This is a genomic window from Corynebacterium cystitidis (assembly GCF_900187295.1).
Classification (GTDB): Bacteria; Actinomycetota; Actinomycetes; order Mycobacteriales; family Mycobacteriaceae; genus Corynebacterium; species Corynebacterium cystitidis.
This window is the reverse complement of record NZ_LT906473.1, coordinates 1,957,731-2,014,036: the sequence shown is the minus strand read 5'-3', so window position 1 is coordinate 2,014,036 and position 56,306 is coordinate 1,957,731. Positions and strand designations below refer to the sequence as shown.

The 56,306-nt window shown below is 57.9% G+C and carries 59 protein-coding genes (2 of these 59 cut by a window edge); 35 read left to right on the top strand and 24 right to left on the bottom strand.

Translation table 11 applies throughout. The annotated features are described in order from the left end of the window. The 3 genes from tsaD to groL all read left to right on the top strand — a co-directional run. On the top strand, positions 1–618 hold the 3' portion of the coding sequence (tsaD, locus tag CKV99_RS09470; protein WP_092256240.1) for a tRNA (adenosine(37)-N6)-threonylcarbamoyltransferase complex transferase subunit TsaD. 438 nt of this gene lie to the left of the window's left edge; only the last 618 of its 1,056 coding nucleotides appear in the window; the start codon falls outside the window, past its left edge; its stop codon occupies positions 616–618. A gap of 247 nt (positions 619–865) precedes the next feature. Next, entirely contained in the window at positions 866–1,165 is a 300-nt protein-coding gene (gene groES / locus CKV99_RS09465; protein WP_092256237.1) for a co-chaperone GroES, read from the top strand. A 13-nt stretch (positions 1,166–1,178) separates the two neighbouring features. Continuing rightward, a complete protein-coding gene (groL, locus tag CKV99_RS09460) occupies positions 1,179–2,798 on the top strand; it encodes a chaperonin GroEL (protein ID WP_092256234.1) in 1,620 nt (539 codons plus the stop codon). Positions 2,799–2,877: 79 nt separating this feature from the next. On the opposite strand, the gene CKV99_RS09455 is transcribed toward groL, so the two are convergent. After that, on the bottom strand, positions 2,878–3,207 hold the full coding sequence (locus CKV99_RS09455; protein WP_092256232.1) for a WhiB family transcriptional regulator: 330 nt from the start codon (positions 3,205–3,207) through the stop codon (positions 2,878–2,880). 341 nt (positions 3,208–3,548) lie between these two features. Here CKV99_RS09455 and CKV99_RS09450 point away from each other — a divergent pair, with 341 nt between their 5' ends. Beyond that, positions 3,549–4,121, top strand: coding sequence for a sigma-70 family RNA polymerase sigma factor (locus tag CKV99_RS09450; protein ID WP_092256229.1), 573 nt, complete (start codon positions 3,549–3,551; stop codon positions 4,119–4,121). A 3-nt stretch (positions 4,122–4,124) separates the two neighbouring features. After that, the gene (locus CKV99_RS09445; RefSeq protein ID WP_177178086.1) at positions 4,125–5,027 is read left to right on the top strand and encodes a hypothetical protein; all 903 of its coding nucleotides are present in this window, start codon (positions 4,125–4,127) and stop codon (positions 5,025–5,027) included. Positions 5,028–5,076: 49 nt separating this feature from the next. On the opposite strand, the gene CKV99_RS09440 is transcribed toward CKV99_RS09445, so the two are convergent. After that, complete coding sequence (locus tag CKV99_RS09440) at positions 5,077–5,445, bottom strand: DUF5319 domain-containing protein (RefSeq protein WP_092256226.1); 369 nt, start codon at positions 5,443–5,445, stop codon at positions 5,077–5,079. Positions 5,446–5,604: 159 nt separating this feature from the next. On the opposite strand from CKV99_RS09440, the gene guaB reads away from it, so the two are divergent. From guaB to guaA, 3 genes are all read left to right on the top strand, one after another. After that, positions 5,605–7,128 carry an IMP dehydrogenase gene (gene guaB / locus CKV99_RS09435; protein ID WP_092256223.1) on the top strand — a complete coding sequence of 508 codons (1,524 nt, stop codon included), beginning with the start codon at positions 5,605–5,607 and terminating at the stop codon, positions 7,126–7,128. 66 nt (positions 7,129–7,194) lie between these two features. After that, on the top strand, positions 7,195–8,340 hold the full coding sequence (locus CKV99_RS09430; RefSeq protein WP_092256220.1) for a GuaB3 family IMP dehydrogenase-related protein: 1,146 nt from the start codon (positions 7,195–7,197) through the stop codon (positions 8,338–8,340). A 53-nt stretch (positions 8,341–8,393) separates the two neighbouring features. Then, positions 8,394–9,950, top strand: a complete 1,557-nt coding sequence (gene guaA / locus CKV99_RS09425; RefSeq protein ID WP_177178085.1) for a glutamine-hydrolyzing GMP synthase — start codon at positions 8,394–8,396, stop codon at positions 9,948–9,950. Here guaA and CKV99_RS09420 read toward each other — a convergent pair. Beyond that, on the bottom strand, positions 9,906–11,093 hold the full coding sequence (locus tag CKV99_RS09420) for a PspC domain-containing protein (protein WP_092256217.1): 1,188 nt from the start codon (positions 11,091–11,093) through the stop codon (positions 9,906–9,908). The two genes, guaA and CKV99_RS09420, sit on opposite strands and share 45 nt — an antisense overlap. 111 nt (positions 11,094–11,204) lie before the next feature. Between CKV99_RS09420 and CKV99_RS09415 the strand changes: the two genes are divergently transcribed. Both CKV99_RS09415 and CKV99_RS09410 read left to right on the top strand, forming a co-directional pair. Then, positions 11,205–12,380 carry an ATP-binding protein gene (locus tag CKV99_RS09415; RefSeq protein ID WP_169872630.1) on the top strand — a complete coding sequence of 392 codons (1,176 nt, stop codon included), beginning with the start codon at positions 11,205–11,207 and terminating at the stop codon, positions 12,378–12,380. Between the two features lie 2 nt (positions 12,381–12,382). Continuing rightward, complete coding sequence (locus CKV99_RS09410; protein ID WP_092256780.1) at positions 12,383–13,033, top strand: LuxR C-terminal-related transcriptional regulator; 651 nt, start codon at positions 12,383–12,385, stop codon at positions 13,031–13,033. A gap of 9 nt (positions 13,034–13,042) precedes the next feature. Here the strand turns inward: CKV99_RS09410 and CKV99_RS09405 are convergent, their stop codons facing one another. Further along, positions 13,043–13,528 (bottom strand): hypothetical protein, encoded by a 486-nt coding sequence (locus tag CKV99_RS09405; protein WP_231910005.1) that lies wholly within the window; start codon positions 13,526–13,528, stop codon positions 13,043–13,045. 116 nt (positions 13,529–13,644) lie between these two features. Between CKV99_RS09405 and CKV99_RS09400 the strand changes: the two genes are divergently transcribed. Both CKV99_RS09400 and CKV99_RS09395 read left to right on the top strand, forming a co-directional pair. Then, positions 13,645–14,340 (top strand): hypothetical protein, encoded by a 696-nt coding sequence (locus tag CKV99_RS09400; RefSeq protein ID WP_231910004.1) that lies wholly within the window; start codon positions 13,645–13,647, stop codon positions 14,338–14,340. Next, a complete protein-coding gene (locus CKV99_RS09395) occupies positions 14,341–15,903 on the top strand; it encodes a Y-family DNA polymerase (RefSeq protein ID WP_092256209.1) in 1,563 nt (520 codons plus the stop codon). A 26-nt stretch (positions 15,904–15,929) separates the two neighbouring features. On the opposite strand, the gene CKV99_RS09390 is transcribed toward CKV99_RS09395, so the two are convergent. Beyond that, on the bottom strand, positions 15,930–16,481 hold the full coding sequence (locus tag CKV99_RS09390) for an AMIN-like domain-containing (lipo)protein (protein ID WP_092256205.1): 552 nt from the start codon (positions 16,479–16,481) through the stop codon (positions 15,930–15,932). A 162-nt stretch (positions 16,482–16,643) separates the two neighbouring features. On the opposite strand from CKV99_RS09390, the gene CKV99_RS09385 reads away from it, so the two are divergent. The 4 genes from CKV99_RS09385 to CKV99_RS09370 are packed head-to-tail and all read left to right on the top strand — an operon-like array spanning position 16,644 to position 20,763. Continuing rightward, positions 16,644–17,585 carry a sucrase ferredoxin gene (locus tag CKV99_RS09385; RefSeq protein WP_092256202.1) on the top strand — a complete coding sequence of 314 codons (942 nt, stop codon included), beginning with the start codon at positions 16,644–16,646 and terminating at the stop codon, positions 17,583–17,585. 33 nt (positions 17,586–17,618) lie between these two features. Further along, positions 17,619–18,743 (top strand): GT4 family glycosyltransferase PelF, encoded by a 1,125-nt coding sequence (gene pelF / locus CKV99_RS09380; RefSeq protein WP_092256200.1) that lies wholly within the window; start codon positions 17,619–17,621, stop codon positions 18,741–18,743. After that, entirely contained in the window at positions 18,656–19,246 is a 591-nt protein-coding gene (locus tag CKV99_RS09375; protein ID WP_157728423.1) for a glycosyltransferase, read from the top strand. Before pelF ends, CKV99_RS09375 begins: the two co-directional genes overlap by 88 nt. 38 nt (positions 19,247–19,284) lie before the next feature. Then, positions 19,285–20,763, top strand: coding sequence for a SulP family inorganic anion transporter (locus tag CKV99_RS09370; protein WP_092256193.1), 1,479 nt, complete (start codon positions 19,285–19,287; stop codon positions 20,761–20,763). 8 nt (positions 20,764–20,771) lie between these two features. Here the strand turns inward: CKV99_RS09370 and CKV99_RS09365 are convergent, their stop codons facing one another. From CKV99_RS09365 to CKV99_RS09355, 3 genes are all read right to left on the bottom strand, one after another. Continuing rightward, positions 20,772–21,452, bottom strand: a complete 681-nt coding sequence (locus tag CKV99_RS09365) for a methionine ABC transporter permease (protein WP_092256189.1) — start codon at positions 21,450–21,452, stop codon at positions 20,772–20,774. Further along, complete coding sequence (locus CKV99_RS09360) at positions 21,449–22,486, bottom strand: methionine ABC transporter ATP-binding protein (RefSeq protein ID WP_092256186.1); 1,038 nt, start codon at positions 22,484–22,486, stop codon at positions 21,449–21,451. Before CKV99_RS09360 ends, CKV99_RS09365 begins: the two co-directional genes overlap by 4 nt. A 106-nt stretch (positions 22,487–22,592) precedes the next feature. Further along, positions 22,593–23,471, bottom strand: coding sequence for a MetQ/NlpA family ABC transporter substrate-binding protein (locus CKV99_RS09355; protein WP_092256183.1), 879 nt, complete (start codon positions 23,469–23,471; stop codon positions 22,593–22,595). 142 nt (positions 23,472–23,613) lie between these two features. On the opposite strand from CKV99_RS09355, the gene CKV99_RS09350 reads away from it, so the two are divergent. Next, positions 23,614–26,709 (top strand): error-prone DNA polymerase, encoded by a 3,096-nt coding sequence (locus tag CKV99_RS09350; protein ID WP_092256180.1) that lies wholly within the window; start codon positions 23,614–23,616, stop codon positions 26,707–26,709. Here the strand turns inward: CKV99_RS09350 and CKV99_RS09345 are convergent. The 4 genes from CKV99_RS09345 to CKV99_RS09330 are packed head-to-tail and all read right to left on the bottom strand — an operon-like array spanning position 26,621 to position 30,040. Next, entirely contained in the window at positions 26,621–27,523 is a 903-nt protein-coding gene (locus CKV99_RS09345; protein ID WP_092256177.1) for a metal ABC transporter permease, read from the bottom strand. The two genes, CKV99_RS09350 and CKV99_RS09345, sit on opposite strands and share 89 nt — an antisense overlap. Next, a complete protein-coding gene (locus CKV99_RS09340; protein ID WP_177178084.1) occupies positions 27,520–28,383 on the bottom strand; it encodes a metal ABC transporter permease in 864 nt (287 codons plus the stop codon). Before CKV99_RS09340 ends, CKV99_RS09345 begins: the two co-directional genes overlap by 4 nt. After that, positions 28,380–29,111 (bottom strand): metal ABC transporter ATP-binding protein, encoded by a 732-nt coding sequence (locus CKV99_RS09335; protein ID WP_092256174.1) that lies wholly within the window; start codon positions 29,109–29,111, stop codon positions 28,380–28,382. The genes CKV99_RS09340 and CKV99_RS09335 overlap by 4 nt, the downstream gene beginning before the upstream one ends. After that, on the bottom strand, positions 29,108–30,040 hold the full coding sequence (locus CKV99_RS09330) for a metal ABC transporter substrate-binding protein (RefSeq protein ID WP_177178083.1): 933 nt from the start codon (positions 30,038–30,040) through the stop codon (positions 29,108–29,110). The genes CKV99_RS09335 and CKV99_RS09330 overlap by 4 nt, the downstream gene beginning before the upstream one ends. A gap of 103 nt (positions 30,041–30,143) precedes the next feature. On the opposite strand from CKV99_RS09330, the gene CKV99_RS09325 reads away from it, so the two are divergent. Genes CKV99_RS09325 through CKV99_RS09315 form a run of 3 tightly spaced genes read left to right on the top strand, consistent with a single transcriptional unit; the run spans position 30,144 to position 32,616 of the window. Then, positions 30,144–30,806 carry a metal-dependent transcriptional regulator gene (locus CKV99_RS09325; RefSeq protein WP_092256172.1) on the top strand — a complete coding sequence of 221 codons (663 nt, stop codon included), beginning with the start codon at positions 30,144–30,146 and terminating at the stop codon, positions 30,804–30,806. A 14-nt stretch (positions 30,807–30,820) separates the two neighbouring features. After that, complete coding sequence (locus tag CKV99_RS09320) at positions 30,821–31,270, top strand: PH domain-containing protein (RefSeq protein ID WP_092256770.1); 450 nt, start codon at positions 30,821–30,823, stop codon at positions 31,268–31,270. Next, on the top strand, positions 31,267–32,616 hold the full coding sequence (locus CKV99_RS09315) for a PH domain-containing protein (RefSeq protein ID WP_092256170.1): 1,350 nt from the start codon (positions 31,267–31,269) through the stop codon (positions 32,614–32,616). The genes CKV99_RS09320 and CKV99_RS09315 overlap by 4 nt, the downstream gene beginning before the upstream one ends. Positions 32,617–32,631: 15 nt before the next feature. On the opposite strand, the gene CKV99_RS09310 is transcribed toward CKV99_RS09315, so the two are convergent. Beyond that, positions 32,632–33,870 (bottom strand): HNH endonuclease signature motif containing protein, encoded by a 1,239-nt coding sequence (locus CKV99_RS09310; RefSeq protein WP_143063396.1) that lies wholly within the window; start codon positions 33,868–33,870, stop codon positions 32,632–32,634. 256 nt (positions 33,871–34,126) lie between these two features. Then, entirely contained in the window at positions 34,127–34,597 is a 471-nt protein-coding gene (locus CKV99_RS09305) for a tRNA (cytidine(34)-2'-O)-methyltransferase (RefSeq protein WP_092256166.1), read from the bottom strand. 23 nt (positions 34,598–34,620) lie between these two features. Here CKV99_RS09305 and CKV99_RS09300 point away from each other — a divergent pair, with 23 nt between their 5' ends. Together CKV99_RS09300 and CKV99_RS09295 are read left to right on the top strand one after the other, a co-directional pair. Continuing rightward, a complete protein-coding gene (locus CKV99_RS09300) occupies positions 34,621–35,478 on the top strand; it encodes a bifunctional methylenetetrahydrofolate dehydrogenase/methenyltetrahydrofolate cyclohydrolase (RefSeq protein WP_092256164.1) in 858 nt (285 codons plus the stop codon). Then, a complete protein-coding gene (locus CKV99_RS09295) occupies positions 35,462–35,779 on the top strand; it encodes a DUF3017 domain-containing protein (protein WP_092256161.1) in 318 nt (105 codons plus the stop codon). Before CKV99_RS09300 ends, CKV99_RS09295 begins: the two co-directional genes overlap by 17 nt. Positions 35,780–35,804: 25 nt before the next feature. Here CKV99_RS09295 and metX read toward each other — a convergent pair whose 3' ends face one another. Together metX and CKV99_RS09285 are read right to left on the bottom strand one after the other, a co-directional pair. Next, complete coding sequence (gene metX / locus CKV99_RS09290) at positions 35,805–36,947, bottom strand: homoserine O-acetyltransferase MetX (RefSeq protein WP_092256159.1); 1,143 nt, start codon at positions 36,945–36,947, stop codon at positions 35,805–35,807. Positions 36,948–36,971: 24 nt separating this feature from the next. Continuing rightward, positions 36,972–38,294, bottom strand: a complete 1,323-nt coding sequence (locus tag CKV99_RS09285; protein WP_092256156.1) for an O-acetylhomoserine/O-acetylserine sulfhydrylase — start codon at positions 38,292–38,294, stop codon at positions 36,972–36,974. Between the two features lie 172 nt (positions 38,295–38,466). Between CKV99_RS09285 and CKV99_RS09280 the strand changes: the two genes are divergently transcribed. After that, the gene (locus CKV99_RS09280) at positions 38,467–39,723 is read left to right on the top strand and encodes a hypothetical protein (protein ID WP_157728421.1); all 1,257 of its coding nucleotides are present in this window, start codon (positions 38,467–38,469) and stop codon (positions 39,721–39,723) included. Here CKV99_RS09280 and CKV99_RS09275 read toward each other — a convergent pair. Both CKV99_RS09275 and CKV99_RS09270 read right to left on the bottom strand, forming a co-directional pair. Further along, positions 39,694–40,014 (bottom strand): hypothetical protein, encoded by a 321-nt coding sequence (locus CKV99_RS09275; protein WP_231910003.1) that lies wholly within the window; start codon positions 40,012–40,014, stop codon positions 39,694–39,696. The two genes, CKV99_RS09280 and CKV99_RS09275, sit on opposite strands and share 30 nt — an antisense overlap. Before the next feature lie 115 nt (positions 40,015–40,129). Continuing rightward, complete coding sequence (locus CKV99_RS09270) at positions 40,130–40,318, bottom strand: hypothetical protein (RefSeq protein WP_092261184.1); 189 nt, start codon at positions 40,316–40,318, stop codon at positions 40,130–40,132. A gap of 123 nt (positions 40,319–40,441) precedes the next feature. On the opposite strand from CKV99_RS09270, the gene CKV99_RS09265 reads away from it, so the two are divergent. From CKV99_RS09265 to CKV99_RS09255, 3 genes are all read left to right on the top strand, one after another. Beyond that, complete coding sequence (locus tag CKV99_RS09265; RefSeq protein ID WP_092261185.1) at positions 40,442–41,419, top strand: esterase/lipase family protein; 978 nt, start codon at positions 40,442–40,444, stop codon at positions 41,417–41,419. Positions 41,420–41,551: 132 nt separating this feature from the next. After that, positions 41,552–41,827 carry a hypothetical protein gene (locus CKV99_RS09260; RefSeq protein WP_092261187.1) on the top strand — a complete coding sequence of 92 codons (276 nt, stop codon included), beginning with the start codon at positions 41,552–41,554 and terminating at the stop codon, positions 41,825–41,827. Positions 41,828–41,856: 29 nt separating this feature from the next. Beyond that, entirely contained in the window at positions 41,857–42,222 is a 366-nt protein-coding gene (locus CKV99_RS09255; RefSeq protein WP_157728419.1) for a hypothetical protein, read from the top strand. Here the strand turns inward: CKV99_RS09255 and CKV99_RS09250 are convergent. Together CKV99_RS09250 and CKV99_RS09245 are read right to left on the bottom strand one after the other, a co-directional pair. Then, the gene (locus tag CKV99_RS09250) at positions 42,193–42,789 is read right to left on the bottom strand and encodes an MBL fold metallo-hydrolase (protein ID WP_092256150.1); all 597 of its coding nucleotides are present in this window, start codon (positions 42,787–42,789) and stop codon (positions 42,193–42,195) included. The two genes, CKV99_RS09255 and CKV99_RS09250, sit on opposite strands and share 30 nt — an antisense overlap. A gap of 53 nt (positions 42,790–42,842) precedes the next feature. Then, positions 42,843–45,017, bottom strand: coding sequence for an NADP-dependent isocitrate dehydrogenase (locus CKV99_RS09245; RefSeq protein ID WP_092256767.1), 2,175 nt, complete (start codon positions 45,015–45,017; stop codon positions 42,843–42,845). Between the two features lie 224 nt (positions 45,018–45,241). On the opposite strand from CKV99_RS09245, the gene CKV99_RS09240 reads away from it, so the two are divergent. The 3 genes from CKV99_RS09240 to trpS all read left to right on the top strand — a co-directional run bounded on the left by CKV99_RS09240 (position 45,242) and on the right by trpS (position 48,024). Beyond that, positions 45,242–46,138 (top strand): exodeoxyribonuclease III, encoded by an 897-nt coding sequence (locus CKV99_RS09240; protein WP_092256147.1) that lies wholly within the window; start codon positions 45,242–45,244, stop codon positions 46,136–46,138. A gap of 66 nt (positions 46,139–46,204) precedes the next feature. Next, positions 46,205–47,002 (top strand): trimeric intracellular cation channel family protein, encoded by a 798-nt coding sequence (locus CKV99_RS09235; RefSeq protein WP_092256144.1) that lies wholly within the window; start codon positions 46,205–46,207, stop codon positions 47,000–47,002. A gap of 11 nt (positions 47,003–47,013) precedes the next feature. Further along, positions 47,014–48,024: a tryptophan--tRNA ligase gene (gene trpS / locus CKV99_RS09230; RefSeq protein WP_092256139.1), complete on the top strand. Its 1,011-nt coding sequence runs from the start codon at positions 47,014–47,016 to the stop codon at positions 48,022–48,024. Positions 48,025–48,063: 39 nt separating this feature from the next. Here trpS and CKV99_RS09225 read toward each other — a convergent pair whose 3' ends face one another. Further along, positions 48,064–48,267: a hypothetical protein gene (locus CKV99_RS09225; RefSeq protein ID WP_092256136.1), complete on the bottom strand. Its 204-nt coding sequence runs from the start codon at positions 48,265–48,267 to the stop codon at positions 48,064–48,066. A 164-nt stretch (positions 48,268–48,431) separates the two neighbouring features. Here CKV99_RS09225 and CKV99_RS09220 point away from each other — a divergent pair, with 164 nt between their 5' ends. Then, positions 48,432–49,529, top strand: coding sequence for a YhjD/YihY/BrkB family envelope integrity protein (locus CKV99_RS09220; RefSeq protein WP_092256133.1), 1,098 nt, complete (start codon positions 48,432–48,434; stop codon positions 49,527–49,529). A gap of 249 nt (positions 49,530–49,778) precedes the next feature. Beyond that, positions 49,779–50,489 (top strand): VIT1/CCC1 transporter family protein, encoded by a 711-nt coding sequence (locus CKV99_RS09215; RefSeq protein WP_169872629.1) that lies wholly within the window; start codon positions 49,779–49,781, stop codon positions 50,487–50,489. 9 nt (positions 50,490–50,498) lie between these two features. Here the strand turns inward: CKV99_RS09215 and CKV99_RS09210 are convergent, their stop codons facing one another. The 3 genes from CKV99_RS09210 to CKV99_RS09200 are packed head-to-tail and all read right to left on the bottom strand — an operon-like array spanning position 50,499 to position 52,936. Then, positions 50,499–51,737 (bottom strand): hypothetical protein, encoded by a 1,239-nt coding sequence (locus CKV99_RS09210; protein ID WP_092256130.1) that lies wholly within the window; start codon positions 51,735–51,737, stop codon positions 50,499–50,501. A gap of 21 nt (positions 51,738–51,758) precedes the next feature. Continuing rightward, entirely contained in the window at positions 51,759–52,652 is an 894-nt protein-coding gene (locus CKV99_RS09205; protein ID WP_177178082.1) for a C40 family peptidase, read from the bottom strand. Further along, a complete protein-coding gene (locus tag CKV99_RS09200) occupies positions 52,649–52,936 on the bottom strand; it encodes a hypothetical protein (protein WP_092256127.1) in 288 nt (95 codons plus the stop codon). Before CKV99_RS09200 ends, CKV99_RS09205 begins: the two co-directional genes overlap by 4 nt. A 67-nt stretch (positions 52,937–53,003) precedes the next feature. On the opposite strand from CKV99_RS09200, the gene upp reads away from it, so the two are divergent. The 4 genes from upp to CKV99_RS09180 all read left to right on the top strand — a co-directional run. Beyond that, a complete protein-coding gene (upp, locus tag CKV99_RS09195; RefSeq protein WP_092256124.1) occupies positions 53,004–53,639 on the top strand; it encodes a uracil phosphoribosyltransferase in 636 nt (211 codons plus the stop codon). Positions 53,640–53,748: 109 nt separating this feature from the next. Continuing rightward, the gene (locus tag CKV99_RS09190; RefSeq protein ID WP_092256121.1) at positions 53,749–54,081 is read left to right on the top strand and encodes a helix-turn-helix domain-containing protein; all 333 of its coding nucleotides are present in this window, start codon (positions 53,749–53,751) and stop codon (positions 54,079–54,081) included. A 115-nt stretch (positions 54,082–54,196) separates the two neighbouring features. Continuing rightward, positions 54,197–55,381, top strand: a complete 1,185-nt coding sequence (locus CKV99_RS09185; protein ID WP_092256759.1) for a M20 family metallopeptidase — start codon at positions 54,197–54,199, stop codon at positions 55,379–55,381. 58 nt (positions 55,382–55,439) lie between these two features. Beyond that, positions 55,440–56,306 carry the 5' portion of an NAD(P)H-quinone dehydrogenase gene (locus CKV99_RS09180; RefSeq protein ID WP_092256117.1) on the top strand. Its footprint extends 549 nt past the window's final position, so the window shows 867 of its 1,416 coding nt (coding positions 1–867); it begins with the start codon at positions 55,440–55,442; the stop codon falls past the right edge of the window.

Genomic DNA, 56,306 nt, shown 5'->3' with positions numbered 1-56,306 from the left:
GTGGAGGCGGTGGGAAAGCCAATGAAGGAGCTGGGCTCTACGCTTGACGACGCAGCCGGTGAAGCCTATGACAAGGTGTCCCGTTTGCTCGGGTTGGGGTATCCGGGTGGGCCTGTTATAGATAAGGTCGCGCAGCGAGGGAACCCGAAGGCGATCAATTTCCCTCGCGGATTGTCGCGTCCGCAGGATTTACGCGGGCCGCATCGACATGACTTTTCGTTCTCAGGGTTGAAAACATCGGTGGCGCGTTATGTGGAACGTGCAGAGCGTGACGGGGACGTCATCTCCGTCGAGGATGTCTGCGCCTCTTTCCAGGAAGCTGTGGCTGATGTGCTCACGGCGAAGGCCCTGCGGGCGTGTGAAGACACCGGTGTGACGACCCTGCTGCTGGGCGGGGGAGTAGTGGCGAACTCACGGCTGCGTGAGTTGGCGCAGGAACGTTGCCACACCCACGGCATTGAACTGCGCGTGCCACGTTTGGCGTTGTGTACTGATAATGGCGTGATGATTGCGGCGCTTGCAGCGCAGCTGATTCACGAAGGTGCCCCGGAATCTGGCTTTGAGGTGGGAACGGATCCTTCGCTGGAGGTTGAAGTTCCGCTGGTTGTGGGTGGTTAGTACGCGCCCCAAGCGAAAGAGAACCGAGCGGTGCGGAACTACCGTGAAGATAATGAGGAATGGGTACTATCCAGGAGTAGGGTCGGGCTGTTTTGGGTTAAAGGTCCCCCCTCATGTTGAGACTTAGCACTCGCGTGGGTAGAGTGCTAATCAGGTTGTTTGGAACACAGTTGTTCACCCGCGACGACGGCTGTGCCGGTCACAACCAACCAGCACAAGAACAATTTTTGAATTGGAAGGTTTCAACATGGCAAACGTCAACATTAAGCCACTCGAGGATAAGGTCCTGGTTCAGATCGTCGAAGCTGAGACCACGACGGCGTCCGGTCTGGTCATCCCTGATTCTGCTCAGGAGAAGCCACAGGAAGCAACTGTGATCGCTGTCGGCCCAGGCCGTACCGACGACAAGGGCAACAAGACTCCTGTCGACGTCAAGGAGGGCGACACCGTCATCTTCTCCAAGTACGGTGGCACCGAGCTGAAGTACAACGGTGAAGAGTACCTCCTGCTTTCGGCTCGCGACCTGCTCGCGATCGTCGAAAAGTAAGAGGTAAAACCACATGGCAAAACTTTTAGCATTCGACCAAGAAGCCCGTGAGGGCATTCAGCGAGGTGTGGACCAGCTCGCTGATACTGTGAAGGTCACCCTTGGCCCCAAGGGCCGCAATGTGGTTCTGTCCAAGGCTTTTGGTGGCCCCACCGTCACCAACGATGGTGTGACCATCGCACGTGACATCGATGTGGAAGACCCATTCGAGAACCTCGGCGCCCAGCTTGTGAAGTCTGTTGCAGTCAAGACTAATGACACTGCAGGCGACGGCACCACCACCGCAACGCTGCTGGCTCAAGCACTCATCGCTGAAGGCCTGCGCAACGTGGCGGCCGGCTCGAACCCAGTGGAACTGAACAAGGGTATCCTGGCAGCCACTGAGAAGGCTGTTGAAGAGCTCAAGGCTCGTGCAACTGCTGTCTCTTCCAAGGAGGAGATTGCCAATGTTGCTACCGTGTCGTCCCGTGATAACGTTGTCGGAGAGATGGTGTCCGGCGCAATGGATAAGGTGGGCAAAGACGGTGTTCTTACCGTTGAGGAATCCCAGTCTATCGACTCTTACGTGGATGTCACCGAGGGTATTTCCTTCGAGAAGGGCTACCTGTCTCCGTACTTCATGACGGATGCCGAATCTGGCCAGGCTGTCCTGGATGATCCAGCAATCCTCTTGGTGCGCAACAAGATCTCCTCGCTGCCTGATTTCCTCCCACTGCTGGAGAAAATCGTCGCTGACAATAAACCACTGCTGATCATCGCCGAGGATGTCGAGGGTGAACCGCTGCAGACACTCGTGGTCAACTCGATCCGCAAGGCGCTGAAGGTTGTTGCGGTGAAGGCGCCATACTTCGGTGAGCGTCGCAAGGCGTTCATGGATGACTTGGCAGTGGTGACCTCCGCGACGGTTGTTGACCCAGAGGTGGGCATCAACTTGAAGGATGCAGGACTCGACGTGCTGGGCTCCGCCCGCCGCGTCACCGTCACCAAGGATGACACAGTCATCGTTGACGGCGCTGGCTCTGCCGACGACGTGGAAGCACGCCGCGAACAGATCCGCCGCGAAATTGAAACCACTGACTCCACCTGGGATAAGGAAAAGGCTGAGGAGCGCTTGGCCAAGTTGTCCGGCGGTGTCGCTGTGATCCGCGTGGGTGCCGCTACCGAAACCGAGGTAAACGAACGCAAGCTGCGCGTCGAGGACGCTATCAACGCTGCTCGTGCTGCCGTCCAGGAAGGCATCATCGCCGGTGGCGGTTCCACGCTGGTGCAGATCTCCACGACTTTGCGAGACTACGCTGAAGAGTTCGACGCAGAACAGAAGGTTGGTGTGCTAGCAGTGGCCAAGGCCCTGACCAAGCCAGCATTCTGGATCGCTGAAAACGCAGGCCTGGATGGCGCAGTTGTGGTGTCCAAGACCGCGAAACTGCCCAATGGGGAAGGCTTCAACGCCGCCACCATGGAGTATGGCAACCTGATCGAACAGGGCATCATTGACCCTGTCAAGGTAACCCACTCCGCAGTGGTCAACGCGTCATCAGTGGCCCGCATGGTACTGACCACTGAGGCTTCCGTAGTGGAAAAGCCAGCTGACCCGGAGGCTCCAGCCGCCGGTGCACACGGCCACCACCACTAGCAACCCCTAAGCCACACAGAAATCTCCCGGGTTCCAGTTCCGTTGGAACCCGGGAGTTTTTCGTCGTCAAGCGTGTTTTTTACTTCACACTAGCAGGGGCCACCACGGTCTTCTTTACCCGCTGTTTGCGTGGGCGACGGGTGCGCAGCAGATTTTGGCGCTCAGACTCGCTCATCCCACCCCAAATGCCGTATGGCTCAGCGACGTGGAGAGCGTGCTCGCGGCACTGCTTCAAAACCGGGCACGTGTAGCAGATGGCTTTCGCGCGATTCTCGCGCTGGGCGCGAGCTCGACCCCGCTCGCCGTCTGGGTGGTAGAACACCTCGGACGCCTCTCCACGGCAGGCGCCATGCAACTGCCAATCCCAGAAGTCTGCATTAGGTCCTGGGAGCTGCTGTGGCTGAGACATTTGTGAAACTCCTTAAAAGTGCCAAGTATGTACCAAGTATTCAGATAGGGAGTGTACAGCCAGCTGTGTGCACGCTGTCACCCTGCGGTACATGAAGAAGTGTGGTACCCCATGGTTAACAGATGGTTGACGGCAGGTGACTTCTTGCTAGACCATATCATCTTAGGTCCTAAAAATAGGGTCAGGAGCTGCGATGATCACCAAGGTTAAAGCTAGGTGAATTCTTTTCTGCCTGTAAGAAATGTGTTATTTGATACGGATGTGCCAATTCGACTCGGTCCGGGGCCGTCGATTGGGTACACTCATTACCCAGTTAAAGGAATCTAACTTTAAGGAATGCTGTGGCTGAGAACGACACTGATGCGCAGTTAGCGGAGCTGGTACCGCTCGCTGCTGCTGGTGATCGGCGCGCACTGCAAGATGTCATTCGCATCGTCTACCCCATGGTGCTGCGTTACTGTCGCGCCCGCATCGGCGGTGGGCGAACCCCGACCGCGGAGGACACGGCGCAGGAGGTATGTCTGGCGGTTTCGCAATCCATCGACCGATATGTTGACCGCGGTAAACCGTTCATGGCCTTCGTCTACGGAATCGCCTTTAACAAAGTGGCAGATGCCCATCGCTTGATGGCTCGAGACAAGACCAACCCCACCGAAGATGTCCCTGACAGCACTCATGATGGCGAGACTCCCGAAGAGTATGCGCTGGTCAGCGATGGAAGTAACAGAGTGCGCTCTTTACTCGATTCATTAAGTGATAAGGCTCGCGACATTGTGATTTTACGGGTGTTCGTTGGGTTATCCGCAGAGGAGACGGCTGAGGTCGTGGGAAGTACGGCCGGAGCGGTGCGCGTCGCGCAGCACAGGGCCCTTGCCACTCTGCGCAAACAGTTGGAGCAAGGAGAAGAGGCGTAGATTATGGCACGTCATAAGGGAGACAAGCAGCCGGTGGACATCACCGCCAAGCTGCAGCCGCTTGTCGACGATGATGCATTCCTCACGTCTCTGTCGGAGGGGGTTGACCCATCTGATGGAACTGATGATCTTGCAGCCTTACTTTTGGAACTGCGCGAGGATGTAGAACGGCAGATGCCACCGGCGCCCGTTGTCGAAGGCGCAGATGAAGAATCGGCAGTTATTTCCTTGGGTAAGCGACGTAGCCGGCGGTCTGCCAACCAGTGGATCGCAGGTTTAGTGGGCGCAGCAGCAGCAACTGTTGTTGTGGCAGGTTCTGGCGCAGCGTTGTACAACGCCACCCCAGGATCGCCCCTGTGGAATGTGTCCACTGCTGTCTTTGGTGACCGTACCGCCGTTGTAGAGCTCGCCAGCACTTTGGAAGACATGCAGGTTGCAGCTGACAACGGTGATATCGAAAGTACCCGCGAGCTGTTAGGGCAGGCGCGTTTGATTGTCAGCGGGATTAAAGATCCTGCAGATACGAAGCCGTCGGATACCAGCCCGTCGCCTCGCCCTACCGTGACTGTCACCCAGACGGAAACTGTGGAGGTGCCAGCAGATGAACCGGAAGTGCCAGCTGCGGAACCAGTAGCTACTGCAACGGTCACTTCTGTCGCACCGGAAACCGCAGATGGTGACACAGCGAACTCGGCACCCAACACTGTCACTGAGACCCGGGTTGCCACCGTGACGGTAACGGCGCCTGCACGGCAGAACCCGCTGCCGGCTGAACAAGGACAAGGACAAGGACAAGGCCAAGGCACTGGTACCGCGCCAGCAGAACCTGAGGTGCCAGCACCTGCTCCAGGGGTTAGCGTCGCGCATGAAGGCACTGCGAATTTGCAGGGCCCGCAGGGCTACTAACGTAAACCGGGCTACTAACGCGAACCAGGTAGGTACTGCGGGCGCAAGCCTAGCGGGCATCCAACCCGTCTAAGAACCCCAGTGCGTAATCCCAGGGAACGTACGCGTTGGGGTCTGGGTCCATAATCGGCTCATGTACTGGGGGAACCTCTCCGGCTAGGGAGGCTACCATGTTGGTTTCCATAATGTCCCAGTCGTAGAAGTGGAGGATTTCGCAGTCTTCGCACAAGAAGTAGATGCCCACAATTCCGCGTGGACGGAGCACGCGCTTGCATTCGCGCACATGGCCTAAGTCTTGGAGGAGTGCGACGCGTTCTTCGTCGGAAAGCGGTTCTATGTGCTCCTCCTCCAAAAACGATGCGGGATCGTTGGGGTCGTCGGCGAATGGGTCGCGGGGCATCATCGAGTCGAAATTCACACTGGTCACCCTATTGTTTGATGTGGGCTGGAGCAATTTTTGGCTACTGTTCCTACTCTACGTCACGTCCTACGTGTTCCGGCTAGGAATGTTGTTGAGATAGGCACTATGATGTGTAGAAATTCAATTGTAGGTGTGCGCGAAGGAGTTCTACACGTCATGTCCGATGAACACGTATTTACTGGCGGAGACGATCCCAGCAAGATTGCTCTTCGGGGCCTGACTTTCGACGATGTGCTCCTGTTGCCTGCAGAGTCTCACATCGTTCCCGGCGAAGTGGACACCTCGTCGCAGCTGACGCGTGAGCTGCGTTTGGGACTGCCGATCGCGTCCGCTGCGATGGACACTGTCACAGAGGCCCGGATGGCGATTGCCATGGCGCGCCAGGGTGGTATTGGCGTGTTGCACCGCAACTTGTCCTCGGAGGAGCAGGCCGAGCAGGTAGATATCGTGAAGCGTTCCGAGTCCGGCATGGTCACTGATCCTGTTACCGCGCGCCCAGACATGACCTTGAATGAGGTTGATGAGCTGTGCGCGCGTTTCCGTATTTCGGGACTGCCTGTGATCGAAAAAGACGGCGAGCTGGTGGGCATCATCACTAACCGCGATATGCGCTTTGAGCGTGACTTTGACCGGAAGGTCTCCGAGGTTATGACCAAGATGCCGTTGGTGGTGGCGCAGGATGGTGTGTCTAAAAGCCAGGCGTTGGAGCTGCTCAGCGCCAACAAGGTGGAGAAGCTTCCCATTGTGGATGAGGCAGGTAAGTTGACTGGTCTGATCACGGTGAAGGACTTTGTGAAGACCGAGCAGTTCCCTAATGCGTCTAAGGATGGCAGTGGTCGCCTGCTGGTTGCTGCGGGCATCGGCACTGGCGAGGATTCTTATAACCGCGCGGGTTTGCTTGTCGACGCTGGCGTGGACGCCTTGGTGGTTGATTCCGCTCACGCCCACAACAACCGCGTGCTGGAGATGGTGGAGCGCGTGAAGAAGGACTTTGGCTCTCAGGCTCAGATCATCGGTGGCAATCTTGCTACTCGTGAGGCCGCCCAGGCCATGGTCGATGCTGGTGCAGACGCGATCAAGGTGGGTATCGGCCCAGGTTCTATCTGCACTACCCGTGTGGTGGCAGGTGTGGGTGCGCCGCAGATCACCTCGATCTTGGAGGCGTCAGTGCCTGCGCATAAGGCGGGCGTGCCGATCATCGCTGATGGTGGCATGCAGCACTCTGGCGATGTGGCGAAGGCGATTGCCGCTGGCGCGTCGACCGTGATGCTGGGGTCCATGTTGGCAGGTACTGCTGAGGCTCCCGGTGATATCGTTGTGGTGGGCGGCAAGCAGTACAAGCGCTACCGTGGTATGGGTTCCATGGGTGCGATGCAGGGCCGTGGACTGTCGGGTGAGAAGCGGTCTTATTCTAAGGACCGTTATTTCCAGGCCGATGTGACTAGCGAGGAGAAGCTGGTGCCAGAGGGTATTGAGGGCCGGGTGCCGTATCGTGGCGAGCTCGACAAGATCACCCACCAGATCATTGGTGGTTTGCGCGCGGCCATGGGCTATACCGGTTCTTCCACTATTGAGGAGTTGCAGACGAAGAAGTTCGTCCAGATCACCGCGGCTGGTCTGCGTGAGTCGCACCCGCATGATATTCAGCAGACGGTGGAGGCACCGAACTACCGCGGTTAGTTTTCGCTTTTCGACGATCACCCCTGCCGGTCTCAACGGTGGGGGTGCTGTCGTAGAATCAGGCGTATGCGTGAGTACGTTGAAATCGGAATTGGGCGCGAGGCCCGCAAAACTTATCATCTGGGACAAGTAGCGTTGGTGCCGTCGCGGCGAACCCGTTCGTCGAAGGACGTGGACACCACCTGGAATATTGATGCGTATTCCTTCAACCTGCCGTTTGTGGCGCACCCAACTGATGCGGTGGTGAGCCCTGAGTTTGCCATCGAGATGGATAAGCAGGGTGGCCTGGCGGTGTTGAACGCGGAGGGCCTGTTTGGCCGCCACGCCGATGTTGAGGCTGCTTTGGGTAAGGTTATTTCCGCTGCGGGCGGGGTTGATGATGTTTTTCTCGGTGGGGATTCCTACCAGGCTGCAACGCGCGCATTACAGGAGCTGCACTCCGCACCGGTGGATCAGGATCTGTTGGCGGAGCGTATCGCGCAGATTCGTGATTCTGGTGCCACTGTGGCTGTGCGGGTGAGTCCCCAGAATGCTCGCGTGCTTGCTCCTGTGGTGGCGAAGGCTGGTGCGGAGATCATCTTTATCCAGGGTACGTTGATTTCGGCGGAGCATGTCACTGAAGGTGGGGAGCCGTTGAACTTGAAAGAGTTCATCGGTTCGCTTGAGGTGCCGATTATTGCTGGTGGTGTGACTAACTATTCCACTGCGTTGCACTTGATGCGTTCGGGTGCTGCTGGTGTGATCGTCGGTTCGGGTGAGACCACTTCTGATAATGCTTTGGGTATTTCTACCCCGATGGCTACTGCGATCGCTGATGCGGCGGCTGCGCGTCGTGAGTACTTGGATGAGACTGGTGGCCGCTATGTGCACATCATTGCCGATGGGGAGATTAATCTGTCTGGCGATATTGCCCGAGCAATCGCCTGTGGCGCCGATGCCGTGATGCTTGGCTCTGCGCTGTCGTATGCTGCTGAAGCTGCTGGCCAGGGTGTGTACTGGCAGTCGTCAGCAGGCCACCCCCGTTTCCCGCGTGGGTTGGTTACACGCGCGGCCGAAGAGGAAGAGCGCGAATCGCTTGAGGTGGTGCTCCATGGCCCGTCCGCTGACGCTTTTGGTTTGAAGAATTTGGTTGGTGGTCTGAAACGCGCAATGGCGAAGTGCGGGTATATCGATGTTAAGAGCTTCCAGAAGGTGGAGCTTGCGCTGCGGTAAATTCGCTTCGCTCATTTAACGGCGGTGTGGTGTGTGCACTAGACTCTGTTAGCGTGAATACACCTAATCCTCGTCCGGTACTTGTCGTTGATTTCGGCGCTCAGTACTCTCAACTTATCGCCCGCCGTGTGCGCGAGGCCCGTATTTATTCCGAGGTCATCCCGCACACAGCTTCTGTTGCGGAGGTCAGGGAGAAGAATCCTGTCGCCCTTGTGCTTTCTGGTGGCCCGGCCTCCGTGCACGAAGATGGTGCCCCGCAGCTTGACCCGGAGATCCTGGAGCTTGGCGTGCCCGTGTTTGGCATCTGTTATGGCTTCCAGGCCATGACTCGCGCGCTTGGCGGCACGGTGGAGCACACGGGCCAGCGTGAGTATGGCCGCACGAGCTTAACGACGACTGGGGGCGTGCTTCATGCGGGGTTGGATCAGCAGCACCCGGTGTGGATGAGCCACGGGGACTGTGTCACTCAGGCCCCCGAGGGTTTCGAGGTGACTGCTTCGACTCTGGGTGCGCCTGTGGCCGCGTTTGAAAACGTGGAGCAGAAGATGGCTGGTGTGCAGTACCACCCGGAGGTGATGCACTCGCCGCACGGCCAGCTGGTGCTTACCCGCTTCCTCACTGAAATTGCGGGTTTAAAGCAGGACTGGACCGCAGCTAATATTGCTGAGCAGCTCATTGCGCAGGTGCGTGAGCAGATCGGGCCCGAGGGCAAGGCGATTTGTGGCCTCTCTGGTGGCGTGGATTCTGCTGTGGCTGCGGCGATTGTGCAGCGCGCCATCGGTGACCGCTTGACCTGTGTTTTTGTCGATCACGGCTTGCTGCGCCAGGGTGAGCGTGAGCAGGTAGAAAACGACTATGTGAAAGCCACCGATGTCCGTTTGGTCACCATGGATGAGCGCAAGGCTTTTCTGGACAAGTTGGCCGGGGTGACCGAGCCGGAGGCGAAGCGCAAGGCGATTGGTGCAGAGTTTATCCGTGCGTTCGAACGCGCTGTTGCTGGTGTGCTGGAAGGCGAGCAGGTGGACTTTCTGGTGCAGGGCACCCTGTATCCGGATGTGGTGGAGTCTGGTGGTGGCACCGGTACTGCAAATATTAAGAGCCACCACAATGTTGGCGGTTTGCCGGACGATGTGGAGTTTGATCTGGTTGAGCCCTTGCGCCTGTTGTTTAAAGACGAGGTGCGTGCGGTGGGCCGTGAACTCGGTTTGCCTGAGGTGATTGTGAACCGTCAGCCGTTTCCAGGCCCAGGCTTGGGGATCCGCATCATCGGTGAGGTCACCGAGGATCGCCTGGACACACTGCGCAAGGCTGACGCGATTGCTCGCGAGGAGCTGACCCGCGCAGGCCTGGATGGCACGATTTGGCAGTGCCCGGTGGTACTGCTTGCCGATGTCCGCTCTGTTGGTGTGCAAGGCGATGGCCGTACCTATGGTCACCCGATTGTGCTGCGCCCAGTCTCTTCGGAAGATGCGATGACTGCGGACTGGGTGCGTGTGCCTTATGAGACTCTTGAGGTGATCTCTACCCGGATTACCAATGAGGTGGATGAGGTGAACCGAGTGGTCCTAGACATCACTTCTAAGCCCCCCGGAACCATCGAGTGGGAGTAGGTTCGTCGTATCGACGGTGACATTGCCGATGCCATGGTGGACCGTCAACGTGAGCTTTGCGCCTGTGGCCTCAGGGTTGTAGATGCCCTTGGATGGGTTCGTGGGGCCATCTGTCACCGGTTCTGCGCTACATTCGGTGGTGCCCAGCCGTGTGTAGCAGGTGATGTCCATGCGGGCTGCGCGTGGCGGGATCACATGTACTTCACCGATGCGGCTGTTCACGGTCACCTCGTGGTCGTCGTTAAGCGCAGGTAGCGCGGACAGGTCGAGGGTGATGATCCCCACTGTGTTGTTGATGTCGAGGGTGTCTAGCTGGTCTTCGGAGGTGACCTTGATGTTGGCGTCGCCGAAGTGGGCACCGAAGTTGATGCTGTTACTACTGACAGATCCTGTTGCGGAGAAAATTACTACCACAGCCAGCAAGCCGAGGCCCCAGGCCCAGCGGTGGTTTTTCTTTGTTTGCGGTGCTGGTTGTGGCGTTTCTGGTGGGCGGTAATCAGGAATGTCCCACAGCTGTGGGGCGGTACCTAGGGGGTCCCATTCGGGTGGGGTGGTGCGTCTTGTGTCGGGGTGGGGGTAGCCTTCTACTGGGCTTAACGACGAGAAGTCGGCCTGCGTTGAGGTGGTTGTCGCATCTGGGGTGGTTGTGGGTTCCATATGGGGCTTTGGTCGTGCAAGGAGGCCTTCAGGTGGCTGTGGTGTGCGCATGTGGAGGAAGTAAATCGCAGCACCGATCACCACGAGGGTAAGAATTCCGGTGGCGGAGCTTCTTACGGCTCCTACACCCCCGATGAGGCCGACGCTCAAGACGATGATGAAGGTCAGCAGCACGTATCCGGTGTTGCGGTCGTTTTTCTCGGGTTTGGTCAGGGTTGCCTTGTTGGCGATGACACATTCCCATGGGGATTTAGTCATGCCGAACCGGGGCATGGTCAGCAGGAGGATAAGGTAGGCCAGCAGTGAACCTCCCCAGGCAAAGTGCGTGACGGCGAAGAAGATGCGCAGCAAGGTGGGGTCAATGCGGTAGCGTGCGCCAAGTCCTTCGCAGACACCGCCGAAGTAGGCGTTGCCGCCTTGGGATTTGGGGATTCGTGGGGCGCGTGTGCCCCAGATGGTGGCGAGGGTGTCGTTGAAAGTGCTCATGTTTTCAGTGTGGCTGGCCAGGTGGCGTTTTTGAATCGGGATCTGCCCTGAATTTGTGGGTCAGGGTTTACCCCGATTTAATTTGTGCGCGCTCGTGGAACAATCGGGTTTATGAGTAATCGAACCCCGTATGTGGCGATTGAACCTATTATGGTGTATCCGCGTTACTCGCGGCCGAAGAATGGCCGGGTGGTGGCTGGCGTGGCGGCGGGTCTTGCCCAGCACTTGGGGGTGGACGTGAGTTGGGTGCGTGTTGGTTTCGCGGTCGCCGCTTTTGCTTCGGGTATGGGGGCGTGGGCGTATGCCCTGGTATGGATGTTCTCGAAGCAGAATGAGCGTAACGACGACATCCCCGGTAATGGGCGGCGGCCGAGTACCACCAACTGGGTGTTGGTAGCACTCGGTGTGTTTGGCGCGTTTATCACCCCGAGCTTGTTGAACGGGGTGAGCGGTGTGGTGCTGGTCGCCCTAGGCATTGTGGCTGTGGGCGCGGTATTGGCGTGGCAGTCATTTGATAGCGGGCATCGCTCGATCGGAAATATGATCGCCTTGATCGCGGGTGTGGTGCTGGTGTTCTTGGGGGTCCTGGCAATGGCGTTGCTTTGGGAGGACGGCGGTTTTGTTGGTGCTGTTGCCTCGGTGTCGATCACGCTGCTTGGAGTGGGCATATTGGTGGTTCCGTTAGTGATGCGCCTGACTAACTCCTTGGTGGAGGCCCGTGAGCAGGAGGCGGTGGCGAACCAGCGCACGGAGATTGCTTCGCGTTTGCATGATTCTGTGTTGCAGACCTTGGCCTTGATTCAGAAGCAGGCCGATAATCCTGACGAGGTTGCACGTCTTGCCCGTGGCCAGGAGCGTGAGTTGCGCGCCTGGCTGTTTGACGCTGAAGAGAAGCAGGCATCCACGGTGTTTGCTGCGCTGAATAAGGCGGCCGGTGAGGTGGAGGATCTCGTCGGCATGCGGATAGGTGTGGTTACCGTGGGCGAAGATGTGGATTTTACTACTGCTACGGAACCACTTGTGTTGGCTGCGCGTGAGGCGATGGTTAATGCGGGCAAGCATGCAGGTGTCGACGAGTTGAACGTGTATGCCGAAAATCTCGCCGGCGAGTTGAGTGTGTTTGTGCGCGACCGCGGGCCCGGTTTTGATCCCGATGAGATCCCTGCGGACCGCCACGGGGTGCGTGATTCGATCATCGGCAGGATGGAGCGTGCCGGTGGGCGATCGTCGATACGCTCGAGTGAGACCGGAACCGAAATTATGGTCAGCCTCCCGGTAATGTCATGATCATGGTGAAGGTGTTCTTGGTTGATGACCATTCTGTATTTCGTGCGGGCGTGCGTGCGGAACTTACGGGCAAGGTAGACATTGTTGGTGATGCCGGCACAGTCGCTGATGCAGTGCGCGGGATCGAGGAAACCAGCCCTGACGTTGTGCTTCTCGACGTTCACATGCCTGATGGCGGTGGGCGTGCCGTGATTAAGAACGCGCAGACCGACGCCAAGTTTTTAGCGCTGTCTGTTTCGGACGCGGCTGAGGATGTGATTGCCCTGATCCGCGCTGGTGCACGCGGGTATGTGACCAAAAATATTGATGGCGCAGAGCTTGCAGAAGCGGTTGCACGTGTGCATGGTGGTGATGCCTACTTTTCGCCGCGCCTGGCCGGGTTTGTGCTGGACGCTTTTGCCTCAGCGGGCACCGTTGAGGACCCGGAGGGTGAGCCGGAGAAGATTGAGGACCCGGTTGTTGATGCGTTGACGCGCCGAGAGTTGGAGGTGCTGCGCCTGCTTGCGCGTGGCTATACCTACAAAGAGATCGGAGAAGAGCTGTTCATCTCCATTAAGACGGTGGAAACTCACGCCTCGAATATTTTGCGCAAGACACAAATGTCCAACCGCCATCAGCTCACGCGCTGGGCGGCGGACAGAGATCTTGATTAAGTACCTGCGCTAAGCAAACGCTAGCTTGCGGGTGCCATCCACATGCGGAAATAATATCCACGCCAGGCCTGCGCTCACGATACCGGTGATCACCACAGCGAACGCGGGCCACGGTGCGACAACGGGTGCGAGCATGAGTATTAGCCACCACAGCATTAGTGGCACGATTTGGCCGACCGTTGGGAAAGTATCGGCCTTCTTGTCGCGGGCATAAGCGCGCATCTCACCACGATACGGATGGGCAAAGGCCAGCACTACCGTGACGAGCACGCATGTGGCGGCAATCCCTACTTTCGTGGCGATTCCAACCCCACTGAGCATCACCGCCACCGACACGCCCACCAGGAGTGAGCCCACCGCGCGGACCACAAAGGGGGTGGGGATCGGTGTGACATGTGCTCGCATATCGCCGTAGGCCGTCATGGTGACCAACGCTACCAGCCGGTTCGTGGACTGATGAAGTGGACTGATGAAGTGGACTGATGAAAGGGCCATGAACACCCCGGAACCGCACTGGGGCAGGTTCGTGCCGAAAAGCGTCCACGGAAAAATAGAAAGTACGTTCGAAAAAATAGTTGCGCCCGTCGCCCTTGGAGGCCATACTATTACTCGTGAAGGGAACAAGTGTTCGGAAGCTAGAGGGGTTGGATCGCCATGAGACGATCGCCGCTTTGCGCTTACGCATGGCCGATATCGGTGGCGACGTTCCCGCACACGTTGTTGATGATAGCGATGTGGTGCCCGTCGGGGAGAATCTGCAGGCACTGTTGCCGCACGGGGGCCTGCCGCGCCGGGCTGTAACCCACTGCAGTGATACCGCCTCGCTGGTGGTGGAGCTGGTGGAGCAGGCCACCAGCCAGGGCCAGCACGTCGGCGTGGTGGGGTGGCCGGACCTTTCCTATGCCGGGGTGGCGCGGTGTGATCGTGTGATTGCTGTTCCGGATCCGGGTACAGATCCGCTCCACATTGCTTCCGTTTTGGTGGAGGGTCTGGATGTGGTGGTATACCGCACTGGTGTGGAGCTAAACCTGTCGCCGGTCCGTGCCCGGCCATTGTTGGGCAAGTTGCGCGCTGGGCAGGCAGCACTGGTGATGGTGGGGGCGAAAGTCCCCTCCCCGGCCCTGAGTATCTCCGCCGAGGTGACACAGTTTCGTGGGATTGGCAAGGGCAGTGGCCGGATTACCGGGTGGGATATGCGTGTGCGTACGGAGGCGAAGGGGTACCGTCCGGTCTCGGGCGTGGTCACGGTGGGAGCGCAGTCACGTCCGGGCGAGCACACACAACCGAGTTTGCGGGTGGTGAAGTAAGTGCGTGTAGCAGCACTGTGGTTTCCTGATTGGCCAGTACACGCCGCGCGCCTTGCCGGTGATGTTGATGGTGAACAGCTCTCCGAGCCGATCGCGATCGCAGCACGCCACCGCGTGGTGGTGTGCTCGGCCCAGGCCAGACACGGTGGGGTGCGCCGTGGCATGAAGGTGCGCGCTGCCCAGGCGGTCTGCCCGCAGTTGACGGTGTGCGAGGCGGACCCGGACAGGGATGGGCGGATGTTTTCCTCGCTGGCTGCAGGTTTTGATGATGTGGCCGCCTCGGTGGAGGTGCTGCGTCCCGGGTTGGTACTGGTGGATCTGGCGTCGGCAGCCAAGTTTCACGGCAGTGAGGATACAGTGTTGGAGATGCTCATCGACACTGCTGCGCGTAAGGGGATCGATGCACAGGCGGGTGCAGCCGATGAGATTGCCACCGCCGTGCTTGCTGCGCGCAGTGGGGTGATCGTCGATAAGTCCAGCGATTTTTTGGCTACTCAGCCTATCGGCGTGCTGGTGGCGGAGATTAGTTTTGGTATTGATTCGGATGTTGTGCGCTCCTTGTCGCAGCTGGGTGTGCAGACACTCGGTGATTTGGCGGCGCTGCCGTCTACGGCAGTGTCCACCAGGTTTGGGCAAGCAGGGGTTGTGTGTCACCGCATTGCACGTGGTGCTCCCGATCGTCGTGTTGCCCCCGAGTTGCCCACTACCGACTGGGCCGTGGGGATCACCCCCGAGGAGCCTATTGAGCGTGTCGACGCCGCTGCGTTCGCTGCCCGCCAGTTGGCCGCGGCACTGCATGAGAAACTGAAGAAGATGGGGCAGACATGCGTTCGCCTTAAGGTGGTCGCCGAGCTTGACGACGAGACCCGGCTTGAGCGGGTGTGGCGCACGAGGGAGGCGTTGACGGAATCTGCCACGGCAGACCGGGTGCGTTGGCAGCTTGACGGCTGGCTAACGGGTGGGGGTGCTGGTGCGATTGTGTCGCTGGTGTTGGAGCCGTTAGAACTTGCCGCCCCGGAGGCGGTGGGGCAGTTGTGGCGTGATGGTAGCTCGTCGGATGGTGTCCGGCGTGTGGCGGAGCGGGTGCAGTCCACCTTAGGGATTGAGGCGGTGCTTCAACCTGCCCTGGTGGGTGGCCGGGGTGTGGACGAGCGTGTGGCACTCGTGCCGTTTGGAGACCACGCCCCTGAGGTGATTGATGCTCCCTGGCCCGGTGCGATTCCGAAACCCCTGCCGGCCAGGCTAGGAGGTGGTGTAGCGCACCCTGCGTCGCGCATCGTGATGGTGGACGAGACGGGCCAGCGCATCCAGGTCACGGCAGAAGCTGTACTCAGTAGTCGCCCTTTCGCCCTGAAATGGGGTGATTCCTACTACGCGGTGACTGGGTGGGCAGGGCCGTGGCCTGTGGATGCGGGGTGGTGGGGGCCCTCCCCACAGCGGGTGGCTCGTCTGCAGGTCGTCGCCACGCGCGGAGGGAATCGGCACGACAGGAAGAATCGGCAGTACGCGTGGCTGCTGCAGTGGACCAATCAGCAGTGGCGTATCGAGGCGCTGTATAGCTAGGTATAGCTAGGTGTAGCTAGGTATAGCTAGGCCCGGATATCCACCACGAGGCGCATGGGGTCGGAGAGTACTTCCACCGAGAAGGGGGCTTGCTCGCGCAGCCCGATGACGAAATGGTGGCGGCTGCCGGTGATGCCAGCATCGTAAATTTCGGGGATGTTCGCGTCATCGTCGGACATGCTCAGTCCCGGGGCGCGCTCGCCTGGCTTCACCCCATCGATGTTGACCACGAGATAAGCTTGGCCCTTCACACTGAGTGGCTCACCACTGACGGGGTGTACTGCGTGGTCTGTGTAGTCGATAAACCAGCCGGGCTTGCCTGTGCCTTCGAAATCAAACACGACGCGCTCAAAGCTGTCGTGATGGCCGACGCGGATATCGGTTACCGTCAGTTCATTGGGGGCTTCGGGGCGTTGTGTCTTCGGGGCGCTATCAGCTGCGCCGAGCGGTGCAACCCCGCCCAATGGTGCGGTCGCGTCGGCAGATTTGGTGGTTGAACCCGGCTCTCCTGCACACGCGGTCAACAAAAGCGCGGTGGTTAGAACACCGCACAGGGCAAGAGTAGAGGGATAACGCATCACTACCACCGTATTACTCCGCGCGGGCGTTGTGAAATTAATCCGCCACATATGAAAAAAGGTAACCAAAACGTTGTAAACATAACGCCATGATTGGCAGTGCTTGAGTATCCGCCCTGTTCTTGGGTGAGGTTCATGGTGAGGTTCTTGTAGGGTGGGGCTATGACCCAGGCAACAACTATTCGATGTTCAGATGTCGCTGCTGAACCTCTGCCGGGCTCTGCAAAGCAGGCCACTATCTACGTCATCTTCGAATGGACACGAGCGTGGAGCCGAGACGTGCTCGACGGCGATACCTTTGGGCAAGAACTTACTGCCAAGCTTAAAGCCCACCTCGATGAGGCTGGCGCCACACTGCAGTTGATTCGGCAGCCCACGCGCGAAGGCCGCAACATTGATAACCACCACCTCTATGTTGTCTTCGCTGAACATGGGACTATTGAGGTGCTGCACGTCGATGGGCCTGAGGCCATTTTGGACTTGGATCTTAGCGCGCCTTTGCGCTGTGGGGGTGTGGAACGCACCCGCCCGTTGCTTCTGGTGTGCACTCACGCGAAGCGGGATGCGTGCTGTGCGATTAAGGGGCGCCCCCTAGTGACCGAGTTGGAGCAGCGTTTTCCTAGTGCGGACAATGGTGATGTCATTTGGGAGACGTCCCACACTAAGGGGCACCGGTTTGCTCCCTCGACGCTGCTGATGCCGTGGGGCTACAGTTTTGGGCGGATGAACGTCGAGGCTACAACTGCCATGGTGGAAGCGGCACGCAATGGTGAATACTTCATTCCGGGAAATCGTGGGCGGGGAACTCTTACTTCTACGTCGCAGGTCGCAGAGATCGCCGTGGCCGAAGAGCTTGCGCGCACCGGCAGGCACGTGAACTATGGGCAGTTGCACATTATCGACGAAGAGGTCGAGCCTGATGCTGGAACGGCTACGGTGACTGTGAACGACTCGCGGGCGGGGGTGGCCTACCGCGTGCTCCTGAATACTCGGACAGTTGACGGGGTTATTTCTTCATGTGGAAAAAATCCGCAGCCAGGTGAGGTCTGGGACGTGGTTTCTGTGCACGCTTTGGGGTGTGAGAACAATGAAGACCGACAATGAAGAACGACCTGGAGCAGGGGAGTTGGTGGTGTCGTGGACGGACCAGTTTTCCGTTTTCCAGCAGACGCCATTGACCTGCCCTGTGTAGATGTTGCCCTCGTCGTGGAATCGACCTACCCGTTTCTGACGGGCGGGGTTTCGGCGGTGGTGCATGACATCATCGCGCACAACCCTGATTTAACCTTCGGCATTATTCATATCTCCTGGGATTCTGCAACCATCGGCCAAGACATCTACGGCATGCCGAACAACGTGGCATGGGTGGATATCATCTACCTCTCCTTAAATGAATTCAAAGATGAGTTCTTGTCGTTGGTGTCGAAGGGTAAGACTGATGCAGAAGAAGCAACCTCTCGGATAGTTTCTGCAGTTCAAGCGCTCTGGGCGGACAATGATGGGCCTCTGTGGAGGCTCTATGATGATGCCATAAACCCACTGACGCGTTCGTGGCAGCTCTGGCCGGTACTGTCGAGCACATCCTTCATAGACCGGACTGCGCAATACTTGCCCAAAGGCGATGGCACAAGTCTTGGCCAATTGTTCTGGACCATGCGTGACTGTTTCACGTTGGCCTACGCGTTGACTGGCCGGGTGCAGCCACCGGCGCGTGTTTACCATTCGCACACTCAGGGCTATGCGGCTATTGTCGCTGCGTGCGGTGCCCGACAATACGATGTGAAGTTCCTGTTGACCGAGCACAACCTGCATATTCGCGACACTTTGAATTCGTTGTTTGGCAGGCGCCAGGATCTCATGGTTACCCGTACGAGTTGGTGCGATCTGCCCCGCACCACTGTGGAACGGGTCTGGCTGCTGTGGTGGACGTCGATAAGCCTGTGGGCGTACCAGGCGACGGACCATATGACGTACTACCTGTATCCGGGTGCGGTGCGCGAAGCGCAGGCGCTTGGGGCGGATGAGACGAAAACGGAAATCCTGCCGAACGGCGTGGAGTGGGAGAAGTTTGCCCCCGTGCGTCAAGCGCGGGAAGCTACAGTTTCGGGTCGTTCTGCTGGTTCTCACCAGCACTGGAACACGACGAGGAGTACACCGAAAAAGCCAGGGACCTGGTGGCTACACGTGGGCTTGAGTCCGTGGTGCGCTTCCGTGGTACGCAAAATATTCCACAGGAGCTGCACAAGTACGACGTTCTGCTGATGTCAAGCTTCAATGAGGGACAGCCCATCGTGGTGTTGGAGGCGATGTCTGCTGGCCTGCCAATCATTGGCACCGAGGTTGGCGGTATGGCGATGACTGTGAATCAGCCTGTGCAAGCCGGTGATAGATCCACTATCGGTGCGTGTGGTCGCCTCGTGGAACCAGGTGACGTTTCCGCACTTGCTGACGCGCTGACTGAGCTGATCGATTCTCCAGCCTTGTATTGCCTGTTCCACAACAATGGGTTTGAGCGTGTTCAGGCGGCGTTCCTGATGGAGACGGCCATGGGCCGCTATAACAGCGTGTATCGTGAGCTTGGGGCGGGGACCGTGCAGCCACAGGTGGAGAGGCGTCTTTGTATGCGCGACCGTCAGCAGGATCCGGTGGTGCCTGAGGTACTGCAGCGTCGTGGTGATCCGATCGAGGTGTATCCGGGGCGCAAGCGCAGCCTCTTGGGTGGGGGTTACTTTAAGAGTCGGCGTCCCGTGCATAAACGTGAATAGATTGTGCTGACCATTGCGAACAGTTAGTGTTTATTATTATGAAGCAACAAGTAGCGCCGGTGGGCGTCTGGGCGTCTTTTAAGTACGCTTTTTCTTCGGGGCCCCGCGCCACGCGTGAGATCATTGCTGGTCTGACGGTTGCGTTGGCGTTGATCCCGGAGGCGATTAGTTTCTCGGTACTCGCAGGTGTGGCCCCCGCGGTTGGCCTGTATTCTTCGGCTGTGATGGCCATTGTCATCGCATTTACTGGCGGTCGCCCAGCCATGATTACGGCGGCGACGGGTGCGATCGCACTGGTGATTGGCCCGGTCTCTCGCGAGTATGGCATGGAGTATCTCCTGGCCACAGTAATTTTGGGTGGTGTCATCCAAATTGTGTTGTCGTTGATGGGTGTGGCAAAGCTGATGCGCTTTATCCCGCGCAGTGTGATGACAGGCTTTGTCAACGCTTTGGGGATCACGATCTTTCTGGCACAGGTGCCGCACCTGATTGATGTTCCGTGGATGGTGTATGTGGTCGCTGGCGTTGGCTTGGCGATCATGATTTTCCTGCCAAAGCTCACCTCCGCAATTCCTGCACCGCTGGTGACGGTGGTGTTTTTGACGTTTGTGGTGTGGGCAATGGGAACAGAAGTACCAGATGTCTCCGACCAGGGTGAACTGCCGGACTCTCTGCCGGGCTGGATCATTCCTGATGTGCCGTACACCTGGGAAACACTGCGGATTATCTTTCCTTACGCGTTTTCCATGGCTGTTGTGGGCTTGATGGAGTCGTTGATGACAGCGAAGCTTGTCGACGACATCACTGACACCCACTCTGATAAGACCACTGAGGCACGTGGCCAGGGTATTGCTAATGTGCTGTCTGGCTTCTTCGGTGGCATGGGTGGCTGTGCGATGATCGGCCAGACCATGATTAACGTGAAAGAATCGCATGCGCGCACTCGTCTGTCCAGCTTGTCAGCGGGTGTGTTCCTGTTGGTGCTCATCGTCGGGCTTGGAGACTTGGTAGGGCTGATCCCGATGGGTGCGTTGGTAGCCATCATGGTGATGGTGTCTGTAGGCACGATTGATTGGCACTCGGTGAAGCCGTCGACGTTGCGGATGATGCCGAAGGAAGAAAACATTGTCATGTTCACCACGGTGATCGGTACCTTGCTGACAGAAAACCTGGCCATTGGCGTGGGTGCGGGCGTGATCGCTGCGATGGTGGCGTTTGCTACCCGCGTGGCGCACCTCGTGAGGATCGAGAAGGTGGATTCCGGCAAGTACAAGGTGCACGGCCAGCTGTTCTTCGCCTCGTCGAATGACATGGTGTACCAGTTTGATTACACCGATGAGGCGGACCGTGTGATCGTCGATATGCACGACGCGGACGTGTGGGATGCTTCCACCATCGCTGCGCTCGACGCTGTGCGGGAGAAATATGCCGAGCGCAACAAAACCGTCGAGTTTGTTGGCCTGAAAGGCAAAACAGCCAAGTGGGTGAACAACCTTTCGGGCAAGCTGGACGGCTAAACCTTGGCTTAGCGTCGCATCGCCTTCTTGGAGAGCCAATTGCCTAGGAACTGGGCCAGCTGCACGATGATCACGATCACGATCACCGCAGCAAAGGTGACTTGTGGTTCGAAGGAGCGGTAACCGTACACAATGGCGAAGTCGCCGATGCCGCCGCCGCCGATGTAGCCGGCCATCGCAGACATGTCGATTACGGCGATGAAGATGAAGGTGTAGCCCAAAATCAAAGGCCCTAGGGCTTCGCGCAGGATGACCGAGGTGATGATTTTCCAGGGGCCTGCACCCATGGAGCGCGCTGCTTCGATCACACCGGGGTCGATGGCCACCAGGTTTTGTTCGACTATGCGGGCCACGGTGAAGGTGGCGGCGAAACACATCACGAAGGTGGCGGCGTTAGTGCCAATGGAGGTGCCCACCACGTTCACGGTGATGGGGTAGAGCATGGCGATCATGATGATGAAGGGGATGGGCCGGAAGAAGTTCACCAGCACGTTGATGGTCCAGTAGATCACCTTGTTGCGCAGGATGCCCGACGGTCGGGTGGTGTACAGCAGCAGGCCGAGCAGCAGGCCGAAAAAGCCGCCGATGATCATGGTGATAATCACCATGTAGAGGGTTTCACCGATCGCGTCGATAAATGTGGGGCCCAACCGGTCCCAGTCGGCTTGGGCAAGGATCATTTCGTTCATCGCACAATCTCCTGGATGTCGGTGCTTTTCTGCAGGGTGGTGTAGAAGTTTTCTACTGCGGCGTTTGGGCCGCCAACACGCACCGTCATTTTGCCGAAGGAGTGTTCCTGCAGGGTGGTCACGCCGCCATGCACGATCGAGATCGACCCACCGTTGGCTTTGAGCGCGGAGGCGGCGTCGAAGAAGCCTGAATCCTCTGTCAGGTCGATGGTGAACAGGCGGCCACCGTCAGCCTGCAGGCTTGCGGTTTCTACTTGGTCGGGCGTGTTGCGTAACGACGAGGCGACAAACCGTTGCGCCACACGTGTTTGTGGGGCTGAGAATACCTCGTAGACGCTGCCGTATTCGACCACGCGGCCGTTTTCCATGACCGCAACCTTGTCGGCGATCGAGCGGATCACGTCCATCTCGTGGGTGATCACCACGATGGTGATGCCGAGTTCCTGGTTGACCTTGCGCAGCAGTGCGAGTACTTCTTGGGTGGTTTCAGGGTCCAAGGCGGAGGTGGCTTCGTCGGCAAGCAACAAAGTGGGGTTTGTGGCTAGCGCACGCGCGATGCCCACGCGCTGCTTTTGCCCACCGGAAAGCTGCTCGGGGTAGTTCTTGCCGCGATCGGCAAGCCCGACGAAGTCGAGCAGTTCGGACACGCGCTGTTTGCGCTCGGCTTTACGCTTGCCCGCACGTTTGAGCAGGTATTTAATATTGCCGGCCGCGGAGCGTGAGTTGAACAGGTTGAACTGTTGAAAGATCATGCCGATGTTACGGCGGAGGGTGCGTAGCTTGGGCTCGGCTTTACCCTTGCCCGCAAGTTTGAGCGGGTATTCAATATTGCCGGCCGCGGAGCGTGAGTTGAACAGGTTGAACTGTTGGAAGATCATGCCGATGTTACGGCGGAGGGTGCGTAGCTCGCGCTCGGACATGCTGACGACGTCTACTCCGTCGAGCAGTAACTCGCCGGAGGTGGGCGTGTCTAGCCCGTTGATCATGCGGACCAGGGTGGATTTACCGGCACCGGAGTAGCCGATTACGCCCAAGATTCGCCGGGCTCAACGGTGAGTGTTACCCCGTCGAGAGCTCGCACTCCTCCGTCGAAGACTTTGGTGATGTTACGGAATTCAATCCGCGTGCCGGTAGAAGCCACTACTTGTAGTCCTCCTCAAGGCGGGCCAGCACGTCGTTGAGTTCGCCCTTGTCGCGGGAGACTTCAACTGCGGTGCCTTCGGAGTCCTCTGCAACTGCCTCCATGACCTCGGGGGAGTGCCACAGCTCGACCAGCTTGTTCAGGGTGGGGTCATCGACATCTTCTGCACGCGATGCAAATACGTTGATATAAGGCTCGGCCTCAGTGGAGTTCGGGTCATCCTCGAACACTGCGTCTTCTGGGGAGATTCCGGCGCGGCCCAGCCAGGAGTTATTGATAATGGCTGGCTTGCCTTCACCGTAGACGGTTGGAGTCTGCGCAGCATCAATTGGGGCGACGGTGACCTTGGACGCTTCAGTGTCAATGTCTGCAGGGGTGGGGTCGAGTAGGCCTTCTTCCTTTAGGGTGACCAGGCCTGCCTGGACCAGCACGTTGATGGCGCGGCCCTGGTTGGATGGGTCGTTGGGGATTGCTACTTCTTCACCTTCGATGCCATCAAGTGAGTTGTGGTCTTTCCAGAACAGGGCTAGCGGGTAGATCTCGGTGGAGCCGACAACCTTCAGGTCTTGCCCGGCACCTACGTTGTATTCGGCGAGGTACTTGATGTGCTGGAACTTGTTGACATCGATCTCGCCCTGGGCCAGTGCCTCGTTAACTGGCGAGTAGTCAGAGAATTGTTCGATTTTTAGTTCAATGCCTTCTTCTGCAGCGAGGTCGGCGAAGACGGACCACGCCTTTTGGTCCGAGTCGGTGGTGCCGATGCTGATGACGGTGTTCTCGCCCTCAGCCTGAGTGGACGATTCGTTGCCGCACGCGACTAGGCCGGTTGCCGAGATTGCGAGTGCGGTGGTTGCTGCAAGAATTCGGTTCAAACGCATGAGGGAGTCTTCCTTTGTAGTTGGTGAAAAAACTATTGGGGCATAACCTAGCACTTAGTGGACCGCTTAGTCTACTTGACCCCTCGAGTCACTCCACATCCCATTATGGCACATATGTTCGAATGGTGCTAGGGTTGGGCTTGTGAGATTTGATTGCGGAGCACCCTTATCCTGGTCGCGGCTCGAACGTATTTTGTCGGGGCGTCCCACACCTACGCCAATCTCGGTGGAGCATTGTGTGCGTGACGACGAGGCTCCTGCCGGGTATTCCACAGTTCCTTTCGCTGAGCTTCATGGGCAATCAAGCTACAATTTCTTGAGCGGCGCTAGTGAACCGGAGCAATGCGTCGATCGGGCGGTGGAACTGGGGCTTGAGGCTATTTCCCTGCTGGATAGAGACGGTTTCTACGGGGCGGTGAAGACTGCAGAAGCGGCTGCCAGCCGTGGCCTGGCTACGGTATTTGGCGCGGAGCTGACGCTGGGGGACCGTGTCTTGGCGGTGTTGGCGCGCGGGCCGGACGGGTACAAAAACCTTTCGCACCTGATGGCGGATGCGCACATGGTCACCCGCGAGAAAAATGAGGTGGCCTACCCTCCTTTGGAGTTGATTGCAAAGCAGCTTGAAGGGCAGTGCTATGTGCTGGCAGACCACCAGTGGGCAGGCGATATCGATCACATGGTCGATATATTTGGGGTAGACCGAGTGGTTTTGGAATATCAAGTGACCATGACTCCCGAGGACGCTGATAATCACGCCCGTCTAGACGAGTTTCCCCACTTGAAGGGAATTGTGAGTGCTGTGCCTGGTGCCGCCACGCGAAACGGGGCTCGGTTGGCAGCGGCGAAGCGGGCCTTGGCGCGTCGTGAAGCTCTCGAACAGGCCCAGGGTTTTGTCCACCCGATGGGCGCGGGTTGGATGCGTTCGGGTGAGCAGATGGCACGCCTCGCACCTGGCCGGGCCCGTGAGATCGCTACCACAGTGGAGTTGGCGCGCGAGTGTGCTTTCACGCTGAACGTGGTGGCACCGAACTTGCCGGATGCGGGAACGATCGAGGACCTTGCCCGCCTGACGTGGCAGCGTGCCACGGTGCGTTATGCCTCGCGCCCGGCTGATGTGCAGCAAAAGGCGTGGGCACAGATCCGCTACGAGTTGGGCGTGATTGAAAAGCTGGGCTTTCCCGGATATTTCCTGATCGTGAATGATCTGGTGGATTTTTGTCGCGAGTCGAATATTTTGTGCCAGGGGCGTGGCTCGGCAGCAAATTCGGCGGTGTGCTTCGCCCTGGGCATCACAAATGTGGAGCCGGTCAGCGCCGGCCTGCTTTTTGAGCGTTTCCTCTCGCCGGGCCGGGATGGCCCTCCCGATATTGATATTGATATCGAGTCCGGTCGCCGTGAGGAGGTCATCCAGTATGTCTACGATAAGTACGGCCGGGATAACGCAGCTCAGGTGGCTAATATAGTCACCTATCGGCGCAAAGGAGCGCTGCGTGATGCGGCACGCGCTTTAGGCTATTCGCAGGGCACGATTGATGGTTGGGCAAAGGGCTTCAGTGATCCGCCCGATAGGGTCGCCGCGCTTGCCGACGAGTTCCTCGGCCAGCCACGTCACTTGGGCATTCACTCTGGCGGCATGGTGATCTGTGATCGCCCCATCGCAGACGTGGTGCCTACTGAGTGGGCGCGCATGGCAGGCCGCTCAGTGATCCAGTGGGACAAGGATGATTCTGCGTCTGCGGGTTTGGTGAAGTTTGATTTGCTGGGTCTGGGAATGCTGGAAGCCCTGCACCACATGATCGACTTGGTGTACGAGACTACCGGTAAGCGGGTGCAGCTGTGGGAGCTGGACCTGGCCGATGCCAACGTCTACGACATGCTGTGCCGTGCCGATGCCGTGGGTGTGTTCCAGGTGGAATCGCGCGCACAACTGTCCACCCTGCCACGGTTGAAGCCACGCACATTCTTTGACCTTGTGGTGGAAGTGGCCTTGATCCGCCCTGGCCCGATCCAGGGTGGCTCCGTGCACCCCTACCTTCGCCGACGCGACGGTAAGGAGGAGATCACCTACGATCATCCTGTGTTAGAGAAATCGCTGGGTAAGACCCTTGGTGTACCCCTGTTCCAGGAACAGTTGATGCAGGTCGCCGTGGACGCTGCCGGTTTTTCTGGTGCGGAAGCAGACGCTTTACGACGAGCCATGGGCTCCAAACGCTCGCCTGCCAAAATGGAGGCTCTGCGCACCCGCTTCTTCGACGGGTGCTGGGAAACCAACCAGATCGACGATGCCACAGCGCTGAAGTTGTGGAATAAGATTGTTGCCTTTGCGGCCTATGGTTTCCCGGAGTCGCATTCGCAGTCGTTTGCCTCGCTCGTGTATTTCTCGGCGTGGTTCAAGTACTACCACCCGGCCGAGTTCTGCGTTGGTTTGCTGCGGGCCCAGCCGATGGGGTTCTACTCGCCCCAGTCACTTGTCCAGGACGCGCGGCGCCATGGTGTCCGGGTCCTGCCCGTTAGTGTGAACGACAGTGGGGAAGAAGCGAAAGTGCTCGACCCGCGCACCATCCGGGTGGGCCTGAATGCGATAAGTGGTTTGGGCAATGCTGCGAAGCGAGTGGAACAATGCCAGCCATACACGGGTATTCCAGATCTTTCGCGGCGGGCACAGCTGTCAGTTGCGCAGGTAGAGGCGCTGGCTAAGGCGGGTGCGCTTGATTGTTTCGGGGTGGATCGTCGGCAAGCGCTGTGGCAAGCCGGCGTGGCTGAAAAGGAAGGGATGCTGCCGAATACTTCCGCCATTGAAGCCCCGGCTTTACCGGGGATGACGGCGCTTGAGCTACTCGCGGCGGACATAGCGCACACCGGGATCACACCCGAGACTCAACCGGTGGCCTATGTGCGGGATTTGCTGACCAAGCGCGGGGCGCTTAGCGCGGTCCAGCTCCGCGAGGCCGAAGATGGCTCGCGTATTCGGGTGGGCGGAATTATTACGCACCGCCAGCGCCCGCAAACTGCGAGCGGGGTGACCTTCCTGGGCATGGAGGATGAGACCGGGCTGATTAATGTGATGGTCTCGCCAGGTTTGTGGAAGCGTCACCGCGTGCTTGCACGCACCGCGAAAGCCCTTGTGGTTCGCGGTACCGTGCAGAACGCTACCGGGGCTGTGACGGTTGTTGCTGATAAGTTGGAGCCTCTTGAGCTTGGCGCGATGCTCTCGCGCGGATCACGCGATTTCCGGTGATCACACACACAAAAATCAGCGCGTAAAACACTGCCAAGGTCGCCGATGTTGCCAGGTCGAACACGTACGCGGCGATAAAACCAACCACCCCGCCAGCAGCGGCAATAACCAGGGTCATCGCGATTAGATAGGGGATGCGCTTGCAGATCAATGAAGCACTTGCTGCAGGTGCCACAATCAGTGACAGCACCAAGAGTGCGCCTGCCGCATGGAAAGCCGCCACCACGGTGACTGCCACTAAAAACATGAAAGTGGCTGCCAACATGCGGGTGGGAATGCCCACTACCTTGGCAAAGTCAGGATCAAACGTGGCTGCGGTTAACTGTCGTAACGTCAGCGCCAAAAACAGGACGTTGATCAATAGCACCAGCGCCATGACGTAGAAATAGCGGGGCCCAAAGTCATAGCTGCCGATAATCAAGCGGTCAAAGGCCGCTAAGTTGAGGTCGCCAACCAGCACTGTGTGGGTATCTAGGTGCATATTTGAAAAGCGGGCAGAAACAATGATCACACCGACTGCAAATAGGGCTGGGAAAAGCAGACCCTGGGACGCATCGCGTGTGATCAACCCGGTGGAGTAGAGCCATTCCGCACCCCACACCACCACAAGTCCTGCCACGGCGGCTCCGACGATCAGCCAGGGCGAGTCGAGGTTACCAGTAATGGTAAACCCCACAATGATACCCGGGAAGGCCGCGTGCCCGATGGCATCGACGAGCATCGAGTGTTTGCGCAGCACAACGAACACACCAGGAACCGCGCATGCCAGGGCAGTGATAATGGTGAGCATCAACGTGGCCATAAAAATACTCATGAGCGTGCCTTCTTCCGTGGCGAGAACACGATGGCGAGCAGTAAAATTACGGCCAGAACCACGGCGATGACAGGGCCGGTGGGCAGTGGCCCGAAGCTGATGGATAAATAAGAGCCAGCCGCGCTGGCGCTTGCCCCGATCAGGGCGGCGAGCAGCACCATGGTTCTCACGGAGCGTGAGAATTGGCGTGCTGCTGCCGCTGGTGTGATCACAAACGCCACCATCAGGACTAGGCCGACAGCCTTTAAGCCGATGACAGTGGCGATGACCAACGTGGTGAACATGAGCGTATCGACGACGGAACGGGAAAAGCCTTGGAGCTGCGATTGTTCAGGATCGAAACTGGCTGCCGTGAATTCTTTCCAAAACAGCAGCATGATAGCCAGTGCGAGCGCGCCTACTACCAGGCTGACCGTGATGTCATTGCGGGTCAGCGTCGAAGCGTTGCCAAATAAATAGTCCTGGACGCCTGCTTTGCCGGGGATGGGGCGGCGATCAATGTACTGCATCAGCAGCATGCCGGCGCCGAAGAACCCTGTGAGCACCACGGCCATGGAGGTATCCAGGGCGATGATGGAGTTGCGTTCAATCCAGTTCACTGCTGCGGTTGCCAACACGCCCACTACCACGGCACCGATGATTAGGCCCCCCATGGTGCGGCCTTGCAAGCCAATGGCAGACATGAAGAGAAAGGCCAGCAGGGTGCCGGGGAGAGCCGAGTGCGAGATCACATCGGCGATGAGGGACTGTTTACGCAGATAGGCGAACACTCCCAACGCTCCTGCGACCAGTCCGATTGCTGTGGTGCCAACAAACACCATGGTGTAGGTGTAGTTAGTGAAAAACTCGGACAGGCTCACATAACCACCCCTGTGGTGCCGTAGGCACGCTGGATATTGTCCTGCGTGAACACGTCTGCCACTGGGCCGGAGGCGACGGTTGTGCCCGAGGAGATCAAGGTGACCCAGTCACATAGGTTTGGGACCGTACTAAGGTCATGGTGCACGACGACGATAGTTTTGCCCTGCTCCCGAAGTGTATGGAAAACCTCGACGATGGCCTGCTGGGAGACGTGGTCGATCCCTTGGAAAGGTTCGTCCATGAAAAGGAGATCAGGTTCACCAGCGAGAGTGCGGGCCAAGAAAACGCGTTGGCGTTGCCCGCCGGAAAGCTCACCGATCTGGCGGTTAGCCAAGTCAGTAATGTTTACTGCTTCCATGGCGCGGGTGGCCTGTTCGTGTTCTTTCTTTCCAGGACGCCGTAACCAGCCGAGCTGGCCGTAGGTGCCCATCAGTACGACATCGGCGACGGTGATAGGAAAGTTCCAGTCCACCGATGAATGCTGGGGCATATAACCGACGCGCCTGCGTACCTTCGATAAAGGTTGGCCGAAGAAAAGCGTGCGTCCGGAGGAGCCGTCGATAAGCGACAACATGGCTTTAATGGTGGTGGATTTACCTGACCCGTTAGGGCCCACGATGCCCATCACGATGCCCTCGGGGATGTCGATATCAACATCATCGAGGGCTGTGACCTGGTTATATCGTACCGTTAGCCCGCGTGCTTCGACGATCACGGGAACGGTCACAGAGCTTCCGCCACGGCGGTTGCGTTGTGCTCGAGCACGCCCAGGTAGGTGTCCACGGGGGCTTCAGTGCCCAGCGAGTCTGCATAGAGCTCCTCAGAGGAAATTTCAACATTCCAGCCGCGGGACTCAACTGCTTCCTGCAGGGAAGTGATCGCCTGCGGGTTAGCCTGGTTGTCCTGGAAAATGACAGGAACCTTGTTGTCGGCGATGTAGTCAGCCAGTTCAGACAGCTCGGTTGCGGACAGGGCTGCCTCGGTGGAGACGAAGTCGGTCGCGCGGACCTCAAGGTCATAGGTCTCACCGAAGTAGTTGAAGGCATCATGGCCGGTGATCAAGATGCGTGGCTCATCGACCTCGTTAGCCATCAGGTCGGAGAGCTCTTCGTGCTTCGCCTGGATTTCGTCGTTGTAGGCCTTCGCGTTATCTTTATAGGTCTGCGCGTTGTCAGGGTCAATCTCACCGAGCTTGTCGCCGATGGCAGTGACTACTTGCTGCCATGCTTCGGGGCTGTTCCACACGTGGGGGTCTTTGAGTTCGTTGCCCTCGTCGTCAGTTTCGGGCCAGTCCAGCAGCAGGGATTCGTCGACTTCCTCGCCGACTGCCAGCTGCTTATCGCCAAAGGATTCCAGCTGGTCGATCATTTGCGCTTCAAGGTGCAGGCCGTTCCAGAGGACAGCGTCGGCGTTATTCATTGCCTCGGTGTCCTTGGTGGACGGCTGGTAGGTGTGTGGGTCACCACCAGGGCCGACCATGGTGATGATTTCGGCATCAGGGGCAATGTTTTCCACTGCGTCTGCGATGTAGCCGGTGGTGGCGTACACGGTGAGTTCGCCGTCGGTATTTTCGCTAGCGTTGTTTGTTTCTTCTGTGGAGCATGAGGCTACACCTAGGCCCAAGGCGATGGCCAGGCCCGCTGCAAGAATTCGCATGATAGCACTTTCGAGTTTGAAGTTTTTGGACAATAAGTTCACTTGAGTGAACAAGGTTTAACCTAACGTATGAACCGGCTGGTTGTCCAGTAAGATGTAGGCCATGCATATCCGCGATCTCCCTGAACGCAGCCAGGACTACGTCAAAACTATTTGGGACATCACCGAATACACCGGCGAACCAGCCACCCTCGGAGAAATCGCACGACGCTTAGAGCAGAAAACCCCCACCGCCTCCGAAGCCATCAAACGCCTCGGCACCCAAGGCATTGTCCACCACGAGCCCTATTCCGGCATTCGCCTCACCGACACCGGCACCCAGCTTGCTATCCAAATGGTGCGTCGCCACCGCCTCGTCGAAACATTCCTTGTCACGGTTCTCGGCTACTCCTGGGACGAAGTGCATGACGACGCTGATTTGCTCGAACATTCCGTCTCCGACACATTGTTGGAGCGGATCGACGCCCACTTAGGCCACCCCACGGTCGACCCACACGGCGACCCCATCCCGCGCGCTGATGGTTCACTTATCGACGATGACACCACCTCACTAGCACATGTGAAAGCAGGTACGTACCGCATCGCGCAGGTAGATGATGAGGACCCAGAACTGCTGCGCTACCTTGACTCCCATGGGTTGGTTCCCGGTGAAGTGATCGTCGTTAAGCACCCAGTCAGTGTTGGCTTGCTCACCGTCAACACCGAGGCCGGGGAGGAAGTCACCCTGGCGGAATCCTCGCTAGGCGCGATACGGGTCCGGCGATGAATGAAATCGACCAGATGAATCCGGTCTCGCCCAAACTTGTGTGGGTGAAATACCTGTCTAGCGCGATCTGGACGCTGATATTTCTTGTCGCTTTCATCGTCGTTTATGCCCGCTGGGGTGGGTACTGGTGGGTTGCTATCGCCATCACCGCCGTGATTGTCCTGTGGCAAGCGTGGATCATTCCTGCCCGTGTGAGGCTGCACCGCTGGCAAGAAACTAGCGATGAACTTTTGATCACTCGCGGCAAAATGTGGCATACCTTCACTGTGGTGCCGTATGGGCGCATCCAATTCGTCGACGTCAATGCAGGACCGATTATGCGCTCCTTCGGGTTGAAAAATGTGGTGCTCCACACCGCCTCGTCAACCTCCGATGCCACCGTGCAAGGGTTACCTGCCGACGCGGCTGATGAGCTACGTCGCCGCCTCACCACACGCGCCCGCGAGAAAATGAGCGGGCTGTGAGGACGGGGAACTATCGGCGCGTCCATCGGCTGACTCCTTTGCTGCGGTTTTGGACAGTGATCCTGGCTCTGCTTGCAGTTGCCGCAGCAAACCTCAACCAGGCGGTGGTGCGTCGCCTTTCCGAGGCTATCCGAGGCGAAGACGGCTCCTTCCTGCCACTGCTGATCGGTACTGGCGGTTTTGTAGGCGTGTGCGTGGCTGTTTTTCTGGTCTCCCAGATTTGGTGGGCCGCGACCGGGTTCCGCCTCGATGCCGAGGAAGTGCGCCTGAAGCGTGGCGTGATTTCCACCCAGCTGCGCACAGCACGTTATGACCGCATTCAGGCTGTCGACGTGGTAGAGCCACTCATCGCCCGCATTTTTCGTCTGGCGGCAGTGCGCATCGAAACAGCAGGCGGATCCTCCTCCGCTATTGAAATCGCCTACCTGCCCCGCGCGGAGGCCGAGACGCTGCGCCACGAACTGCTTGGCACTGCCCCCGTCGACACGTGCGATGCGGTTGCTCAGGCAGATTCGGATTACGTGATTGCGCCCATCCCGATCTGGCGGTCGCTGGTGGGCACAGCTCTTCGCTTATCGACGATGCTAGGTGTCGCCTGGGTGCTGTTTGCGCTGCTTGCGCCGATTTCTTTTGCCACTGCACTACCGCTCATTGTTGGGCTGGTGCCATCGGTGTGGGGAATGATTGATAAGTCGTGGCGTTTTAACGCGGTCCTTGATACGGATCAGGTACTCCACCTCGCATACGGCCTGGCCTCGAGGCGTAGACAAGCCGTGCCATTGGCAAGAATCCATGCCGTGGCGATCTCGCAGCCCGTGTTGTGGCGGCTGCTGGGGTGGTGGACTGTCTCTGTCTCCGTGGCTGGCTACGGGCGTGAGTCAAATAAGCAGTCCGGCACCACGCGTGTCCTGCCCGTCGGCTCGCGTGAGCAAGCAATGCATATTGCTTCGGTGGTGAGCGAATTGTCGCGGGTCGACCTAGAAGCGGTGGCTGCACCCGAAGAAGTTGTGCAACCAACGTATTGTTCGCCGCGTCGGGCTTTCTTGGTGTCTCCCTTGGACGCGCACCGCCAGGCCACCACCTTGTATCGCCAATTCGTTGTGGTCCAAAGTGGCTGGGTGTCGCGCCGGGTAGCTTTCATTAACTCCTCGCACATCCAGGAGCTGACGTTGCGCCGGGGGCCTATTCAAAACTTGGTGGGGCTGGCCACGGTGCGTTTTGATTTAGTTCCGGGTCCAGTAAAGATGGCTGGCCGCGACATGGATGCTGCGCAGGCGCGCGAGCTTGTTGACGTACTGCGCAACCGTGCGTTGCCCGAGCTCGAAGCACCTATGCTGAGCACGTAGCTGCTAAACAGTGGTTTAGAACGGTGGGGCATCGGCGTCCATCCCAGCAGGAATTTTCGGAGGTTTTCTGCGTGGGCCTGGTTTTCGTTTCGACTTCTGGATGATGTCGTTGAAAGTGACCAGCCAGTTAGCTTTCTTTGGGCTTAAGGGGCCGGTTGCTTCGTCGACTTCCCATGTGCCGTCTTTGTAAAGCCAGTAGACGTCACCGGAGTACCCATCGAGGAGGTAGCCGATGCTGCCATCTGTTTTCTTATTGTGATGGTGCCGGCACAAGCTGAGCAGGTTGTGCGGGCTGGTGGGTCCGCCAGCGGCGTGATCTACGCGGTGGTCTTTATCGGTGTACATTGCGGGACGAGTGCAGCCGGGGAAGCGACAGGTGCCGTCACGGCCTTCCACATACGCTTTGATCCGTGCAGTGGGGGTGTAGCTGTCGGTTTCTGCGTCGCGTGCGTCGGTGATATCACGAACGGTGGTGGCGAGGTCGGCTGCGCGGGTGGAGTCGGTCCGGTTCAGGTCGCCTACCCCGGGCATCCACACCGGAGCATGGGCGATATCGCCAGCCTGGTACAGGTTGAGTACTAGGCTGATCTCCGGCTTGTCGAGGATGAGGCGGGCGTGGGCTTCAGCGAAAGAGACATTGTTCTCGGTAGCGTACTTCCGGATCAGGGCCACTATTTTCGCGGTGGTGAGTGCGTCCCACGTGGCACTGGTGGTGAAAGTACCGTTAGCGTTTTCTTCTACCCAATGGCTGGGCGGGTCAAAGGCGCTGGTCTCTTCTGGATTGTCTGCGGCTTCCTGATTGTCTTCGGGATCGTCTTCCGGGGCAAGCTGGCGCAGCAGTTCGGTGACTTTTCCTTTCACGGTGCGCACGTTAGGCAGCGACTGGTTGGGCTTGGTGGGGTGGTATAGATCAACCAAGAGCTCGTCGACAAGCCCGCGTACGTGCTCATCGTCCCAGAATGTATCGCATGTGGTGGCCGTGATGATCTGGCGCAGGGTGTACATGTCCACGTGGCCTAACTCAACAACAATCTCACGAAATCCTGGCAGCCAGTCTAAGGTTTCCATGACCAAAAGATTGTCGTGGACCAATTTCTTACCAACGCCGATTTTTGCACGGAGGGAAGCTGTGAACTCCTCCCAATCATTCTCGGAAGCTGGTGTCGTGGACGTGAGGTAGATTTCCTCCCAGAGGTCAAACTCTGCCTGTCGGATAACGGTCTGCCTACGCGCCAGGGGGTCCTTTGAACTCACGCTGAAGTAAACATCAGGATTTTTCACAGTTGTAAACGTTTGCGTGGACAAAGCACACCCCCTCGTCGCCCATGAGTTGTTGTGAATTTCTGACCTGTTGTGAATCAGTCTAGCTATATCCTAGCTAAATTAGAAAGTATGTTCTAGTACTAGAATATAACAAATACATAACATCTCCTGTGAAAATGTACTTGTGCGGGAAATTAACCTGTAGAAAATATCTTCTAAATAAGGTTTGATACAGGCAGAAGAAGGTTTAAACACCGCCACCAAAACCAAGTTGGCGCCATGCCTCATACGTCGCCACCGCTGCCGAGTTAGACAGATTCATAGAACGCCGCCCCGGCAGCATCGGAATGCGCAGCTCCTGCGTGATACGCGGGTGGGCCAAGTGCTCGTCGGAAAGCCCTGTTGGCTCTGTGCCGAACAACAAAGCATCGCCGGGCCGGAACTCAACAGAGGTGTAAAAGTCAGACGCGCCCGTCGTAAAGGCGAAAATACGCGAGCTCGGAAGGGCAGCGAAACACGCATCAATGTCCGGGTGGACCACCACGTGGGCCAGATCATGATAATCAAGCCCGGAGCGGCGCAAATGCTTATCATCCAGCGAAAACCCGAGTGGTTCGACCAGGTGCAACGTGGCACCTGTCCCTGCACACATGCGGATTGCATTACCGGTATTGGGAGGAATGACAGGATTATCGAAGATGACATGCAGATCTGACACGGCTTCAGTCTAAGATAGGTGGCGTGACTGCAATGAAATTGGACGGCAAACTCTACCGCGACGAAATCTTCGCGGACCTCAAGGAACGCGTAGCGGCGCTGCGCGAGAAAGGCATCACGCCAGGCCTGGCCACGGTGCTGGTCGGCGATGATCCCGCCAGCCAGAACTACGTGCGCATGAAACACCAGGACTGCGAAAAACTGGGGATCAACTCTATACAGAAGCACCTTGCGGCAGACGCAACGCAGCAGGATGTGGAAGCGCTTATCGACGAACTCAACGCCGACAACTCCGTCACAGGCTATATCGTGCAGCTACCACTGCCGAAGCAGATCGACGAAAACGCCATTCTTGAGCGCATTGACCCCGACAAAGATGCCGACGGCCTCCATCCGGTGAACCTGGGCAAGCTGGTACTCAACGAGCCGGCACCGCTGCCATGCACCCCGAATGGTGCGATCCACCTGCTCAAGCGCTTCGGCGTGGAACTCGACGGGGCCAAGGTAGTTGTGATTGGCCGCGGCGTAACCGTGGGGCGCCCAATCGGTTTGCTGCTGACCCGTCGCAGTGAAAACTCCACCGTCACCCTGTGTCACACCGGCACCAAAGACCTGAAGACGGAAACGGTCAACGCAGACGTGATCATCGCCGCCGCCGGCGTGCCACTCATGCTCACCGCAGACATGGTCAAGCCAGGGGCAGCGGTGCTTGATGTGGGGGTCTCCCGCGTCGATGGTAAAACCACCGGCGACGTCCACCCCGACGTGTGGGACATAGCCGGTGCCGTATCGCCCAACCCTGGAGGCGTAGGCCCCCTAACACGCGCGTTTCTGGTGCGCAACGTGGTGGAACGGGCTGAACAGCATGCCAACGCTGGTTAACCCTCACGACCTCAAACAAAAACCATCGAAGCTACCCGCGTGGGTGCAATACGGCGGGATCGCACTGTTCGTTGTGGGCCTGGCCGTGGCCTCCGGCTTGGCGCTCACCGCACACTGGCGGCGCGCGTCATTCGTGCTGGGACTGACGATGATCTGGCTGGCCGTACTGCGCTTGACCTGCGACTCCCGCAAAATAGGCCTCGTTGCCGTGCGGTCGCGTAGGTTCGATACGCTGTTCACAACAGCGCTCGGGGCGGCAATGGTGTGGTTAGCGGTCTCCGTCGATTCGCTGGGCAGCTAAACCTTGGGCAGCTAAACTCGCGCCACTAAATGTTGAACAGCCCGCGCTTCTTGGCCAGCTCGTCCGGCGACGGCACTTGTTGCGTCAACGTCAAAAAATTGCGCAGAATCCGGTCCATCTGACGCGTTTCGACGAGGAAGGCATCATGCCCCACAGGTGAGACGATTTTCGCCATCGCCAGCAAATTACCAATGTTGCGCGAGAGATGTTCCTGCTGGTGGTACGGGTAGAGGATGTCTGTGTCCACCCCCACAATCATGGTTGGCACCATCGACGAGGCAAGCGCCCGATTTAACCCGCCTCGGTCGCGGCCAATATCGTGGCGGTTGAGCGCGTCTGTCAGCGTGACATAAGAGCCTGCGTCGAAACGCTCAACCAGTTTGTCACCTTGGTAGTCGAGGTAGCTCTGCACAGCAAAGCGCTGGTGTTCATCGCGGAACGGCCCAAGCGGATCCTCGCCTGCCTGTGGCATGGTGCCAAAGCGTTCGTCGAGTTCCTGCTCGCCGCGGTAGGTCAGGTGCGCTATACGACGAGCGGCCGCTAGCCCTGCGTTGGGGGAGGAACCTGTGGCATAGTAGTTGCCGCCATGCCAATCAGGGTCGCGCACAATCGCGGAAATCTGGGCGGTCTGGATGCCGATCTGCCACGCGCTCGACCGTGCCGACACAGCGATGACGCAGGCATAACTCACCGTTTCGGGGAATAACACGGTCCATTCCAGGGTGCGGGCGCCACCCATCGAGCCACCCAACACAGCGTGCACCTGGTGGATCCCCAACGCCTCGAGAAAAAAGTATTCTGCGTGGACCTGGTCGCGGATCGAAATAGCGGGAAAGCGCGAGCCCCACGCCAGGCCGTCCGGGTGAATGCTGGACGGGCCAGTAGAACCATTGCAGCCGCCGATCACGTTGGTGCAGATCACGCACCAATGATCAGTATCAAGTGCTTTGCCGGGCCCGATCAGGCCGTCCCACCATGTCGCGGCATCCGAGTCGCCGGTCAGGGCATGCTCGACCAGGAGCACATTGTTTTTGCCTTGGGGATCGCCACAGAATTCTCCCCAGCGCTGGTAAGCGATAGACACATCAGCGATGGTTGCACCGGCCTCGGTGGTGAAGTCCCCGATGCGCTGGTGGGCGAGGGTACCCTCGTCGGCAAGTGCAAACACGTCGCGTGATCCTTTCGCTTCTACTTAGATGGCAGCAAAACCGCGCTCGAGGTCGGCGATAATATCGTCGATATTCTCAATGCCTACAGACAAACGCACCGTGGCCTGGGAGATGCCCGCGCGCTGCAGCCCCGCCTCGTCGGATTGCGAGTGGGTGGTCGACGCTGGGTGCACCACCAGCGAGCGGACATCACCAATATTGGCCAGGTTCGAGTGCAGCGTGAGCGCATCGATGAATTTCCACGCGTTCGTGCGGTCATTCTGATCGCCAGTAATATTGAATGACAATACCGAGCCGGTGTACCGATAGCCCAAACGCTGCTTCGTCTCGAACCACGGCGAGGCCTCAAGACCCGCAAAATTCACCGACTCCACCTTGTCATGGCCCGCCAGGAACTCGGCGACCTGCTGCGCGTTTTCATTGTGCTTATCGACGCGCAACCCTAACGTATCCAGGCCTTGAAGAGTGAGCCACGCATTAAACGGGGAGATAGTGGCGCCTGTATCGCGGATCACGCCAGCGCGCGCCTTCAGCGAGAACGCAGGCGCACCGAGGTCAGCATACTTCAGGCCGTGGTAGGCAGGGTCAGGGTTGACGAAGTAGGGAAATACTGGCTCGCCATCGCGCTCCACGGTCCAGTCAAACTTGCCACCGTCGACGAGGATGCCACCCATCGCAGCACCGTTGCCGGTATAAAACTTGGTCAATGACGCAACGACAATGTCAGCGCCCAAGGTTAGAGGGCGTGCCAGCGCTGCGGTAGCGATGGTGTTGTCCACGATGAGGGGCACCTGGTTACGGTGTGCCACCTCCGCGACGGCAGGAATGTCGAGCACATCCGCGATCGGGTTGCCAAAAGTCTCGCCGAAAAACGCCTTCGTGTTGGGCTGGACGGCTGCCTGCCAGGACTCGGGATCGTCCGGATTGTCCACGAAGGTCACGTCGATGCCCATGCGCTTGAGAGTAACCTGGAATAGGGTTTCGGTGCCACCGTACAAGCGAGGGGAGGTAACAATGTGATCGCCAGCAGAGGCCAGGTTAATAATCGCCGCAGTTTCGGCGGCCTGTCCCGAAGAGAACGCCACAGCACCCACGCCACCTTCCAAAGTGGTCAGGCGGTTTTCAAGCGCCGTGGTAGTGGGATTATTCAGGCGGGTATAAATCGGGCCCGCATCCGACAGGTTAAAGCGGTTCTCCGCGTGCTGCGCATCATCAAACACGTAGGAGGTGGTCATGTAAATCGGCTGGTTGCGGGCACCATACTCCGCGTCCAGCTGCTGGCCCGCGTGAATAGCCTGAGTCTCAAATGCCCACTCAGACGCGTTGGAGTTGTCATACTTAGGCATCAAGGCCTCCTCATCGTTCGTGCGTGATTGCTGATAAAAGTCTAGAAAGCGAGAGCGGAACCGGAAACCTAAAAAACTATTCCCGCCGGTTAGCGTATGAATGTAATGAGACCAAGCTGTCTTGAATGCGGTCTAGAGAGGGTTTCGCCGATCTCGACTAATGTGTGAAACCATGGCTACAACTGAGCATCCCCGCCCCACTCACTCAATTGTTGCGGCGATGATACGAATAATCGTTATTTTCTTCGTTTTGAGCCTCTGGGCCCTCTTCATCGCCATCGGCTACGCCTACCGACGCGTCGACGGCACAGGGCTAATCGGCTGGATTCGCCTGCCCGAGGGGGTCGCACCGTTTGCAACCTTGAACCTGGACATGGCCGACGTCATCGCCTACGGCGCGCTATTCGTCGCCATCCTGCTGGCATCCACGGTCCAAATGTCATCCACAGTCAATGCGGCAGATGACATTGCTAATCGACGCCCAACCACCCCAGAAGAGGCCCGCAAACAACAAGAAGAACTCGGTGTGTACACAAACCAGGCAGAAATGGCCATGATCGTCAGCTTTGGCTCAGCGTTTGCTGTACTCGTACTCACAGCACTCTTTGGTACTCAGGAGCTAGCACTGGCCGCCACCGATGACTCCGCAGTAGACCAAAACGGTGTGGGCTGGGCAGGCTTCGGCGCCTCCCTACACGCCTTAGCTCACCCACGAGTGGTGTTCATGTACATCGTGAGTTTCCTGCTGTTTCTCAGCACCTATGCTTCTATGCCGTCGTGGAAGAACACGGGCATGTTTCGTCGTCAAGTGGAAGAAAACGCATGGGGCGCACGGGCCCAACTCCGGGTGATAGCCCGGGAGCACAACCTCGACAATGTGCGCCCCATCGCCAACCCGGCTGGCGCCACTGCAGCGACCCTGATGGGCTACGCCCTCTACGCCGTAGTGTTTGTGCTGGCGCTGAACCTAGCGCTAGTGGTTATCGCAGGCGGGCAGGGGTTTGACAACCTGCTGACGTGGGACCGCTGGCCCATGATGCTGATCCTGGCGGTGCTGGCCTTCATGATCTCCACTGCCGTCGGCACCGCCCTGCTGTACTACCACCACCTCAATTCACGCTCCAACGCCTTAGTGGTGGTCTCGCTAGTGCTGACCATCGCCGGCATCTTCTACATCGTGCTCGCGGAAGGAATTACCTGGGCGATCGCACTCGGCATCGTTGTGCTTGCTTACGCGGGCTGGTGGGCGTTCCTCTACTTCCGGGCGGTGGGCGTTCTTGATCAGAAAGACCCAGCCACCTGGGAATTTCTGATTAACCCGCCCAAGTTTATTGTGATGCGCCGCTACGAAGCCATCCGGGCCGCAGCTGATCGCGTCACAGACCTCGACGAGAGTTTCTTAGGCTTCGACAGTGACACCGTGAGCTAGGCGCTGGTAGCCAGGCACCTGCAAGTTCTTGTACACGTTGTCATAGAGGTTGCGGCCTTTGTGAGAAAGTACTTCGTCGTGGATCGGATAGGTGGTGTGCGCGCCAATGTGCTTAGCCCACTCGGCGGCGTACTCGGCTTTCACCCACGGGCAGGCGATGGGCATGAGCAAGGTTTCTACACCGTCGATGTGGATGAACTCGTCACCTGGGTGCAGGATCCCGTCAACGAAGTAGCCAATATTTTCCGGGCGGGGCAGATCCGGGTGGATCACCTCGTCGATCTCACCCACGCACTGGATTTCTTGACCTAATCTCCTGGCCTAGCACCGTGAGCGTGTCGTCGGACTTTACGACGATGCCAGCGCCAGAAAGATACGGGCGTTCACAGTACGGTTGAGACAAGAACTACTTCTTCGGCTGATCAATGGTTTTGTTGAAAGGTTCCGATGGGCGCATGACCTTGGTGGTTTTCTCGTCGTCAAGCAAATGGTAGTCGCCCAGGTCAGGAGTCAGGAGAAGTGGGACGTAGCTGATTGTCCGATCAAAGAATTCAAAATGGACCGGATAGCAGATAACCTTCAAGGGTGGGATCATGTGCCAGATTAACCACCACATAAGATTGGTGCATAAGCGTTAACATGCAGGTCAAATTGAGCTCCAAGGTAGTTTTGCTTACCTTTCCACCAACGATAGTTTCCGCGTCGATAAACTGTGCTCATGAAAAATTCCGAAAACGTTACTCGACGCATAATCTCAACTGTCATAGCCGTTGCCACGGTAGTGGTTGCGGGGGTAGGAACCATGCCCCAGGCTTCGGCAGATCCTCTTTCCACCTCTTCACTCGACACTTCCCAGGTTCAAGGGGCCGCCTTCAATGACCCGGACTGTAAGTCTGAGTTCAACCCTGTGATCTTCATCCACGGAACTTCCACCACAAATAAAGACTGGAAAAATGCCTCGAACTACCTCGCGGAACGCGGATACTGTACATGGGCTATCAACTATGGCGCTGAACCAGGACGCATCAGCTATGGGTGGGCGGATTTAGATCAATCCGCAGCGGAAATCGCGGCAGGGATCAACAATATCCTGGCACGTACAGGGGCAGAGAAAGTGAGCTTGATTGGGCATTCCCAAGGTGGGATGATGATCAAACGCTTCATTGAAGAACCGGGTGCCAATAACGATGCAAAAGTGGACCGTGTAGTTACCTTCGGAGCGAGTTTCGGCGGTACGGATGTCAATGGAATGCGTTGGCTACGGGGTCTTTTCAATTCGTGGCCGGAGTTTTGGAAATTGATGGCAGGTGCAGCCGCTTTCCAACAAGTAGTAGGAGATGCTGGAGAATCCTCCCAAATCGCCCGCGTAAAGTCTTTGCCTGACACTTCGCCAGGGATCATTTATACAGCAGTTTACTCTCCACGCGATACCACAGTTACAGATACAACATCTACCCACCCCGTTTATGGGAAAAACCTTCCAAGTACACTCCAGGGTGAGCCTGGCTGGGTGGTCAACGTCGACGCTGACCAAGAATGCGGGTACTCAGCTTTGCTAGCCCATGCCCAATTCCCCTACAGTGCGGAACCGATTCAGTTGATGGAATGGGGAATCACCCGTACACCAGAAATGACCACCCCGGTCTGTGGAACACAATCTTCAGATTCTTCGCCGACAGTATCATCCTCTCTTTAAGCAATGAAAGCCCGCCCAGCTGTGTCCGCCTTCCGGGGTACCGGATAACCATCGGGTTGACCAACACGGTGTGGGATGGACAGGGTTTTTCGTATCAATTCATGCCCTAGTTAACCCGAGGGTGGTGTTTATGTGCATTGTGAGTTTCCTGCACTTTCTCACCACCCACTCCTCGATGCCATCGTGGAAGAATACGCATGGGGAGCCCGGGCGCAACTCAAAATCATTGCCCGGGAGCATGACCTGGACAATGTGCGCCCCATCGCACACCCAGGTGGTGCCACCTTCGCAGCCGTGTTGGGCTACGCCCTCTACGCCGTAGTGTTTGTGCTGGCGCTGAACCTAGCGCTAGTGGTCATCGCAGGCGGGCAGGGGTTTGACAACCTGCTTACCGTGGAGCGCGGCTGATGCTGCCGATCCTGGCTGTCTTAGCCTTTATGACTACCACTGCCGTTGGAAACGCCCTGCTGTATTACCATCACCTCAACACGCGCTCGAATTTACTGGTGGTGGTCTCGCTAGTGCTGACCATCGCCGGCATCTTCTACATCGTGCTCGCGGAAGGAATTACCTGGGCGATCGCACTCGGCATCGTTGTGCTTGCTTACGCGGGCTGGTGGGCGTTCCTCTACTTCCGGGCGGTGGGCGTTCTTGATCAGAGAGACCCAGCCACCTGGGAATTTCTGATTAACCCGCCCAAGTTTATTGTGATGCGCCGCTACGAAGCCATCCGGGCCGCAGCTGATCGCGTCACAGACCTCGACGAGAGTTTCTTAGGCTTCGACAGTGACACCGTGAGCTAGGCGCTGGTAGCCAGGCACCTGCAAGTTCTTGTACACGTTGTCATAGAGGTTGCGGCCTTTGTGAGAAAGTACTTCGTCGTGGATCGGATAGGTGGTGTGCGCGCCAATGTGCTTAGCCCACTCGGCGGCGTACTCGGCTTTCACCCACGGGCAGGCGATGGGCATAAGCAAGGTTTCTACACCGTCGATATGGATGAACTCGTCTCCTGGGTGCAGGATCCCGTCAACGAAGTAGCCAATATTTTCCGGGCGGGGCAGATCCGGGTGGATCACCTCGTGGATCTTACCCACGCACCGAATCTCCTGGCCTAAGACGTTAATGGTATCGCCAGACTGAACAATGGTGCCCGTGCCCAGTTCATCAATGACGGCTTGAGGTCCCCACACCGGCAGGCCAGAATTCTTGATCTGGTCAACATCGCAGTGGTCAGGGTGAAGGTGGGTGATCAGGATGGCCTGTGCCTCGTCGAGACGCGGATTGTCCGTAAGGTTGCCGGGGTCGATCACAATGCGACCCTCCGGCACCTCAAGAGCAACGGTGGAATGTCCAAGAAGAGTCAATTTCATACGCACCAGCGTAGTGGTTTAATCGGGCGTTTTAAGCTAGTGCGCGAGAAGTATTACTTCTTTAGCTCATCGATGATCGTGTTGAAGGTCTCCGATGGGCGCATGACCTTGGTGGTTTTCTCGTCGTTAGGCAAGTAGTAGCCACCCAAGTCAGCAGGGGAGCCCTGCACCTCAAGCAGTTCCTTGTCGATAGCCTCAGCGTTAGCCTCGAGCTCCTCGGCGATTGGCTTGAAAGCCTCAGCCAGCTCCGCATCCTCGGTCTGGTTAGCCAGCTCGGTAGCCCAGAACTTCGCCAAGTAGAAGTGGGAACCGCGGTTGTCAATCTCGCCGACCTTGCGTGACGGGCTCTTGCCCTCGTTCAGCAAGGTCTCGGTCGCAGCATCAAGGGTGTCAGCCAAAACGCCAGCCTTCTTGTTGCCATTCTCATTCAGCTCGTGGCGGAAAGACTCAGCCAAAGCCAGGAACTCACCCAAGGAATCCCAGCGCAGGTGGTTTTCTTCCTGCACCTGCTGCACGTGCTTCGGAGCAGACCCGCCAGCGCCAGTCTCAAACAGACCACCGCCAGCCATCAAAGGCACAACAGACAGCATCTTCGCGGACGTGCCCAGCTCCAGGATTGGGAACAGGTCCGTGTTGTAGTCACGCAGCACGTTACCGGTCACCGAGATAGTGTCCTCCCCGCTTCGCATCCGGTCCACGGTGACCTTGGTTGCCTCAACAGGGCTCATGATGGAGATATCCAAGCCCTCTGTGTCGTGGTCTGCCAAGTACTTCTCCACCAGCTTGATCAGGTTAGCGTCGTGGCCACGCTCTGGATCCAGCCAGAAGATGGCCTTCATGCCGGACAGGCGAGCGCGGTTGACAGCGAGCTTGACCCAGTCCTGGATTGGGGCATCCTTGGTTTGGCAGGCGCGCCAGATGTCGCCCTTTTCAACGTCGTGCTCGATCAACACGTCGCCTGCGGAGTTCACCACCTGAACCGTGCCCGCTTCGGGCACCTTGAAAGTCTTGTCGTGGGAGCCGTACTCTTCAGCCTTCTGCGCCATCAGGCCAACATTCGGCACAGTCCCCATGGTGGTTGGGTCAAACGCGCCATTTTCCTTGCAGTCATCAATCACGGTCTGATACACACCAGCGTAGGAAGAATCTGGGATGACAGCCAGGGTATCCTGCTCAGCATCGTCAGCGTTCCACATATGCCCGGAGGTACGGATCATGGCAGGCATAGATGCGTCGATGATCACGTCAGATGGCACGTGTAGGTTAGTAATGCCCTTGTGGGAGTTCACCATCGCTAGGTCAGGGCCGTTCTTCAAGGCCTCGTCGAAAGCAGCCTTAATCTCAGCGCCATTGTCCAGGTCCTCCAAGCCGGTGTAGATGGCACCCAGGCCATTTTCACCGTCCAGGCCAGCCTCGATGAGCTGGTCGCCGTACTTATCGTAAACATCCTTGAAGAATGCGCGCACAACGTGGCCGAAGATGATCGGGTCAGACACCTTCATCATCGTGGCCTTCAGGTGAGCGGAGAAGAGAATGCCCTCGTCCTTCGCGCGCTTGACCTGCTCCAGCAGGAACTTATCCAAAGCCTTCGCAGACATGTAGGTTCCGTCAATGACCTCACCCTCGAGCACCTTCAGGTCATCTTTCAACACGGTGTCGTTGAGCTTGATTGTCAGGGTGTCATCCTTGTCCATGATGACGGACTTCTCATTGTGGCGAAAGTCCTCCGCATCCATGGTGGCAACGTTGGTCTTGGAATCAGCAGACCATGCGCCCATGGAGTGTGGGTTTTTCTTCACGAAGTTCTTCACAGCCTGTGGTGCACGACGGTCAGAGTTACCCTCGCGCAACACAGGGTTCACCGCGGAACCAGTGACTACTGCATACTCTTCCTTCGCATCCTCGTAATTCGGGACGTCGTATCCTGCGTCCTGCAACTCCTTGATCGCAGCCTTGAGCTGAACCAGAGATGCCGAGATATTCGGAAGTTTGATGATGTTCGCCTCTGGAGTCTTGGCCAGTTTGCCCAGGTTCGCCAGTGCGTCGTCAAGCTTCTGTTCGTCGGTCAAGCGGTCCGGGAACTGTGCGATGATGCGCCCCGCCAAAGAAATATCGCTGGTCTCCACATCAATACCAGCGTTCGAAGCGAACGCCTCAACAATTGGCTTGAACGAATACGTTGCAAGCAACGGTGCCTCGTCGGTGCGGGTCCAGATGATCTTAGACAATGTCACTCCTGTAGTTTTCTATGAGTTTTCTTCGACCAACCAGACTACCTTCTTCCAGCCTGCCCTGTGAGCGAATCACCCCCGGCATACCAAAGAGCACGGGAGCCGAACCGTAGGATTCCACTTCGAGTACAAGCGAGTACAAGACAGACATGTTGTAGGGGGGACTGGCTGGTGATGCGTGTGCGATCCCATGTCGTGTGTACAGGATAGGATAAGCAGCCATGAGTATGACCATCGCTAGTGTGAACGTTAACGGCATCCGCGCCGCCACCAAAGTGCGTAACGAGTCCAACCCAGGAATGCTGGCTTGGTTAGAAGAGACCCCGGCAGACGTGGTGCTCATGCAGGAAGTACGAGCTACCGAAGAACAAGCCGAAAAAGCACTCGCGCCCGCTATCGAAAAAGGCTGGCACCTGATAGCAGCACCAGCTGAAGCGAAAGGCCGAGCAGGAGTCGGCATCTTAAGCCGCCGGCCCCTCGAGGACGTAGAGATTGGCTTCGGCAACTTCTTGTCCGCCGGACGCTTCGTAGCCGGCACCGTTGACGGTGTGCGGGTGGCCAGCCTCTACCTCCCATCCGGCTCTGAAGGCACCGAAAAACAAGACGAAAAATACCGCTTCCTCGACGACTTTGAACCCATGCTTGGCCAGTGGGCCACGCAGCACCAGAGCATGGTGATCGGCGGTGATTGGAACATCTGCCACCGCGAACAAGACTTGAAGAACTTCAAAACCAACCAAAAGAAATCCGGCGTCCTACCCGATGAGCGCGCATTCATGGACTCCGTCTTCGGTTGCTTCCCCGATGAGCAAGCGCAAGACAAGCCCACAGCGGGGGAGTACTTCGGGGCAGTGGAGTACCAATCAACTATTCGTCGTGAAGCAAACCCTGCTCCACAGTGGTTCGATGTTGCACGACGCCTCCACCCCGATGACGCCCCATACACCTGGTGGACTTACCGCGGGCAGGCATTCAACAACAATGCAGGCTGGCGCATCGACTACCAAGCGGCAACGCAAGCAATGCTGGACCGTGCCGAAAAAACGTGGGTGGAAAAGGCCCCTACGGTTGAGCAGCGCTGGAGCGACCACGCGCCACTTTTGGTTACATACAAGTAAGCAACCAGCTAGAACACCGGGTAGAACACCAGGTAGAACACCAGGTAGGACATTAGGTAGGAGACTATGTGGGAATTTGACGCGCAGAATCTACTCACCATCTTGTTCGTGATTGGCATCACTGCCGAAGCGATGACGGCTGCCGTGTCAGCGGGACGGATAAAGATGGACTTATTCGGCGTGATCACCCTCGGTGCACTCACCGCGCTGGGTGGTGGCACCATCCGCGACATCTTGCTCAACGACTACCCGCTGACCTGGGTTGAACAACCGATCTACCTGGTTATCGTGATTCTGGCTGCCGTGATCACGGTGAAGATCGACTGGTTGATGTACCAGCTTCGTAAGTTCTTTCTTGTTGCGGACGCGATCGGGCTTGCTGCGTTTGTTGTGTTAGGCACGCAGGTCGCACTGAACCTCGGACACGGTTTCATCATCGCCGCTGTCGCCGCTGTGACCACGGGTGTATCAGGCGGGATCATGCGCGACATCCTTTCTGATCGCGTGCCGCTGGTGTTCCGCAAAGAGCTCTACGCCTCCGTCGCCGTGATGGGTACCGCCGTGTACATGCTGCTGCTGTGGATTGGTGTCCCTGAGTGGATCACAGCCCTGGCAACCGTGGTGTTTGTCCTGGCTGCGCGCCTGCTCTCTTTGAGATACAACTGGGCGCTACCCATCTTCGAATTCGACGAGGAGAGAGTCGCCGCATTAGACCCCAAGCATCAGCTGTCCACCTTCCTCTACTCCCGAGCGCGGCGGATGCCGGGCGCACGCCGCGTCTACCGGCAAGTCCGCAAAATCCAAGAGCAGCGGCCGACGCGGCGGAACCGAGGCAAGGACACGCGTGACGACGAAGCCAACTAAGCTAGGGCACTATGAGTACGAAGCAACGCGTCCTTTCCGGTATCCAACCCACCGCTGATTCCTACCACCTAGGCAACTACCTGGGGGCGCTGAAGCAGTGGATCGAGCTGCAAAATGACTATGACGCGTTCTACTTCATCCCTGACCTGCACGCCATCACTGTGGACCAGGACCCTGAAGAATTACGACACCGTACCGTTGCCGGTGCCGCGCAGCTGATCGCGCTGGGCATTGACCCGGCTAAGTCCACCCTGTTTGTTCAGTCGCACGTGCCACAGCACGCGGAACTAACCTGGGTGCTGCAATGTATGACCGGCTTCGGCGAGGCGTCGCGGATGACCCAGTTCAAGGACAAGAGCCAGAAGCAAGGGCAGGAGCGCACTTCGGTCGGCCTGTTTACCTATCCAGTTCTAATGGCCGCAGATATTTTGCTGTACAAGCCACAGTTGGTGCCCGTCGGCGAGGACCAGCGCCAGCACCTCGAACTGACCCGCACGCTGGCAGAGCGTTTCAACTCCCGCTACGGAAAAACCTTCGTGGTGCCAGAGGCGTTCATCCCAGAAGGCTCCGCGAAGATTCAGGACTTGCAGGAACCAACCGCGAAAATGAGCAAGTCTGGCGCTAACCCAAAGGGCATCATCAATCTGCTTGATGAACCTAAGACCTCAGCAAAGCGCATCAAGTCTGCGGTAACCGATAACGATGGCATCATCGCGTATGACCGTGACAACAAGCCAGGTGTGTCCAACCTGCTGGCCATCCAGGCTGCCCTGACAGGCAAGACTATTGATGACCTTGTCGCGGGCTACGAAGGTGTCGGCTACGGTGCGCTGAAGACGGATACCGCCGACGCGCTCGAGGCATTCACCACGCCACTGAAAGCGCGTTACGACGAGCTGATGGACGACCGGGCCCAGCTCGAAGACATTCTGGCCGCTGGCGCGAAGCGAGCTCGCGAGATTTCTGAGCCACTATTAGAAGACGTCTATGACAAGACTGGATTTCTGCGCCCCAAGCGCTAAACGCACCGGGGCTTCTGGTCCGACGTCACGCTGAAGGTCTTAGAGCCCACCCTCGCGACGGCCTGTGCGGCGACTGTTCTTCCCCGAAAGCACGATCGTGAAAATCAGACCAACAATGAAGATCACGGCGACAATCCAGATGAACCACGACCATGGAAGGCCATTGGAGTACCACTCCGGGTAGTTCGGGTACTTCGTGGACGCTTCCTGTGCGAGGAAGGCGACAGAATCAGCAAAAGACATGGTACGTGCAACCTTTCATATGTAGTCAAGGCAAAAAATATAATTATTACACGAGTCTAGTTGGAATTAGCCTAATCACCTTTCGTATAGCCCCTTCATGCACACTGTGAGCGAGGTGTCTACGATCGTGTGGGTAACGATATTTTTATAAGTTGAGGGAGACCATGGCCACCCGCACCAGCCCGAATCAGAGAAAGACCGACGATCACGGAATTGAACGCGTGCACAAAGACGACGAGGGGATCGTCGACAAGGTGCGCGATGAGGCCCCCGTTGTCGACCACCTCATGCGAATGCAGGACCGGTTCGGGGCTGAAGGTGGAAACCAATACTCGGCCGGTATCACCTACTTCTCCGTGATGTCTGTATTCCCGCTGGCCATGCTCTGTTTTGGTACCTTGGCGCTGTTTTTAGCGGGCAACCCCGACATTCTCGACAGAATTCAGAATCAAATCACCGACTCGCTCGACGGCGAACTCGGCAGCTTGGTCAACGGCATCATTGACCAAGCAATTGCGTCGCGCGGCGCGGTTTTAAGTATTGGTGCACTCACCGCCCTGTGGTCCGGCCTGGGTTGGATGAATCACCTACGCGCTGGCGTTGGCGCGATGTGGAACCTCGAGGCAAATGAGGGTGGCAACTTCTTCGTGAAGAAACTGCGTGACCTCGTCGCTCTGATCGGGCTTATCATCTCTCTCGGTTTTGCCTTCATTGTTACGGCAGTTGGTTCCTCGAGCTACACGACGACCCTTCTCGACCGTTTCTGGCCGGGCGACAATATTCCGGGGTTACGCTGGATCATCTTCGGTGTCGCCATCGTTTTGGGTATCCTCGCCAACTTCCTCGTGATGCTGTGGATCCAAAAGGTGCTACCCCGCACCTTCGTGCCGTGGAAGTCTGCTCTCAAGGGTGCTTTTCTCGGTGCAGTCATCTTCGAACTGATTAAGCAGTTTTCTACTGTGATCATCTCTTCTGCCACCTCCAACCCAGCCGGTGCAGCATTCGGCCCGATCATCGCACTGATGATTGTGCTCTACCTGATCTGGCGCGTGGTGCTGTACGTCGCAGCGTGGACTGCAACTACCGAAGAAGCCATGGAGCATGCGCCCGTGCACGCACCAGATTCCGCAGTGATCCGTGTGCGTTCTGATCTTCGCACGGGGCGTGGGCAGTCCGCCAGCAACAGCAGCCGTTCCTTCGGCATTGGTGCCATTGTCGGTGCCCTGATCGCAGGCCTTATCGCCGTTTTCGGCCGGAAGTAACAGCGACAAAAGCTAATACCACGGTGCCTGGAATCACCAAAGCTGGTGTCAGTGCGGTACTCAGCGCTGCGCTTGCGATGGGCGAAGTAGCTTTTATCAGCGTCAAGTTAAGTCTCGGTCTAGTGGCACCAAAATCGCGGTTTGGCGCTTATATCTTAGGGTAGCCTCGCATAAAAGAGGCTTTGAACTGCATGTTAGTTAGCACTGCCTTGGTTGTGGCGCTATCAACAAATGGGTAGATCTTGAGATATGACCGAAACAACAATCCCCTCCCAATCCAACACTGGCCTGAACGAAAAGCTCAACAAACTTCGCGCCGGAGTGATGGGGGCCAATGATGGCATCGTCTCAACAGCAGCGGTGGTCGTCGGTGTCGCCGGTGCAACGTCCGACGTCCGGGCTATTGCCACCGCAGGTATCGCCGCAGTCATCGGTGGTGCGGTTTCGATGGCTCTTGGTGAATATGTTTCTGTCTCTTCCCAGCGAGACACGGAGGAGGCGATCATCGTCCAAGAGCAGCAGCTGCACCACGAGGACCCGAAAGGCGAATTCGAAGTATTGGTGCAGGAATATGTGGCAAAAGGGATCTCTGAGGACACGGCCCGCCAAGTAGCAACTGAGGTGACCGCCCACGACGCACTCGAGGCACACCTCGATATACATTACGGAATAGACACCAGCGATATTGTCAGCCCATGGTCGGCTGCCATCGCATCATTTGTCGCATTCTTCTTGGGTGCACTGCTGCCACTAGCCGCGATCCTCTTTCCGCCAGAGAACTGGCGGGTGCCCGTGGCTTTCGTCGTCACGCTCTTAGCTCTCGCGACTACCGGCGTGATCTCAGCGAAATTGGGTGGAGCACGGCCAGGCCGAGCCGCGTTGCGCCTGGTTATCGGTGGTGCGCTGGCACTCGGATTTACCTTCCTGGTCGGCCTGCTGTTTGGCGAGACCGTGGTGTAACGTGCTGGTTTAGAACTTAGAGAAGCGCTTAATCAGCATGTCTTCCAGCTGGGTCCAATTCTCCGCTTTGTCATTGAACGGGGCGGACGGCACGTATCCAGCGGCCTCGGTTGAACCCAACATGTAGGCCAAGTAGTCCTGCATCCGGGGGTTGGCCAGCAGGAACGAGTTCAGGGAATCGTCGCCAGCCCAGTCCGCGGCATCAGCCATCACTTCATAAGCCTTGCCCATCTGGGTGGTATCCACAGAATCGATACCCTTGAGAATATCTGCCGCAATACCGTTGAATGAGTAAGCATTGTCCTTGTGCACCGTCAGTACCAGATCGCCGGCGTGCGCCGAACTCACCAAATCCTCCCAGGTGGACACACGAGCCAGATCATGATCATCGTTGTCCAGCATCCAGCGCAGCAGTTGCTTGTTGGTAGGGAAGGTGTACATTTCGGCGTACTTGCCGAGGAACACTGGTGCCCCATCAAGGTAGGTGCGCAGTGTGTACACGCTCTTGCCCTGGATGGTGATCTTCACCGGATCGATACCGGCAGCAGCCCACGCCGAGGTGTCGTACGGGTCGGTGGCAGCACGTTCGGCTTCAGCCTGCTGTTTGGCTTCCTCACGAGCTTTTTCGCGTGCCGACGATGCCTCCGTGATGCGCGTGGCAGCAGCGGAGACCGCCGCTGCATCCAGCTCGTCAGTGTTGACAATGCGAACCTGGGAGTCGATGCTTGCGAGCACCTTTTCCCAGTTAGTTAGCACGACGCGACCCACCGCCGACCATTCACCGAGGCCCTGCTCGCCGGTGTAGTGTTCCGAGCCACGGTTCACGTTGCCCAAGACCGAATGCGAGGCGAAGAAAATCACCGCATCCTCAGCACCAGACACCTGGGCCAAAGAGTTGGTGAGCTGGAAGATTCGGGCGATCTTCGACACGTGCTCGTGGCTTGGGCGGCCGGCCAGAAACTTGGGGGCACCAATGATGTCATATTCCTGCTTCTCATCGGGCACCACCCGGTCATCACCGATGGCGGTGAATTCAGCCCACTTAGGGTGGGACGACAACTCATGTGATTGAGTCATCTCGAGGTGCGTCAGCAGCTCCTCAGGCGAGTTAAATAGCAAGACCTTCTCGGTATCGCCGTAAAAGGCCTGCCATTCAGAACCATGTTCCTTCCAGGTCGGTGCCCACAGGGTGTAAAAGTCCCCTTCGGTCAGTGAAATCTTGACGGGGAGAATTGCGCGCGTGCTCATAGTCAACGACTTTACCGAATGCTACGCAGCCGGTCGCCAGAAGCCCTTGAAAGGCATCCCGATATTCTCCGTACGCAAGGGACTCACCTGCACTGGGTCGCCAGCTTCAATCATCTGGCCGTCGCCCGCATACATGGCCACGTGGCCATCCCACACCACAAGATCTCCTTCTTGGAGCTGATCGGCAGACACCTGTTGGCCCACAGTCTGATTCTCTGCGGTGCGGGGAATCTCCAGACCGGCCTGGGCATATGACCACGACGTGAGCCCCGAGCAGTCGAAACCACCAGGCTGGCTGCCACCCCACACGTAGGGAGTGCCCAGCTGACTTTTGGCGGCGGCAACGGCAGCTTTGCCCACCGCATTGTCGCCGGACTCGACGGGTGCCTGGTGTGTCTCTGCAGCAGACGCTAACTCGGCAGGAGCAGTAGAGGAGGCAGGCGGTGAATCTAGGGCCGGAGAATATGAGTTAATGTGCTGCTCAACTGGGATGGCAGCGCGCTGCTCCAACACCTCGGCTAGCGGGTCGAGTTCTCGCTCCCACCGTTGAACCCGTCCATAGGCTCGCCCGACACACTCCACGCCATACATTGCTAATTGCAGGGCAACTACCGGTGAGCTCAGCGCCGGCGCTTTAAGCATGGCCTCGCGGATGAACTCTTGAGCAAGGTTCCACAGATCCATGGCACACGCGCCGGTTAGCAGCAAGGCCTGGGCGGTGGTGGTTTCGATGGTGAAACCTTCGTCGGCAAGCTCACCTAAACGCCGGTAAAACCCGGACGGGTCGCCATCGGTCAGTTCGGCCACGGTGCCGACGGCCTTAAATGGAGGAACCTGGCTAATTGGTGGCGGCGCAGTGAAATGCTGCGGCATGTGTGACAGGATCGTTCGAACAGGACTAACCAGGTCAATCATGGCAAAGTCCTTTCAAAACTGGCTGCGGTGTCCGCATCAACTGCCACAGCGTCTTCGATCATCACTTCTGTGGATTCGGCAATCGACTCGGCCTCAGTGAAAAGTGCATCGGACGCGGCGTCGTAACGCGATATAGCGGCGCTTAAGGCGCGGCAAAAGCGGATGTCGGGCAGCACGAGTTCACCAACCGTGGTCAGTTGTGCGGCGTCGTGGCGCACGGCGGCGATCAGCGGGTGTAAAACGGCGGGATCTACTTCGAATGTGTGGTCTCCAATTTGTGTCATACCCAATTAGACTGTGAAAACCGGCCTTCGGTTCCGTCGGATCCGGAATTCGTTCTAGCATGGGGTCATGGACATTACTGTGGTTGATCACCCGCTCACTTCATCCCGGCTCACCATCATGCGCGACGAGCGCACTAACAATGCCGGATTCCGCTCCGCTCTCGCCGATCTTGGCAGCATGCTCATCTATGAGGCGTCGCGTGACCTCGAAGTGGAACACTTTGATTGCGTCACCCCCGTCGATACTGCCGAAGGCACACGGCTGAAGAACCCGCCGATTATCGTGCCCATTATCCGCGCAGGCCTGGGCATGATTGATCCCGCACTGTCCATGATCCCCGATGCCCAGGTGGGATTTATCGGCATGGCCCGCGACGAAAAAACCCTCGAACCTGTGCCGTACCTCGAAGCTCTTCCCGACGATCTCGCAGGCCAGCCCGTATTCCTGGTGGATCCGATGCTTGCCACGGGTGGCTCACTGATCCACGCGATCCAGCTGCTGGTGGACCGTGGGGCAGACGACATTACGTGCGTGTGCATGGTATCTGCACAACCGGGAGTGGACAAGCTGAGGGAATCTGGATTACCGATACGTTTAGTAACCGCTGTGATCGACCCGGGCCTGAATGAGGATGCATATATTGTTCCTGGCCTGGGCGATGCTGGCGACCGCCTGTACGGTCCGCGCAATATCGAGCTCTAATTCTTTCTTAGTTTCGGAGGTAAAGAAGACAAATCCCTAGCGGCCCCTTATGCTATGTTAAGGAAAAGCTCAACTAGAGCACAGGTAATACTCATTAAAGGGGGCCACGATGGCGGACGTCTTGCAGGACCATCACTGGGCGAGCTACGGATATAGCCTGTCTGAAAGGTTAAAGCGGTTGCGTGAGCGGCGGGGGATCACGCAACTGCATTTGGCGGAGCTTTCCGGCGTGTCCCGAACACTCATCTCCAACCTGGAGCGCAATCACTACAACAGTCAGCGCAGTGCGGACCCCACCCTTTCTACCCTCTACCGTTTAGCTCTTGGGCTTCAAGTTCCGCCTGCGGCGCTGCTACCCGCCGTGGATCGGGAAGTTGAGGAAGTGTGCCCCGACGATCTTGACGCGTGCGCTCATCTCCAATGGGCAGGAGAGGGCGACTAACCATACCGCTTGGTCTAGTTGTACACTCTCTTCCAATAACCATTTACCAACACAGTCGTGGTCACACACGGTAGGGAGTGAGACGCCAGTGGCTTCAAGTGGCATCGCAACGAACGTGAGAGACTGGTTTTACACCAACCGTGACACCGTCATCGCCTGGCGCCGCCATATCCACTCCCACCCCGAACTGTCTAACCAAGAGCACGACACCACCGACTTCATCGCGGCAGTGCTGGAGGAACACGGACTGACCCCAGTAAGGTTTCCCGGCACCGGCCTGTATGTAGACATCGGCCCTGAAGGCACAGATCGCTTGGCGTTTCGGGCAGACATCGATGCGCTTCCCATCCATGAGGTGACCGGGCTGGAGTTTGCGTCGACACGCCCCGGCATCTCACACGCGTGCGGCCATGACGTGCACACCACCGTCGCCCTGGCCCTCGCGTGCGCCTTATCGACGATCGACCTGCCTCACGGGGTGCGTGTGATCTTCCAACCGGCTGAGGAAATCATGACTGGGGGAGCTTCGGACGTGATCAAGTGGGGCGCACTCGACGAAGTAGGCTCAATTTTTGCGCTGCATGTTGAACCGAAACTGCGCGTGGGAAAGGTGGGTGTGCGAACCGGCGCGATCACCTCAGCCTCCGATGTCGTTGAAATTGAGGTGTTTGGTCCCGGCGGACACTCATCGCGCCCGCACCTGACCGCGGATGTGGTCTACGCACTCGGCGCGCTGATCACCCAGCTACCGGCGCTGCTCTCACGCCGCGTAGACCCGCGCACGGGCACCGTGCTTGTATTTGGCCAGGTTGAATCAGGCTACGCGCCGAATGCCATCCCACAGTCCGGCAAGATCCGCGGTACGCTGCGCACCTCGGACATCGGGACGTGGCGCACTACCGAGCCACTACTTCGTGAACTGGTTGAATCGATCGTGGCGCCCACCGGCTGCACCGTCGAAATCGACCACTTCCGCGGGGTTCCACCCGTGCTTAACGACGATGTGGCAACCGCTTTGCTTGCAGATGCCGGACGCGCTGTTGACCCCCAAGGGGTGGTAGACGCGCCGCAATCCTCCGGTGGCGAAGATTTCTCGTGGTACCTGGAACACGTTCCGGGCTCCATGGCACGCCTTGGCTGCTGGTCGGGCGAGGGAGAGCGCCAAGACTTACACCAAGGCAACCTGATTGTTGATGAGCGATCCATCGACGTAGGCGTGCAACTTTTCGGTTCGGTGGTAGAGCGCTTCAGTGAGAAGGTGCGCAAGCCGGGTGACTTCGACGGAGATTTTCTGCATTAAAGGTATTAAAGGTTAAGCTAGTCACGGTAACCACAATCGAAACAGGAGCTAGACACCCGTGCCAGTACAGCGAAAAAAGATCGCGATTATCGGTGGTGGACCCGCCGGCTACGAGGCAGCACTGACAGCCTCGAAGTATGACGCAGAAATCACCCTCATTGAGGCACAGGGGCTTGGTGGTTCCGGCGTTTTAAAAGATGTTGTGCCGTCGAAAAGCTTCATCTCAGGTGCCAACATTAAAACTGACTTGCGCCGAGCCGATGATATGGGCCTCAACCACGGTTTGGGCCAAGCCAACCTGTCCCTGACCGCGCTGAACAACCGCGTGATCGCGATGGCCTCCGAGCAGTCACGCGACATCCGGAACCAGATTGACCGCGCCGGGGTGGAGATCATCAACGGCTACGCTAGCTTCGATGACGACCAATCCGGTCACACCACCCACTCCGTTCGCATCAAGCACACAGGCGGCGAAGAGGAAGTACGCCAATTCGACATGGTGCTGCTGTGCACCGGCGCCTCCCCACGCGAGCTTGACGGCGCAAAGCCAGATGGGCGCCGCATCCTGACCTGGCAGCAGGTTTATGATGTGATTGAAATGCCCGAACATGTGGTGGTCGTCGGTTCTGGTGTAACCGGTGCCGAGTTCGTCTCCGCGTTTGCTGAGCTGGGTGTGAAAGTGACCATGGTGGCCTCCCGCGACCGCATTTTGCCTCACGACGACGCCGACGCAGCCGACGAGCTGGAAAGTGTACTGGCAGCCCGTGGCGTGGTATTAGAAAAGCACGCGCGCGTAAAAACAGTCACCAACACCGGTGATGGCGTGGTAGTCAAGACCGCAGACGGCCGGGAGATCACCGGCTCGCACTGCATCATGTCTATCGGCTCCATCCCGAATACCGCGGGGCTTAATCTTGAGGCCGCT

Bases quoted from the DNA above. Each gene is read 5' to 3' on its own strand.
- CKV99_RS09255 (WP_157728419.1), top strand. From the start codon at position 41,857: ATGACTACCACTGCCGTTGGAAACGCCCTGCTGTATTACCATCACCTC.
- CKV99_RS09210 (WP_092256130.1), bottom strand. From the start codon at position 51,737: ATGAGCACGCGCGCAATTCTCCCCGTCAAGATTTCACTGACCGAAGGG.
- groL (WP_092256234.1), top strand. From the start codon at position 1,179: ATGGCAAAACTTTTAGCATTCGACCAAGAAGCCCGTGAGGGCATTCAG.
- CKV99_RS09285 (WP_092256156.1), bottom strand. From the start codon at position 38,294: ATGCCTAAGTATGACAACTCCAACGCGTCTGAGTGGGCATTTGAGACT.
- CKV99_RS09190 (WP_092256121.1), top strand. From the start codon at position 53,749: ATGGCGGACGTCTTGCAGGACCATCACTGGGCGAGCTACGGATATAGC.
- groES (WP_092256237.1), top strand. From the start codon at position 866: ATGGCAAACGTCAACATTAAGCCACTCGAGGATAAGGTCCTGGTTCAG.
- CKV99_RS09390 (WP_092256205.1), bottom strand. From the start codon at position 16,481: ATGCGTTATCCCTCTACTCTTGCCCTGTGCGGTGTTCTAACCACCGCG.
- CKV99_RS09220 (WP_092256133.1), top strand. From the start codon at position 48,432: ATGGCCACCCGCACCAGCCCGAATCAGAGAAAGACCGACGATCACGGA.
- CKV99_RS09235 (WP_092256144.1), top strand. From the start codon at position 46,205: ATGTGGGAATTTGACGCGCAGAATCTACTCACCATCTTGTTCGTGATT.
- CKV99_RS09370 (WP_092256193.1), top strand. From the start codon at position 19,285: ATGAAGCAACAAGTAGCGCCGGTGGGCGTCTGGGCGTCTTTTAAGTAC.
- CKV99_RS09430 (WP_092256220.1), top strand. From the start codon at position 7,195: ATGCGTGAGTACGTTGAAATCGGAATTGGGCGCGAGGCCCGCAAAACT.
- CKV99_RS09270 (WP_092261184.1), bottom strand. From the start codon at position 40,318: ATGATCCCACCCTTGAAGGTTATCTGCTATCCGGTCCATTTTGAATTC.
- CKV99_RS09205 (WP_177178082.1), bottom strand. From the start codon at position 52,652: ATGATTGACCTGGTTAGTCCTGTTCGAACGATCCTGTCACACATGCCG.
- CKV99_RS09325 (WP_092256172.1), top strand. From the start codon at position 30,144: ATGCATATCCGCGATCTCCCTGAACGCAGCCAGGACTACGTCAAAACT.
- CKV99_RS09240 (WP_092256147.1), top strand. From the start codon at position 45,242: ATGAGTATGACCATCGCTAGTGTGAACGTTAACGGCATCCGCGCCGCC.
- CKV99_RS09365 (WP_092256189.1), bottom strand. From the start codon at position 21,452: ATGAACGAAATGATCCTTGCCCAAGCCGACTGGGACCGGTTGGGCCCC.
- CKV99_RS09225 (WP_092256136.1), bottom strand. From the start codon at position 48,267: ATGTCTTTTGCTGATTCTGTCGCCTTCCTCGCACAGGAAGCGTCCACG.
- CKV99_RS09420 (WP_092256217.1), bottom strand. From the start codon at position 11,093: ATGAGCACTTTCAACGACACCCTCGCCACCATCTGGGGCACACGCGCC.
- CKV99_RS09280 (WP_157728421.1), top strand. From the start codon at position 38,467: ATGGCTACAACTGAGCATCCCCGCCCCACTCACTCAATTGTTGCGGCG.
- CKV99_RS09455 (WP_092256232.1), bottom strand. From the start codon at position 3,207: ATGTCTCAGCCACAGCAGCTCCCAGGACCTAATGCAGACTTCTGGGAT.
- CKV99_RS09410 (WP_092256780.1), top strand. From the start codon at position 12,383: ATGGTGAAGGTGTTCTTGGTTGATGACCATTCTGTATTTCGTGCGGGC.
- CKV99_RS09445 (WP_177178086.1), top strand. From the start codon at position 4,125: ATGGCACGTCATAAGGGAGACAAGCAGCCGGTGGACATCACCGCCAAG.
- CKV99_RS09330 (WP_177178083.1), bottom strand. From the start codon at position 30,040: ATGCGAATTCTTGCAGCGGGCCTGGCCATCGCCTTGGGCCTAGGTGTA.
- CKV99_RS09355 (WP_092256183.1), bottom strand. From the start codon at position 23,471: ATGCGTTTGAACCGAATTCTTGCAGCAACCACCGCACTCGCAATCTCG.
- CKV99_RS09200 (WP_092256127.1), bottom strand. From the start codon at position 52,936: ATGACACAAATTGGAGACCACACATTCGAAGTAGATCCCGCCGTTTTA.
- CKV99_RS09415 (WP_169872630.1), top strand. From the start codon at position 11,205: ATGAGTAATCGAACCCCGTATGTGGCGATTGAACCTATTATGGTGTAT.
- CKV99_RS09320 (WP_092256770.1), top strand. From the start codon at position 30,821: ATGAATCCGGTCTCGCCCAAACTTGTGTGGGTGAAATACCTGTCTAGC.
- trpS (WP_092256139.1), top strand. From the start codon at position 47,014: ATGAGTACGAAGCAACGCGTCCTTTCCGGTATCCAACCCACCGCTGAT.
- CKV99_RS09265 (WP_092261185.1), top strand. From the start codon at position 40,442: ATGAAAAATTCCGAAAACGTTACTCGACGCATAATCTCAACTGTCATA.
- CKV99_RS09295 (WP_092256161.1), top strand. From the start codon at position 35,462: ATGCCAACGCTGGTTAACCCTCACGACCTCAAACAAAAACCATCGAAG.
- CKV99_RS09345 (WP_092256177.1), bottom strand. From the start codon at position 27,523: ATGAGTATTTTTATGGCCACGTTGATGCTCACCATTATCACTGCCCTG.
- CKV99_RS09405 (WP_231910005.1), bottom strand. From the start codon at position 13,528: ATGGCCCTTTCATCAGTCCACTTCATCAGTCCACTTCATCAGTCCACG.
- guaB (WP_092256223.1), top strand. From the start codon at position 5,605: ATGTCCGATGAACACGTATTTACTGGCGGAGACGATCCCAGCAAGATT.
- upp (WP_092256124.1), top strand. From the start codon at position 53,004: ATGGACATTACTGTGGTTGATCACCCGCTCACTTCATCCCGGCTCACC.
- CKV99_RS09385 (WP_092256202.1), top strand. From the start codon at position 16,644: ATGACCCAGGCAACAACTATTCGATGTTCAGATGTCGCTGCTGAACCT.
- CKV99_RS09250 (WP_092256150.1), bottom strand. From the start codon at position 42,789: ATGAAATTGACTCTTCTTGGACATTCCACCGTTGCTCTTGAGGTGCCG.
- CKV99_RS09215 (WP_169872629.1), top strand. From the start codon at position 49,779: ATGACCGAAACAACAATCCCCTCCCAATCCAACACTGGCCTGAACGAA.